General features: G+C 74.5%; 56 protein-coding genes (2 of these 56 cut by a window edge). 36 read left to right on the forward strand and 20 right to left on the reverse strand.

Annotation, left to right across the window (positions count from 1 at the left end; genetic code table 11):
* The 7 genes from recN to OKX07_RS08955 all read left to right on the forward strand — a co-directional run.
* Positions 1–1,015, forward strand: partial view of a DNA repair protein RecN gene (gene recN, locus OKX07_RS08925; protein ID WP_265631474.1) — the 3' portion only. Its footprint begins 722 nt before the window's first position; 1,015 of the gene's 1,737 nt are visible here — the last part of the coding sequence; the start codon falls outside the window, past its left edge; its stop codon occupies positions 1,013–1,015.
* A 6-nt stretch (positions 1,016–1,021) separates the two neighbouring features.
* Complete coding sequence (gene steA, locus OKX07_RS08930; protein ID WP_265631475.1) at positions 1,022–2,209, forward strand: putative cytokinetic ring protein SteA; 1,188 nt, start codon at positions 1,022–1,024, stop codon at positions 2,207–2,209.
* Positions 2,210–2,306: 97 nt separating this feature from the next.
* The gene (locus OKX07_RS08935; RefSeq protein ID WP_265631477.1) at positions 2,307–3,374 is read left to right on the forward strand and encodes a copper transporter; all 1,068 of its coding nucleotides are present in this window, start codon (positions 2,307–2,309) and stop codon (positions 3,372–3,374) included.
* Complete coding sequence (locus OKX07_RS08940) at positions 3,371–4,261, forward strand: hypothetical protein (protein WP_265631478.1); 891 nt, start codon at positions 3,371–3,373, stop codon at positions 4,259–4,261. The genes OKX07_RS08935 and OKX07_RS08940 overlap by 4 nt, the downstream gene beginning before the upstream one ends.
* Positions 4,258–5,907, forward strand: a complete 1,650-nt coding sequence (gene murJ / locus OKX07_RS08945; protein ID WP_265631479.1) for a murein biosynthesis integral membrane protein MurJ — start codon at positions 4,258–4,260, stop codon at positions 5,905–5,907. Before OKX07_RS08940 ends, murJ begins: the two co-directional genes overlap by 4 nt.
* A 64-nt stretch (positions 5,908–5,971) precedes the next feature.
* The gene (locus OKX07_RS08950) at positions 5,972–7,636 is read left to right on the forward strand and encodes a CTP synthase (RefSeq protein ID WP_322746839.1); all 1,665 of its coding nucleotides are present in this window, start codon (positions 5,972–5,974) and stop codon (positions 7,634–7,636) included.
* Positions 7,633–8,238, forward strand: a complete 606-nt coding sequence (locus OKX07_RS08955; RefSeq protein ID WP_265631480.1) for an NUDIX domain-containing protein — start codon at positions 7,633–7,635, stop codon at positions 8,236–8,238. The genes OKX07_RS08950 and OKX07_RS08955 overlap by 4 nt, the downstream gene beginning before the upstream one ends.
* A 411-nt stretch (positions 8,239–8,649) precedes the next feature.
* Here the strand turns inward: OKX07_RS08955 and OKX07_RS08960 are convergent, their stop codons facing one another.
* The 3 genes from OKX07_RS08960 to OKX07_RS08970 all read right to left on the reverse strand — a co-directional run bounded on the left by OKX07_RS08960 (position 8,650) and on the right by OKX07_RS08970 (position 11,418).
* A complete protein-coding gene (locus OKX07_RS08960) occupies positions 8,650–9,627 on the reverse strand; it encodes a COX15/CtaA family protein (RefSeq protein ID WP_265631481.1) in 978 nt (325 codons plus the stop codon).
* A gap of 94 nt (positions 9,628–9,721) precedes the next feature.
* The gene (locus tag OKX07_RS08965; RefSeq protein WP_265631483.1) at positions 9,722–10,486 is read right to left on the reverse strand and encodes an ABC transporter permease; all 765 of its coding nucleotides are present in this window, start codon (positions 10,484–10,486) and stop codon (positions 9,722–9,724) included.
* Positions 10,483–11,418 (reverse strand): ABC transporter ATP-binding protein, encoded by a 936-nt coding sequence (locus OKX07_RS08970; RefSeq protein WP_265631484.1) that lies wholly within the window; start codon positions 11,416–11,418, stop codon positions 10,483–10,485. Before OKX07_RS08970 ends, OKX07_RS08965 begins: the two co-directional genes overlap by 4 nt.
* 164 nt (positions 11,419–11,582) lie before the next feature.
* On the opposite strand from OKX07_RS08970, the gene OKX07_RS08975 reads away from it, so the two are divergent.
* The 9 genes from OKX07_RS08975 to OKX07_RS09015 all read left to right on the forward strand — a co-directional run bounded on the left by OKX07_RS08975 (position 11,583) and on the right by OKX07_RS09015 (position 19,364).
* Positions 11,583–12,191, forward strand: coding sequence for a hypothetical protein (locus tag OKX07_RS08975; protein WP_265631486.1), 609 nt, complete (start codon positions 11,583–11,585; stop codon positions 12,189–12,191).
* A 159-nt stretch (positions 12,192–12,350) separates the two neighbouring features.
* Complete coding sequence (locus OKX07_RS08980) at positions 12,351–13,175, forward strand: helix-turn-helix transcriptional regulator (protein WP_265631487.1); 825 nt, start codon at positions 12,351–12,353, stop codon at positions 13,173–13,175.
* Complete coding sequence (gene sufB / locus OKX07_RS08985) at positions 13,172–14,629, forward strand: Fe-S cluster assembly protein SufB (protein ID WP_265631488.1); 1,458 nt, start codon at positions 13,172–13,174, stop codon at positions 14,627–14,629. Before OKX07_RS08980 ends, sufB begins: the two co-directional genes overlap by 4 nt.
* Positions 14,629–15,942 carry a Fe-S cluster assembly protein SufD gene (gene sufD / locus OKX07_RS08990; RefSeq protein ID WP_265631490.1) on the forward strand — a complete coding sequence of 438 codons (1,314 nt, stop codon included), beginning with the start codon at positions 14,629–14,631 and terminating at the stop codon, positions 15,940–15,942. Before sufB ends, sufD begins: the two co-directional genes overlap by 1 nt.
* Complete coding sequence (locus OKX07_RS08995) at positions 15,939–16,271, forward strand: non-heme iron oxygenase ferredoxin subunit (protein ID WP_265631491.1); 333 nt, start codon at positions 15,939–15,941, stop codon at positions 16,269–16,271. Before sufD ends, OKX07_RS08995 begins: the two co-directional genes overlap by 4 nt.
* An 18-nt stretch (positions 16,272–16,289) precedes the next feature.
* Positions 16,290–17,054: a Fe-S cluster assembly ATPase SufC gene (gene sufC / locus OKX07_RS09000; protein WP_265631493.1), complete on the forward strand. Its 765-nt coding sequence runs from the start codon at positions 16,290–16,292 to the stop codon at positions 17,052–17,054.
* A 59-nt stretch (positions 17,055–17,113) separates the two neighbouring features.
* The gene (locus tag OKX07_RS09005; protein ID WP_265631495.1) at positions 17,114–18,511 is read left to right on the forward strand and encodes a cysteine desulfurase; all 1,398 of its coding nucleotides are present in this window, start codon (positions 17,114–17,116) and stop codon (positions 18,509–18,511) included.
* On the forward strand, positions 18,508–19,023 hold the full coding sequence (sufU, locus tag OKX07_RS09010) for a Fe-S cluster assembly sulfur transfer protein SufU (protein ID WP_265631496.1): 516 nt from the start codon (positions 18,508–18,510) through the stop codon (positions 19,021–19,023). Before OKX07_RS09005 ends, sufU begins: the two co-directional genes overlap by 4 nt.
* Positions 19,020–19,364 (forward strand): metal-sulfur cluster assembly factor, encoded by a 345-nt coding sequence (locus OKX07_RS09015; RefSeq protein WP_265631497.1) that lies wholly within the window; start codon positions 19,020–19,022, stop codon positions 19,362–19,364. The genes sufU and OKX07_RS09015 overlap by 4 nt, the downstream gene beginning before the upstream one ends.
* 92 nt (positions 19,365–19,456) lie before the next feature.
* Here the strand turns inward: OKX07_RS09015 and OKX07_RS09020 are convergent, their stop codons facing one another.
* The 4 genes from OKX07_RS09020 to OKX07_RS09035 form a co-directional block, all read right to left on the reverse strand.
* Positions 19,457–20,329: a neutral zinc metallopeptidase gene (locus OKX07_RS09020; protein WP_265631499.1), complete on the reverse strand. Its 873-nt coding sequence runs from the start codon at positions 20,327–20,329 to the stop codon at positions 19,457–19,459.
* A gap of 85 nt (positions 20,330–20,414) precedes the next feature.
* Positions 20,415–20,981, reverse strand: a complete 567-nt coding sequence (locus OKX07_RS09025) for an energy-coupling factor transporter transmembrane component T (RefSeq protein WP_265631501.1) — start codon at positions 20,979–20,981, stop codon at positions 20,415–20,417.
* 82 nt (positions 20,982–21,063) lie between these two features.
* The gene (locus tag OKX07_RS09030) at positions 21,064–21,807 is read right to left on the reverse strand and encodes an energy-coupling factor ABC transporter ATP-binding protein (protein ID WP_265631502.1); all 744 of its coding nucleotides are present in this window, start codon (positions 21,805–21,807) and stop codon (positions 21,064–21,066) included.
* A gap of 5 nt (positions 21,808–21,812) precedes the next feature.
* Positions 21,813–22,499: a biotin transporter BioY gene (locus OKX07_RS09035; protein ID WP_265631503.1), complete on the reverse strand. Its 687-nt coding sequence runs from the start codon at positions 22,497–22,499 to the stop codon at positions 21,813–21,815.
* Between the two features lie 211 nt (positions 22,500–22,710).
* Between OKX07_RS09035 and OKX07_RS09040 the strand changes: the two genes are divergently transcribed.
* A complete protein-coding gene (locus tag OKX07_RS09040; RefSeq protein ID WP_265631505.1) occupies positions 22,711–24,309 on the forward strand; it encodes an ABC-F family ATP-binding cassette domain-containing protein in 1,599 nt (532 codons plus the stop codon).
* Between the two features lie 52 nt (positions 24,310–24,361).
* Here OKX07_RS09040 and OKX07_RS09045 read toward each other — a convergent pair whose 3' ends face one another.
* The 3 genes from OKX07_RS09045 to OKX07_RS09055 are packed head-to-tail and all read right to left on the reverse strand — an operon-like array spanning position 24,362 to position 25,844.
* Positions 24,362–25,267, reverse strand: coding sequence for an SURF1 family protein (locus OKX07_RS09045; RefSeq protein ID WP_265631506.1), 906 nt, complete (start codon positions 25,265–25,267; stop codon positions 24,362–24,364).
* A complete protein-coding gene (locus tag OKX07_RS09050; protein WP_265631507.1) occupies positions 25,264–25,512 on the reverse strand; it encodes a hypothetical protein in 249 nt (82 codons plus the stop codon). Before OKX07_RS09050 ends, OKX07_RS09045 begins: the two co-directional genes overlap by 4 nt.
* Entirely contained in the window at positions 25,509–25,844 is a 336-nt protein-coding gene (locus OKX07_RS09055; RefSeq protein WP_265631508.1) for a DUF3099 domain-containing protein, read from the reverse strand. The genes OKX07_RS09050 and OKX07_RS09055 overlap by 4 nt, the downstream gene beginning before the upstream one ends.
* A gap of 144 nt (positions 25,845–25,988) precedes the next feature.
* Between OKX07_RS09055 and fabG the strand changes: the two genes are divergently transcribed.
* The 3 genes from fabG to OKX07_RS09070 all read left to right on the forward strand — a co-directional run bounded on the left by fabG (position 25,989) and on the right by OKX07_RS09070 (position 28,175).
* Positions 25,989–26,744: a 3-oxoacyl-ACP reductase FabG gene (gene fabG, locus OKX07_RS09060; protein ID WP_265631509.1), complete on the forward strand. Its 756-nt coding sequence runs from the start codon at positions 25,989–25,991 to the stop codon at positions 26,742–26,744.
* A gap of 62 nt (positions 26,745–26,806) precedes the next feature.
* Positions 26,807–27,574, forward strand: coding sequence for an enoyl-ACP reductase FabI (gene fabI / locus OKX07_RS09065; RefSeq protein WP_265631511.1), 768 nt, complete (start codon positions 26,807–26,809; stop codon positions 27,572–27,574).
* Positions 27,575–27,653: 79 nt separating this feature from the next.
* Entirely contained in the window at positions 27,654–28,175 is a 522-nt protein-coding gene (locus OKX07_RS09070; RefSeq protein WP_265631513.1) for a SixA phosphatase family protein, read from the forward strand.
* 7 nt (positions 28,176–28,182) lie between these two features.
* Here OKX07_RS09070 and serB read toward each other — a convergent pair whose 3' ends face one another.
* Both serB and OKX07_RS09080 read right to left on the reverse strand, forming a co-directional pair.
* Positions 28,183–28,833, reverse strand: a complete 651-nt coding sequence (serB, locus tag OKX07_RS09075) for a phosphoserine phosphatase SerB (protein ID WP_322746840.1) — start codon at positions 28,831–28,833, stop codon at positions 28,183–28,185.
* 74 nt (positions 28,834–28,907) lie between these two features.
* A complete protein-coding gene (locus OKX07_RS09080) occupies positions 28,908–30,149 on the reverse strand; it encodes a glucose-1-phosphate adenylyltransferase (RefSeq protein ID WP_265631514.1) in 1,242 nt (413 codons plus the stop codon).
* A gap of 108 nt (positions 30,150–30,257) precedes the next feature.
* On the opposite strand from OKX07_RS09080, the gene glgA reads away from it, so the two are divergent.
* The gene (glgA, locus tag OKX07_RS09085) at positions 30,258–31,484 is read left to right on the forward strand and encodes a glycogen synthase (RefSeq protein ID WP_265631516.1); all 1,227 of its coding nucleotides are present in this window, start codon (positions 30,258–30,260) and stop codon (positions 31,482–31,484) included.
* 19 nt (positions 31,485–31,503) lie between these two features.
* Here the strand turns inward: glgA and OKX07_RS09090 are convergent, their stop codons facing one another.
* Together OKX07_RS09090 and OKX07_RS09095 are read right to left on the reverse strand one after the other, a co-directional pair.
* A complete protein-coding gene (locus OKX07_RS09090) occupies positions 31,504–32,262 on the reverse strand; it encodes a hypothetical protein (RefSeq protein ID WP_265631517.1) in 759 nt (252 codons plus the stop codon).
* A gap of 212 nt (positions 32,263–32,474) precedes the next feature.
* The gene (locus tag OKX07_RS09095) at positions 32,475–34,952 is read right to left on the reverse strand and encodes a DNA gyrase/topoisomerase IV subunit A (protein ID WP_265631519.1); all 2,478 of its coding nucleotides are present in this window, start codon (positions 34,950–34,952) and stop codon (positions 32,475–32,477) included.
* 142 nt (positions 34,953–35,094) lie between these two features.
* Between OKX07_RS09095 and OKX07_RS09100 the strand changes: the two genes are divergently transcribed.
* The 4 genes from OKX07_RS09100 to OKX07_RS09115 all read left to right on the forward strand — a co-directional run bounded on the left by OKX07_RS09100 (position 35,095) and on the right by OKX07_RS09115 (position 40,409).
* On the forward strand, positions 35,095–37,875 hold the full coding sequence (locus OKX07_RS09100) for a GNAT family N-acetyltransferase (RefSeq protein WP_265631520.1): 2,781 nt from the start codon (positions 35,095–35,097) through the stop codon (positions 37,873–37,875).
* A gap of 77 nt (positions 37,876–37,952) precedes the next feature.
* Positions 37,953–38,525, forward strand: a complete 573-nt coding sequence (locus OKX07_RS09105) for a DUF5998 family protein (protein WP_265631521.1) — start codon at positions 37,953–37,955, stop codon at positions 38,523–38,525.
* Entirely contained in the window at positions 38,522–39,700 is a 1,179-nt protein-coding gene (locus OKX07_RS09110) for an alkaline phosphatase family protein (RefSeq protein WP_265631522.1), read from the forward strand. The genes OKX07_RS09105 and OKX07_RS09110 overlap by 4 nt, the downstream gene beginning before the upstream one ends.
* A 34-nt stretch (positions 39,701–39,734) precedes the next feature.
* Positions 39,735–40,409: a thymidine kinase gene (locus OKX07_RS09115; RefSeq protein ID WP_265631524.1), complete on the forward strand. Its 675-nt coding sequence runs from the start codon at positions 39,735–39,737 to the stop codon at positions 40,407–40,409.
* A 45-nt stretch (positions 40,410–40,454) separates the two neighbouring features.
* Here the strand turns inward: OKX07_RS09115 and sepH are convergent, their stop codons facing one another.
* On the reverse strand, positions 40,455–41,528 hold the full coding sequence (sepH, locus tag OKX07_RS09120) for a septation protein SepH (RefSeq protein ID WP_265631525.1): 1,074 nt from the start codon (positions 41,526–41,528) through the stop codon (positions 40,455–40,457).
* Positions 41,529–41,626: 98 nt separating this feature from the next.
* Between sepH and OKX07_RS09125 the strand changes: the two genes are divergently transcribed.
* The 3 genes from OKX07_RS09125 to OKX07_RS09135 all read left to right on the forward strand — a co-directional run bounded on the left by OKX07_RS09125 (position 41,627) and on the right by OKX07_RS09135 (position 43,711).
* Positions 41,627–42,280: a trimeric intracellular cation channel family protein gene (locus OKX07_RS09125; protein ID WP_265631871.1), complete on the forward strand. Its 654-nt coding sequence runs from the start codon at positions 41,627–41,629 to the stop codon at positions 42,278–42,280.
* Positions 42,281–42,307: 27 nt separating this feature from the next.
* Positions 42,308–43,189, forward strand: a complete 882-nt coding sequence (locus OKX07_RS09130; RefSeq protein ID WP_265631527.1) for an inositol monophosphatase family protein — start codon at positions 42,308–42,310, stop codon at positions 43,187–43,189.
* Between the two features lie 222 nt (positions 43,190–43,411).
* A complete protein-coding gene (locus OKX07_RS09135) occupies positions 43,412–43,711 on the forward strand; it encodes a DUF4193 domain-containing protein (protein ID WP_265631528.1) in 300 nt (99 codons plus the stop codon).
* 25 nt (positions 43,712–43,736) lie between these two features.
* Here the strand turns inward: OKX07_RS09135 and OKX07_RS09140 are convergent, their stop codons facing one another.
* Complete coding sequence (locus tag OKX07_RS09140; RefSeq protein WP_265631530.1) at positions 43,737–44,288, reverse strand: DUF3093 domain-containing protein; 552 nt, start codon at positions 44,286–44,288, stop codon at positions 43,737–43,739.
* Here OKX07_RS09140 and dut point away from each other — a divergent pair.
* The 4 genes from dut (at position 44,287) to OKX07_RS09160 (ending at position 46,847) form a co-directional block, all read left to right on the forward strand.
* Positions 44,287–44,868, forward strand: coding sequence for a dUTP diphosphatase (gene dut / locus OKX07_RS09145; RefSeq protein WP_416220852.1), 582 nt, complete (start codon positions 44,287–44,289; stop codon positions 44,866–44,868). The two genes, OKX07_RS09140 and dut, sit on opposite strands and share 2 nt — an antisense overlap.
* Positions 44,869–44,984: 116 nt before the next feature.
* Positions 44,985–45,701, forward strand: a complete 717-nt coding sequence (locus tag OKX07_RS09150; protein WP_265631534.1) for a DUF3710 domain-containing protein — start codon at positions 44,985–44,987, stop codon at positions 45,699–45,701.
* Positions 45,698–46,066 (forward strand): OB-fold nucleic acid binding domain-containing protein, encoded by a 369-nt coding sequence (locus tag OKX07_RS09155; protein WP_265631535.1) that lies wholly within the window; start codon positions 45,698–45,700, stop codon positions 46,064–46,066. The genes OKX07_RS09150 and OKX07_RS09155 overlap by 4 nt, the downstream gene beginning before the upstream one ends.
* Before the next feature lie 4 nt (positions 46,067–46,070).
* Positions 46,071–46,847: a DUF3159 domain-containing protein gene (locus OKX07_RS09160; protein ID WP_265631537.1), complete on the forward strand. Its 777-nt coding sequence runs from the start codon at positions 46,071–46,073 to the stop codon at positions 46,845–46,847.
* Here OKX07_RS09160 and OKX07_RS09165 read toward each other — a convergent pair.
* Together OKX07_RS09165 and OKX07_RS09170 are read right to left on the reverse strand one after the other, a co-directional pair.
* Positions 46,780–47,454 (reverse strand): potassium channel family protein, encoded by a 675-nt coding sequence (locus OKX07_RS09165; RefSeq protein WP_265631539.1) that lies wholly within the window; start codon positions 47,452–47,454, stop codon positions 46,780–46,782. The two genes, OKX07_RS09160 and OKX07_RS09165, sit on opposite strands and share 68 nt — an antisense overlap.
* Complete coding sequence (locus OKX07_RS09170; protein WP_265631541.1) at positions 47,451–48,101, reverse strand: potassium channel family protein; 651 nt, start codon at positions 48,099–48,101, stop codon at positions 47,451–47,453. Before OKX07_RS09170 ends, OKX07_RS09165 begins: the two co-directional genes overlap by 4 nt.
* A gap of 131 nt (positions 48,102–48,232) precedes the next feature.
* Here OKX07_RS09170 and OKX07_RS09175 point away from each other — a divergent pair, with 131 nt between their 5' ends.
* A complete protein-coding gene (locus tag OKX07_RS09175) occupies positions 48,233–50,236 on the forward strand; it encodes an APC family permease (protein WP_265631542.1) in 2,004 nt (667 codons plus the stop codon).
* Entirely contained in the window at positions 50,226–51,488 is a 1,263-nt protein-coding gene (locus OKX07_RS09180) for a class I SAM-dependent RNA methyltransferase (RefSeq protein WP_265631544.1), read from the forward strand. The genes OKX07_RS09175 and OKX07_RS09180 overlap by 11 nt, the downstream gene beginning before the upstream one ends.
* A 67-nt stretch (positions 51,489–51,555) precedes the next feature.
* On the opposite strand, the gene OKX07_RS09185 is transcribed toward OKX07_RS09180, so the two are convergent.
* The gene (locus OKX07_RS09185) at positions 51,556–53,022 is read right to left on the reverse strand and encodes an RICIN domain-containing protein (protein ID WP_265631546.1); all 1,467 of its coding nucleotides are present in this window, start codon (positions 53,020–53,022) and stop codon (positions 51,556–51,558) included.
* A gap of 358 nt (positions 53,023–53,380) precedes the next feature.
* Here OKX07_RS09185 and OKX07_RS09190 point away from each other — a divergent pair, with 358 nt between their 5' ends.
* Positions 53,381–53,557, forward strand: a complete 177-nt coding sequence (locus OKX07_RS09190; RefSeq protein WP_265631547.1) for a translation initiation factor 2 — start codon at positions 53,381–53,383, stop codon at positions 53,555–53,557.
* Positions 53,558–53,789: 232 nt separating this feature from the next.
* Positions 53,790–56,543, forward strand: coding sequence for an aconitate hydratase AcnA (gene acnA / locus OKX07_RS09195; protein WP_265631549.1), 2,754 nt, complete (start codon positions 53,790–53,792; stop codon positions 56,541–56,543).
* A 43-nt stretch (positions 56,544–56,586) separates the two neighbouring features.
* Here acnA and OKX07_RS09200 read toward each other — a convergent pair whose 3' ends face one another.
* Positions 56,587–56,683, reverse strand: partial view of a helix-turn-helix domain-containing protein gene (locus OKX07_RS09200; RefSeq protein ID WP_265631551.1) — the end only. The gene runs 656 nt beyond the window's last position; only the last 97 of its 753 coding nucleotides appear in the window; its start codon lies beyond the right edge, outside the window; the stop codon is at positions 56,587–56,589.

A 56,683-nucleotide genomic window follows, 5' to 3' on the forward strand; every position in this document is an offset into this window, starting at 1 on the left:
CGCGCTCGTCGGGGACGAGGACGCGGCGGACGTCGGGGCGGCGGCCACCGTCCTCGTCGAGGAGGCACGGCGGTCGCTCGAGCAGGCCGGGCACCACGACCGCGCGCTCGCCGACCTGGCGGCACGGGCCGCCGAGGTGGGGTACCTCCTCGCGGACGTCGCCGCCGAGCTGTCCGCGTACGTGCAGGACCTGCAGGCGGACCCGGCGCGGCTCGACGCCGTGCAGCGTCGGCGTGCCGAGCTCACGGGACTGACCCGCAGCTACGGCGAGGACGTCGCGGCGGTGCTCGAGTGGTCGCAGGGCGCCTCGCTGCGCCTCCTCGACCTCGACGGCGGTGAGGGGCGTGTCGCCGAGCTCACGGCGCGACGCGACGCGCTCGACGACGCGCTGCGGCGCACGGCCGCGACGATCACGGCGACCCGCGTCGACGCCGCGCGTCGGCTCGGGCTCGCGGTCACCGAGGAGCTCGCGAGCCTCGCCATGGGTGGCGCGCACCTCGAGGTGGCCGTGCGGCCCGCCGACGAGCCGGGCGCGCACGGCGCCGACCACGTCGAGATGCTGCTCGTCCCGCACGCCGGGGCGCCCGCCCGCCCGCTCGGCAAGGGCGCGTCCGGGGGTGAGCTGTCCCGCGTGATGCTCGCGCTGGAGGTCGCGCTCGCCACCGCGCAGGGGTCCGGTGCCCTGACGCCCGGCACGTTCGTGTTCGACGAGGTCGACGCCGGCGTCGGCGGTCGGGCCGCCACGCAGGTCGGTGAGCGGCTCGCGCGGCTCGCCCGTGGCACCCAGGTCCTCGTCGTCACGCACCTCGCGCAGGTCGCGGCCTTCGGTGACCGGCACCTCGTGGTGACGAAGTCCGTCGCGGACGGGGTCGACGTCGTCACGGAGTCCGACGTGCGCGAGGTCGACGGCGAGGCACGGGTCCGTGAGCTCGCGCGGATGCTGTCCGGCCAGGACGACTCGGCGACGGCGCGCGCGCATGCCGCGGAGCTGCTGGCCCAGTCCGTGGGACGATGACCGGCGATGAGAGTCTCCCTGCGCCGCCGCACGCCCGCGACCGATGACGCCGAGGTCGTCGGGCCCGCCCGCGTCGACCCCCGCACCAAGGGGCTGACGAAGCGCCTGAAGTCCGGTGACATCGCCGTGATCGACCACCTCGACCTCGACCGCGTGTCGGCCGAGGCGCTGGTGGCGTGCCAGCCGGCGGCCGTCCTCAACGCCGCGCGCTCCACGTCCGGCCGGTACCCGAACCTGGGTCCCGAGATCCTCGTCGAGGCGGGCATCCCGCTCGTCGACGACCTCGGTCCCGACGTGATGGCGCTGACCGAGGGGCGCGTGCTGCGCGTCGTCGACGGCGCCGTGTACGACGGCGAGACGCTGGTCGCCGAGGGCGTCGCGCAGACGGCCGCGTCCGTGGCCGCCACGATGGAGGAGGCCCGCGCCGGTCTGTCGGTGCAGCTCGAGTCGTTCGCCGCGAACACCATGGACTACCTGCGGCGCGAGCGCGAGCTCCTGCTCGACGGTGTCGGCGTCCCCGACATCGACACGCGGATCGACGGGCGCCAGGTCCTCATCGTCGTGCGCGGGTACCACTACAAGGAGGACCTGGTCACGCTGCGCCCGTACATCCGGGAGTACCGGCCGGTCCTCATCGGGGTGGACGGCGGCGCGGACGCGATCCTCGACGCCGGGTGGCGACCCGACCTGATCGTCGGCGACATGGACTCCGTGTCCGACCGCGCGCTGCAGTGCGGCGCCGAGGTGGTCGTGCACGCCTACCGGGACGGGCGCGCCCCGGGCCTGGCTCGCGTGGAGCAGCTCGGTGTGCCGCACGTCGTGTTCCCCGCGACCGGGACCAGCGAGGACGTCGCGATGCTCCTGGCCGACGACAAGGGGGCCGAGCTCATCGTCGCCGTCGGGACGCACGCCACCCTCATCGAGTTCCTCGACAAGGGACGCTCGGGCATGGCGAGCACGTTCCTCACGCGGCTGCGCGTCGGCGGCAAGCTCGTCGACGCCAAGGGCGTGTCCCAGCTGTACCAGCACCGCATCTCCAACGTGCAGCTCACCCTCCTCGTGCTGGCGGGGCTGCTCGCGCTGGGCGTCGCGCTCGCGGCGACGGCCGCCGGGCAGACGATGTTCGGCCTGGTGGGTGCGCGCGTCGACGACATCGTCTCGTGGGTAGGGTCGCTGTTCGGCGGATCGCCGTGACCCGGTCGTCCCGCCGCCACACCGCGTACACGCGGCCCGGCACCCCGTTCGCACGCCCTGCCGCGACCCTTCGCGCACCCGACCGAGAGCACACCCTGTGATCGACTTCCGCTACCACATCGTCTCCCTCATCTCGGTCTTCCTCGCGCTCGCCGTCGGCATCGCGCTGGGTGCCGGGCCCTTGGAGCAGACCATCGGCGAGAGCCTCACGGGTCAGGTCGATGCCCTGCGTACCGAGAAGGAGGAGCTGCGCACGCAGCTCGACGAGACCGGTGGCGACCTGGCGGCGGCCGAGGCCCTCGTGTCGGCGTCGGGCGAGCGCCTGCTCGCCGGGGCGCTCACCGACCGCCGGGTCGCGCTCGTCCTGATCGACGAGGTCCCCGAGGAGGAGGTCGCCGCACTCACGGAGCGGCTCGCCCAGGCGGGTGCGTCCGTCTCCGCGACGGTCACGGTCACCGACGCGTGGACCGACCCGGCGCTCGCGACCTACCGGCGGACGCTCGCCGGCACCCTCGTGTCGTACCTCGACTCCCCGCCCCCGGCCGACTCCGGGACCGAGGTCGAGCTGGCCGAGGCGCTCGTCTCCGGGCTCGTCGGGGTCGGCTCCGCCGCGCCCGACGCGCTCTCGGAGAACGCGTCGTCGCTGCTGGACGTCTTCGCCGAGGGTGACCGCGCCCTGGTGACCTTCGCGCAGGACGTCACCCGTCCCGCGGACGCCGTCGTCGTCGTCGTGGGGACGTCCCCGGCGGCGGGCGACGCGACGCCCAGCGCCGAGCCGACCTCGACGACCGCCGATGCGCACCTCGCGCTCGTGGGCGCCGCGCAGCGGCTGTCCGAGGGTGCGGTCGTGGCGGGGGACACCCGCGCCGGTGGCGGACTCGTGGCCGCCGTCCGCGAGGACGACGACCTCGGCGGGACCACGACCACCGTCGCGGACGCGACGACGGTCAGCGGGCAGGTCGTCGTGCCGCTGGCGCTGGCCGCGAGCATCGCGGGCCGACCCGGCCACTACGGCTACGGCGACGACCTGACGGCGCTGCCGCCGGCCGTGGAGCTGCCGCCGGTGGACCGCACGCCCGTGGTCCCCGAGGCCGCCGCCGGCACGCCCGACGACCCCGGCGCCGGGGGCGAGGCCGAAGGCGTCGAGTCCGGTGGTGAGGGGTGAGCACGGTGCGGCGCGTCGTCGCCGCGACCGTCGCCGGTGCCGTGACCGCCGCGGCCCGGGGAGGCATCGACCGGTGGCCCCCGGGCGGCGCCGCGACATGGACGCGCACCAACCACCGCGGTGAGCCCGTGAGCCTGCTCGAGGGCCCGTCGGTGGCACTCGGCGTGCTCGCGGGAGCGGTCGTCGGGGCGCCGGACGCCCGTGCCGCCGCGGCGGCGACGGTCGCCGTCGCCGGTGCCGGTGCGTTCGGGCTGGTGGACGACCTGCGGGAGGACACCGCGACGCGCACGAAAGGTCTGCGCGGGCACCTGGGAGCGCTCGCACACGGTCACCTGACCACGGGCGGCCTGAAGGTCCTCGGCATCGGGGTCAGCGCACTGGTGGCCGCGGCGGTCGCACGACCCGCCGGCGGCGCGGCGACGCGCCCCGTGGCCCGCGTCGCCGACACGCTGGCGTCGGCCGCGCTCGTCGCGGGCACGGCCAACCTGTTCAACCTCCTGGACCTGCGCCCCGGACGAGCGCTGAAGGCGGCCTCGTTGGCCGCGGCGCCGCTCGTGACCACGGCGGGCGGGGGAGCGGCCTGCGCCGTCCTCGGGGCGGCGGCCACGGCCGTCCGGGCCGACCTCGCCGGGACCGACATGCTGGGTGACTCCGGGGCGAACGCGCTGGGCGCCGCACTCGGCACCGCGCTGGTGCTGGGCGCACCCCGTCCCGCCCGGCTCGCCGCCCTCGGCGTGGTCGTGGGACTCACGCTCGCGAGCGAGCGCATCAGCTTCACGCGCGTCATCGAGCGCACACCCGTGCTGCGCGAGCTCGACGCGTGGGGCCGGCGCCCGGGCCCCGCCCCCGTCACCGGTGCCGCCGCAGGCGGACCCGTCCCGTCATGAGCACCGGGGTGCGTCGCGCGCTCCAGGGTCTGGTGGGCGCCGCCGCGATGATCGCCGCGGTCACCGTCGTGAGCCGGGTGCTGGGGCTCGTGCGGACGCTCGTGCAGGCGTCGACCGTCGGCTACGAGGCGATCGCCGACGCCTACAGCGCGGCGAACCTGCTGCCGACCGTGCTCTTCGAGGTCGCGGCCGGCGGGGCGCTGGCCGGGGCCGTGGTGCCGCTCCTCGCCGGCCCCGTCGCGCGGGCCGACCGGGAGCAGGTCGCGCGCGTGGTTTCCGCGGCGCTCGGCTGGGTGCTGCTGGTGCTGGTACCCGTCGGCCTGCTGCTGGCGGCGCTGAGCGGGGTCATCGGGGAGTTCGCCGGCAAGGACGCGGTCATGACGGCCACGGTGCGGTTCTTCGTGCTGGTGTTCTCCGTCCAGGTCCCCGTCTACGGGCTGACGGTGCTGCTGTACGGGGTCCTGCAGGCCCACCAGCGGTTCTTCTGGCCCGCCTTCGCCCCCGTGCTCAACTCGCTCGTCCTGATCGCCACGTTCGCCGTCTACGGCGCCCTGGCCGACGGGGAGACGCGCGACCCGACGGCGCTCGCGGCCGGCGCGCTCGACGTGCTCGCCTGGGGCACCACGGCGGGCGTGATCGCCATGTGCCTGCCCGTGATCCGGCCCGCACGGCGACTCGGGGTGCGCCTGACGCCGACGCTGCGGTTCCCGGGCGACGCCGGCACGCGGTTCCGTGCGCTCGCGCTGGCGGGCGTCGGGTCGGTGGCCGCGCAGCAGGTGTCGGTCCTGGTCATCTGGGTCATGGCCAACGGGCTGCTGCCCCACGACGGGCGCGGCTTCTCCTCGTGGGTGTACTCCCAGCAGGTCTACCTGCTGCCGTACGCCGTGCTGGTCGTCCCGCTGGCGACCTCCACGTTCCCCCGGGTGGCCGCGTACGCCGCTGCCGGCGACGGGAGGCGGTTCGCGCTCATGTCGGCCGTCACGACGCGCGCGGTGCTCGCGGTCGGTGCGCTGGGCGGTGCGGCGGTGCTGGCCGCGGCCGCAGCCGCCGCGACCGTCTTCGCGCGACTCTCCGACGGGGAGGACGCCCGCTTCATCGAGGCCATGACCGTCTTGCTCACGTGGACGGCACCGGGCCTGGTCGGGCTGGCCGTGATGTTCCACGTCTCGCGGACGCTCTACGCGGTCGAGCGTCCGCGGGCCGCGATCGCGGCGAACGTCGTGGGGTGGGGCTCGGTGGCCGTGCTGGCACCCGCGCTCCTGGTGGTGACCGGCACCGAGGGGACCGAGGTGCTGCGCGCCATCGGCCTGGCGACGTCCCTGGGGATGACCGCGGGCGGGATCGCGGCCGTCGTCGCGCTGCGACGGACGGCCGGTGGCAGCGCCCTGTCCGGGATGGTGCGCACCGCGCTGGTGGCGCTCGGCGCTGCGTGCGTCGGGGCGTTCGCCGGCCGTGCGGTCGCCTCGACCGTGCTGGACCTCGTCGGGGACGACGCGTTGACCGCGACCGGTGCGGCTGCCGGAGCGGCGGTGGTGGCGGCGACCGTGGTCGCGGCCGCGGTCGTGCTCCTCGACCGCAGCACCCTGACGGGCATCGTGTCGCTCGAGCGGACACCCGGCCCGGGAGCCGGCGCCGCGCGTCGCTGACCGGCGCGTCGCGACCCCCGGCGGACGTCGGAGGTCCGGACGTCGGGTAGCGTGGAAGCCCGTGATGGAACGCGCGCATCGACTCTCCGGGCGGTCGGACTCCCTGACCCGGCACATCTTCGTCACCGGAGGCGTCGCCTCCTCCTTGGGCAAGGGCCTGACGGCCAGCAGCCTGGGTCGACTCCTGCGTTCTCGTGGCCTGCGGGTCACGATGCAGAAGCTCGACCCGTACCTCAACGTCGACCCCGGCACCATGAACCCGTTCCAGCACGGTGAGGTGTTCGTCACGGAGGACGGCGCCGAGACCGACCTGGACGTCGGTCACTACGAGCGGTTCCTGGACGTGGACCTGATCGGCTCGGCGAACGTCACCACGGGCCAGGTGTACTCGAACGTGATCGCGAAGGAGCGGCGCGGCGAGTACCTCGGCGACACCGTGCAGGTGATCCCGCACATCACGGACGAGATCAAGGAGCGCATGCGCTCCCAGGCGGCCGACGACGTCGACGTGATCATCACGGAGATCGGCGGCACCGTCGGCGACATCGAGTCGCAGCCGTTCCTCGAGGCGGCGCGCCAGGTGCGCCACGACCTGGGCCGCGACAACGTGTTCTTCCTGCACGTGTCGCTGCTGCCGTACATCGGCCCGTCGGGCGAGCTGAAGACCAAGCCGACGCAGCACTCCGTCGCCGCGCTGCGCAGCATCGGCATCCAGCCCGACGCGATCGTGCTGCGCGCCGACCGCGAGGTGCCCGAGTCGATCAAGCGCAAGATCGCGCTGTTCTGCGACGTCGAGATCGCGAGCGTCGCGATCGCCAAGGACGCGCCGAGCATCTACGACATCCCGCGCGTGCTGCACGCCGAGGGCCTCGACGCGTACGTCGTGCAGCGTCTCGGCCTGCCGTTCCGGGACGTCGAGTGGAGCGGCTGGGACGCGCTGCTCACGCGGGTGCACGCCCCCGCCCACGAGCTCGAGATCGCGCTCGTCGGCAAGTACATCGACCTGCCCGACGCGTACCTGTCGGTCACCGAGGCGCTGCGCGCCGGCGGCTTCCACCACGACGCGCGCGTCACGATCCGCTGGGTCCCGTCCGACGACTGCCGGACGCCCGAGGGCGCCCAGGAGGCGCTGGGCGGTGTCGACGCCGTGCTGGTGCCCGGTGGCTTCGGCGTGCGCGGCATCGAGGGCAAGCTCGGCGCGCTGCGCTGGGCGCGCGAGCGCAAGGTCCCCACCCTGGGCCTGTGCCTGGGGCTGCAGTGCATGGTCATCGAGTACGCGCGCAACGTCGCGGGGCTCGAGGGCGCGTCGTCCTCGGAGTTCGACCCCGGCTCGCCGCACCCGGTGATCGCGACCATGGACGAGCAGCTCGCGATCGTCGACGGCGACGGCGACCTGGGCGGCACGATGCGCCTGGGCGCGTACGACGCGAAGCTCAGCCCCGGGTCCGTGGTGGCCGAGGTGTACGGCGCGGAGCGCGTGTCCGAGCGTCACCGGCACCGGTACGAGGTGAACAACGCGTACCGCGACCGGCTCGAGGCCGCGGGCCTCGTGATCTCCGGGGTCTCGCCCGACCGGTCGCTCGTCGAGTTCGTCGAGCTGCCGCGCGAGGAGCACCCGTACTACGTGGCGACCCAGGCGCACCCGGAGTTCAAGTCGCGCCCGACGCGCGCGCACCCGCTGTTCGCCGGCCTCGTCGGTGCGGCGCTCGCGGCCCGGACCTCGGCGTGAGCGGCGAACCGGTCGACGTCCCCCGGGAGCGGGAGGTCGTCGAGCACCGCCTGCTGCACGCCGGGCGCGTGTGGGACCTGGTGTCCGACACCGTGCGGCTGGACGACGGGGACGTCGTCCGTGAGTACGTCGACCACCCCGGCGCCGTCGCCGTGATCGCGCTCGACGACGACGACCGGGTGCTGCTCCTCTCGCAGTACCGGCACCCCGTCCGGCACGTGCTCTGGGAGCCGCCCGCGGGCCTGCTCGACGTCGAGGACGAGGGCCCGGTCACGGCGGCGGCCCGCGAGCTGGCGGAGGAGGCCGACCTGGTCGCCGGACGGTGGTGGCACCTGGTCGACTGGTTCACCTCGCCCGGTGGCTCGGACGAGCGGATCACGGTCTTCCTCGCCCGGGACCTGACGCCCGTGCCCGAGGCGGACCGTTACGAGCGGGGCGAGGAGGAGGCCGACATGGTGGCGACGTGGCTCCCGCTGGACGACGCCGTCGCGGGCGTCCTCGCAGGTCGGCTCCACTGCCCGACGACCGTGGCCGGCGTGCTCGCGGCCTCGGCGGCGCGGTCGGCCGGGTGGGCGGGTCTCGTGGCGGTCGCACCGCGCTGATCACGCCCGGAGAGCGCGCGGTGGTGTACTTCGACGCATCCGTCCGCATCCTGGTTCAACGGTTCCCTCGTCGCGGGTCGGCCGCTGATCTCGCTGGCGCGAGTCGAGCGACCTTCCGTCCGCGGGGCCGTCGGCGCCGGACGCCCCCGAGGTCCGGCACGTGGTGGACCACGCCCGCGCGCACGGGGCCGGGCACCCCGAGACGACCTACCTGCTCACCGGGGACTCCCAGGTGCACCGCGCACCTCGCGCACCTCGCGCACCTCGCGCACGGCGCCGTGCCGCCCGACGACACCCTCGCGCGCCGGGGACGCATCGTGCTCGTCGACCGCGAGATCCGTCCCGTCGTCGTCGCGGACGACCCGGTCGCCGCCTTCGCAAGCCCCGGCGCCCTGAGCCCCGTGGGCGACGTCAGCGTCGTCCGGGGCCGGCCACCTCGGGCGACGCGGCCACGGGGCGCACGCGCAGCGTGCCGTGGAACAGCGCGAGCATCGCGGTGAGCACCGCGGCGCCCAGCATGTGCAGGTTCACCAGCGCGATCGGCAGGCCGGTCAGCAGCTGCACGTAGCCGATGCCGCCCTGGGCGAGGCTCGCGCCGAGCAGGACGAGGCCCGAGCGCAGCGCGCGCGCCGCGTCGGCCTCGCGCCGGACGCGCGAGAGCAGCACGAGCACGACGCCGAGCGTGCCGAGGAACGCCCACACGGCCAGCGCGTGCAGGCGCGCCACCGCGTAGGGGTCGACGGCGAACCGGTACCCGACCTCCTCGTCGCCCGAGTGCGGCCCGGCGCCCGTCGTCACCACGCCGAGGACCAGCACGACCGTGCCGAGCAGCACGAGCGACCGCGCGAGCGTCCGCAGCCGCTCGTCGACGACCGGTCGCGGCGCCCCGTCGCCCTCACGCGTCCGGACCAGCAGCCACGCCGACACCGCGACGAGCGCCATCGAGATGAGGAAGTGCGACCCCACGACGGCGGGGTGCAGGTCGACCAGCACCGTGATCCCGCCGACGACGGCCTGGATCACCACGCCGACCAGCGGGGCCCACGCCAGGACGCGGTAGCGGCGTGACCGGGACGCGTCGCGCCCGGCGAGCAGGGCGACCGCGACCGCCAGCAGGACGAGCACGCCCGTCAGGGTCCGGTTGCCGTACTCGACGGCCTGGTGGATCGACATCTCGTCGTGGAACACCGGGGCGAACTGCCCGGGCTCGCACTCCGGCCACGTCGAGCAGCCCAGGCCGGACCCCGTCAGGCGGACCGCGCCACCCGTCACGACGATCGCGACCTGGGCGACGAGGTTGGCGACCACGGCGCGCGTGCGCCAGCGCGGACGCAGGCGCGCCAGCAGCGAGGGGGACGGTGTCGCGGGTGCGGGGGCGGTGCCGGTCACGGGTCCAGGGTAGGTCGCACGGGGCTCCCGCGGGGCCTTGCGCGCGCCATCGACGTGCGGCGTGCGTCTCACCCCGCCCGAGGTCAGGACGCGGTCAGTGCCAGCGGAACAGCCGTGCGGCGAGCGCGCCCAGGCCCAGCGTCCAGCCCACGAGGACCAGCACGGGCAGCAGGGGCAGCGTCCCGTCCAGCAGCGCCGCGCGCATGACGTCACCCAGCGCGCCCGACGGCAGCCACGGCGCGATCGCAGCCAGGGGGCCGGGCAGCCGGTCGGCGGGGACGATCACGCCGCCGCCCAGCGCGAGGACCAGCAGCAGGAGGTTGGCGAGCGCCAGCACCGCCTCGGCGCGCAGGGTCCCGGCGACGAGCAGCGCGAGGGCGGTGAACGCGGCCGTGCCCAGCACGACGCCGACCAGCGCGAGGACCACCCCGACCGGGTCGGGACGCCAGCCGAGGAGGAGCGCGGCGGCACCGATGAGGAGCACCTGCACCGCCTCGACCGCCAGGACGCCCAGCACCTTGCCGGCCAGCAGCCCGTCGCGGCCCAGCGGTGTCGTCGCCATGAGGCGCAGCACGCCGTTGCGGCGGTCGAACGCGGTCGCGATGGCCTGGGACGTGAAGGACGCCGTCATCACCGCCAGCGCCAGCACGCCGGGGGTGAGGAAGTCGACCCGCGTCGCGCCCGCGGTGTCGACCTCGACGAACGTGCCCTGCACCAGGACGACCAGTGCGAGCACGGGCACCACGGTGGTGACGAGCACCTGCTCGCCGTTGCGCAGGATCATGCGGGCCTCGAACGCGGCCTGCGCGAGGACGCGCCGGGCCGGCGGCGCGGCGGCGGGTGACGTGGCCGTCGTCATCGCAGGCTCCGTCCGGTGAGGTCGAGGAAGACGTCCTCGAGGGTGCGCCGTCCCAGGTCGAGCCGCGTGACGAGGACCGCGCGCCCGGCCAGCCAGGCGGTGACGCCGGCGATCGTCGCGGGGTCGACCGCACCGGTCACGGCCAGGACCGACCCGGAGCGTCGCTCGACCGCGAACCCCGGGCCGAGGAGCGTCGCGAGGCCCGCCGGGTCGACGTCCGTCGCGGTGTGCACGACGAGCGTGGCCGCGCGCCGCGGGTCGACGTCGGTGGCGAGCAGCTCGCCGACGCTGCCCTGCGCGAGGACGGTGCCGTGGTCGACGACCACGACGTGGTCCGCGAGGTCCTCGGCCTCCTCCATGAGGTGCGTCGTGAGGATCACCGCGGCGCCGCCGTCGCGCAGCTCGCGCACGAGCTCCCAGACGGCGAGCCGCGACTGCGGGTCCATGCCAGCGCTCGGCTCGTCGAGGAACACCACGCGCGGACGCCCCACCACGGCGACGGCGAGCGCGAGGCGCTGCCGCTGCCCGCCGGACAGGCGTCGGACCGTCGTGCGGGAGAAGGCCCCGAGCCCGAGCCGTTCGGCGAGCGCGTCGGTGTCCCACGGGTCGGCGTACATCCGGGCGACGTGGTCGAGCATCTCCCGCGCGCGCACGCCCGTCGGCAGGCCGCCGTCCTGCAGCATGACGCCGACGGCGGGGCGCAGGGCCGCGCCGTCGGCCACGGGGTCGAGACCCAGGACGCGGACCGTGCCGGCGTCCGGGGCGCGCAGGCCCTCGCAGCACTCGACGGTGGTGGTCTTGCCGGCGCCGTTGGGCCCCAGGACCGCGGTGACGTGACCCGCGGACGCGGTGAGGTCGAGTCCGTCGACGACCGCGCGCCCGTCGTACCTCTTGACGAGGCCGCGGACCTCGACGGCAGGGGAGTGCGGCACGGAGCGCGAGTCTAGGTGCTCGTGACCGGTGGCCGTGATGCGACCCGGGTGTCCTGGTGGTGGACAGCCCGCGCGGTGCGCGTCGGGGCCGCCCTACGGTGTGCGACCAGGGGGGATGTGTCCGGATCGTCCCCGTGCGCCCGCAACCTGGCACAGGAGGCCCCGTGGTCACGTACCGCATCGACCCGACGAGCTTGCGCGAGGTGCCGCAGGATGTGGCGGCGACATGGGAGCACGTGGAGCTGCTCGAGCGCCGGGGCGCCGACGCGGACGGCGAGCGCGTCGTGTGGCTGCGGATCCTCGGTGCGTTCGGCTCGGCGGAACGGACCGCGTGGACCGACTCCGCGCGGCACGGCGGGCCCGCGACCCTGGACGACGTGCCGCGTCCCGGCGGGCCGGACGTGCCGCGTGCCGCGTGGCGCCCGCTGCTGCGGCTGGCGCAGGTGCTGCACTGGCGCGGGCTGCTGGACGACGCGGACCTCGTCGTCGACGCGGTCCGGCGGGCGGCCCGTGCGGCGGCGGTCGCGCCCGACGCCGACGACGCGACCCGGCGTGACTGCTCGGCCGTCCTCGCCTTCGCCGACCAGGGCCAGGGCAAGGTGCGGTTCGACGCACGGCGGTACGCCGAGGCGCAGGAGCTGTTCTCGTCGGCGCTCGAGCGCCGGTCGCTGGACGGGGCTCCGGTGGACCAGGTCGAGGCGAGCCGGATCGCGCTCGCGGCGGCGACGGCGCGGGCCGCGGACGCGTCCGTCGGGGCCGTCGGCGCGAGGTGACGTGCGTCACCGAAGGCGGATGACACGCGCTCACGAAGGCTCACCTTGCTTGCGAGGATGGATTTCGGCAACAAGGATGTTGCCGATATAGGGCGCTGCTGCGCCCGCCGCGTCGGCTCGCGCCCCGCGGTCCGTCCCACGTCGACCCGGGAGGTGCGCATGGCCGGCTTCACGCCGCTCGCCGACCGCAGCCCCGACGTCGACCGCACCCCCGACGCCGCCGGCGACGACGCCTCGACGCGGCGCCGCATCCTGCAGCTCGTGGCCGCCGACGGACCCGTCAGCGCCGCGGACCTCGCCGCCGCCCTCGACCTCGCCGCCGCGGGCGTGCGCCGCCACCTGCAGGCCCTCGAGCACGCCGAGCGCGTCACCGTCCACGACGGCCCCGCCGGTGCCCGCGGCCGCGGCCGACCCGCCCGCCGGTACGTCGTCACGGGTCAGGGACAGGCGGCCCTGTCGCACCGGTACGCGGAGATCGCCGCCGACGCCCTGCACTTCCTGGCCCACTCCGCCGGGCCGCAGGCCGTGCAGCAGTTCGCCGAGCAGCGTGTCCGCGAGCTCGAGCAGCGGCACGCGGGCGCCGTGGACGCCGCCGGACCTGACGTCGCCGCGCGCGCCGAGGCGCTCGCGCAGGCGCTCGCCCTCGACGGGTACGCCTCCTCGGCGCGTCCCGTGCCGGGCACCACCGTGGTCCAGCTCTGCCAGGGGCACTGCCCCGTGCAGGAGGTGGCCGCCCAGTTCCCGCAGCTCTGCGAGGCCGAGACCCGGGCGTTCGGCCGGCTGCTCGGCGTGCACGTGCAGCGGCTCTCGACCCTGACCACCGGCGGGCACGTGTGCACCACCAGCATCCCGACCGTCCCGAGCCGGGCGCCCGCGGGCGTCGCGACCGGACCCCCACCCCCCGACCGGGCTCCGGGCACCGCGCCCGCCACCCCGACCCACGCCCCTGCCCCTGTGCACTCGACGGAAGGACCGACACGATGAGCGCACCCACGGACGACACGGCCACCCGGCCGGCGGCAGCACCGCCGCTGACCCAGGACGAGGCCATCGCCTCCATCGGTACCTACACCTTCGGCTGGCACGACCCCGACGTCGCGGGTTCCGTCGCGCGTCGCGGCCTGTCCGAGGACGTCGTGCGCGACATCTCGCGGCTCAAGAACGAGCCCGAGTGGATGCTCAAGACGCGCCTGAAGGCCCTGCGCCTGTTCGACAAGAAGCCCATGCCCTGGTGGGGCGCGGACCTGTCGGGCATCGACTTCGACAACATCAAGTACTTCGTGCGGTCGACGGAGAAGCAGGCCACCAGCTGGGAGGACCTGCCCGAGGACATCAAGAACACGTACGACCGCCTCGGCATCCCCGAGGCGGAGAAGCAGCGCCTCGTGTCGGGCGTCGCGGCGCAGTACGAGTCCGAGGTCGTCTACCACCAGATCCAGGAGTCGCTCGAGGAGCAGGGCGTCATCTTCCTCGACACCGACACCGCGCTGCGTGAGCACCCGGAGATCTTCGAGCAGTACTTCGGCTCGGTCATCCCGTCCGGCGACAACAAGTTCGCCTCGCTCAACACCGCCGTCTGGTCGGGCGGCTCCTTCGTGTACGTCCCCCCGGGCGTGCACGTCGAGATCCCGCTGCAGGCCTACTTCCGGATCAACACCGAGAACATGGGCCAGTTCGAGCGGACCCTGATCATCGCCGACGAGGGCTCGTACGTGCACTACGTCGAGGGCTGCACCGCGCCGATCTACCAGTCGGACTCGCTGCACTCCGCGGTCGTCGAGATCATCGTCAAGAAGAACGCCCGGGTGCGGTACACGACCATCCAGAACTGGTCGAACAACGTGTACAACCTCGTGACCAAGCGGGCGACCGCGGCCGAGGGCGCGACCATGGAGTGGGTCGACGGCAACATCGGCTCGAAGGTCACCATGAAGTACCCGGCGATCTACCTCATGGGCGAGCACGCGCGCGGCGAGACGCTGTCGATCGCATTCGCCGGCGAGGGCCAGCACCAGGACGCCGGCTCCAAGATGGTGCACGCCGCACCGCACACGTCGTCGTCGATCGTGTCGAAGTCCGTCGCCCGCGGCGGTGGCCGCACGTCGTACCGCGGACTCGTGCAGATCCTCGAGGGGGCCGAGCACTCGGCGTCCAACGTGCTGTGCGACGCGCTGCTGGTCGACCAGATCTCGCGGTCGGACACGTACCCGTACGTCGACGTCCGCGAGGACGACGTCTCGATGGGTCACGAGGCGACCGTGTCGCGCGTGAGCGAGGACCAGCTGTTCTACCTGATGTCCCGAGGCATGGCCGAGACCGAGGCCATGGCGATGATCGTGCGCGGGTTCGTCGAGCCCATCGCGCGTGAGCTGCCCATGGAGTACGCGCTCGAGCTGAACCGCCTCATCGAGCTGCAGATGGAAGGGGCCGTCGGCTGATGACGACCACCACGAACGAACCGGTCCCCACGGTCGGCCTGACGACGGACCACTCGCGCGCCGTCGCCGACGGGGCGCACACGCACGGCGTCGGCGGGGTGCCCGCCTCCTCGCGCGCGTCGCGGCTCACGAGCTTCGACGTCGCCGACTTCCCCGTGCCCAACGGGCGCGAGGAGGAGTGGCGCTTCGCCCCCGTCGACCGCTTCGCCGGGCTGTTCGCGGCCGCGACCGACGGCGTCCTGACGGGCCGCGGCGTCCTGACGACCGTCGTCGAGTCCCCTGAGGTCCGCGTCGAGATCGTCGACCGCGACGACGTGCGCCTGGGCCGGGCCGGCGTGCCGGGGGACCGCGCTGCGGCGACCGCCTGGGCGTCGTTCGACCGCGCGACCATCGTGACGCTGCCGCGCGAGTCGGTGTCGTCCAAGGTCACGTCGATCGTCGTCGAGGGTGTCGAGGGTGCCGGTCTGGCCGACGCGCCGCTCGTCCCGACGGCCTCCCACCTGCTCGTGCACGCCGAGCCGCTGTCGCAGGGCGTCGTCGTGCTCGACCACGTCGGGCACGCCAACCTCACCGAGACCGTCGAGATCGTCGCCGAGGACGGTGCCCACCTGACCGTCGTGTCGGTGCAGGACTGGGCCCCGGGCTCGGTGCACGCCGCGAGCCACCGCGTGCGCATCGGGCGTGACGCGACCGTCAAGCACATCGTCGTCACGCTCGGCGGCGACGTCGTGCGCATCACGCCCGACACCGAGTTCGTCGGCGAGGGTGCGTCGGTCACGGCGCTGGGCATGTACTTCGCGGACGAGGGCCAGCACCAGGAGCACCGGCTGTTCGTCGACCACGCGGTCCCGAACTGCATCTCACGCGTCACCTACAAGGGCGCGCTGCAGGGCGTGGGCGCGCACACCGTGTGGGTCGGCGACGTCCTCATCCGGGCCGCCGCCGAGGGCACCGACACCTACGAGCTCAACCGCAACCTCGTCCTCACCGACGGGGCGCGGGCCGACTCGGTGCCGAACCTCGAGATCGAGACCGGCGTCATCGAGGGTGCCGGGCACGCGTCGGCCACGGGCCGGTTCGACGACGAGCAGCTGTTCTACCTGCGGGCGCGTGGCATCACGGAGGCCGACGCGCGTCGCCTCGTGGTGCGCGGCTTCTTCGCCGAGCTCATCCACGAGATCGGCGTCCCCGAGGTCGAGGAGCGGCTCGTCGCGTCCATCGACGACGAGCTCGAGAAGTCCATGAGCGCGATCCTCGGCACCGAGCCGCAGGTCGAGGGCTCCGTCGCCGGTGCCACCACGGAGCGTGCATGAGCGCCCAGCTGGCCTGCACCACCGCGGACGTGCCGGTCGCCGGCGCGCTGCGGGTCGAACTCATGGGCGATGCGGGGCCCGTCGAGGTCGCCGTCGTCCGCGACGAGGCCGGTGAGTGGCACGCGATCAGCGACATCTGCTCGCACGGCGCCGTCTCCCTGTCCGACGGCGAGGTCGAGGACTGCGCGATCGAGTGCTGGCTGCACGGGTCGAGGTTCGACCTGCGCTCCGGCAAGCCGCTGACGCCGCCTGCGATCCGTCCCGTCCCCGTCTACCCCGTGACCGTCGACGGCGAGCGTGTGCTCGTCGACGTCGACGCCCCTTACTGACCCCGAGGAGTACCCCCGATGTCCACCCTGGAGATCCGCGACCTGCACGTCAGCGTCGAGACGAAGGAGGGCGCCAAGCCCATCCTGCGCGGCGTCGACCTCACCATCAACACCGGTGAGACCCACGCCATCATGGGCCCCAACGGGTCCGGCAAGTCCACGCTGGCCTACTCGCTGGCCGGGCACCCGAAGTACCAGATCACGTCCGGCACCGTGCTGCTCGACGGCGCCGACGTGCTGGCGATGAGCGTCGACGAGCGCGCCCGTGCGGGCATGTTCCTCGCGATGCAGTACCCCGTCGAGGTGCCGGGCGTGTCGGTGTCGAACTTCCTGCGGACCGCGAAGACCGCGATCGACGGCCAGGCGCCGCCGCTGCGCTCGTGGGTCAAGGACATGCGCACCGCCATGGAGGACCTGCGCATGGACCCGACGTTCGCCGAGCGCTCGGTCAACGAGGGCTTCTCCGGCGGGGAGAAGAAGCGCCACGAGATCCTGCAGATGGAGCTCCTGAAGCCGCGCTTCGCGATCCTCGACGAGACGGACTCCGGCCTGGACGTCGACGCACTGCGCGTCGTGTCCGAGGGCGTGAACCGCGCGCGGTCCACCGGTGAGGTCGGCGTCCTGCTGATCACGCACTACACGCGGATCCTGCGGTACATCACGCCGGACTTCGTCCACGTCTTCGTCGACGGCCGGATCGCCGAGGAGGGCGGGCCGGAGCTGGCCGAGCGCCTCGAGAACGAGGGCTACGACCGCTTCCTGCCGGCCGCCACGTCCGCCTGAGCCGCTCACGGCGGCCGCCGGCACCACCGGCGGCCGCCTCCCGTCCGCACGGAGGACCGATGACCAGCACGCTCGAGCCGCTGCTGAGCGGCGGAGTCGGCGGCACCGCCGCGAGCACTGCCGAGAGCACTGCCGACGACGCTGCCGACGGCGCGACGCTGTCGGCGGCCGAGCTCGCCGCCGTGCGCGCCGACTTCCCGCTGCTCGAGCGCACGCTGCGCGACGGCCGCCCGCTGGTGTACCTCGACAGCGGCGCGACGTCGCAGAAGCCCGAGGTCGTCCTCGACGCCGAGCAGGACTTCTACGTGCGGCGCAACGCCGCCGTGCACCGCGGCGCGCACCAGCTCGCGGAGGAGGCCACGGAGGCGTTCGAGGACGCGCGGGCGCGTGTCGCGGGCTTCGTCGGGGCGACCCCGGGCGAGCTCGTGTGGACGTCGAACGCGACGGCCGCGATCAACCTCGTCGCCTACGCGATGTCGAACGCGTCCGCGGGTCGCGGGGGAGCGGCGGCGCGCCGGTTCGCCCTGGCGCCGGGTGACGAGATCGTCGTCACCGAGGCGGAGCACCACGCCAACCTCGTGCCGTGGCAGGAGCTCGCCGCCCGCACGGGCGCGACGCTGCGCTGGCTCGGGGTCGACGACGACGGCCGCATCCGCCACGACGACCTCGCGAGCGTGGTCACCGAGCGGACGCGCGTGCTGGCGTTCACCCACGCGTCGAACGTGACCGGCGCGATCACGCCGGTCGAGGCGTTCGTCGCCCGCGCCCGCGAGGTCGGGGCGCTCACGGTGCTCGACGCGTGCCAGTCGGTGCCGCACCTGCCGGTGGACCTGCAGGGGCTCGGCGTGGACTTCGCCGCGTTCTCCGGGCACAAGATGTACGGGCCGACGGGCGTGGGCGCGCTGTACGGGCGACGCGAGCTGCTCGAGGCGATGCCGCCGGTGTCGACCGGTGGCTCGATGGTCGAGGTCGTCACCATGGAGGCCACGACGTACGCGCCGCCCCCGCAGCGGTTCGAGGCCGGGACGCAGATGGTGTCGCAGGCCGTCGCGCTCGGCGCGGCCGCGCAGTACCTGGGCGAGCTCGGCATGGCGGGCGTCGCGGCGCACGAGCGCCACCTGACCCGGCTGCTGCTGGACGCCGTGGCCTCCGTGCCGGGCGTGCGGGTGATCGGCCCCACCGACGACGTCGACCGGCTCGCTGCCGTGTCGTTCGTCGTGGACGGCGTGCACGCCCACGACGTCGGCCAGGTGCTCGACGACGCCGGCATCGCCGTCCGCGTCGGCCACCACTGCGCCCAGCCGCTGCACCGGCGCTTCGGCGTCGCGGCCACCGCCCGCGCGTCGGCCGGCGTCTACACGACCGACGACGACGTCGCGGCGTTCCGGGAAGCACTCGCGGGGGTCCGCGCGTTCTTCGGGATGCACGACGCGACGACGGACGGGAGTGCCGCATGAGCTCGGCCATGGAGCAGCTGTACCAGCAGGTCATCCTCGACCACGCGAAGCACCCGCACGGCCGCGGCCTGCCCGTCGGTGCGTCGGCCGTCGGGACCGCCGTCGCCGACCACGGCTCGTGCGCCGCGACGTCGCACCAGGTCAACCCCACGTGCGGCGACGAGGTGACCCTGCACGTCGACGTCGACACCAGCGGCGACGTGCCCGTCGTGCGCGCCGTCGCGTGGGAGGGGCAGGGCTGCTCGATCTCGCAGGCGTCGACGTCCGTGCTGCACGACCTCGTCGTCGGCCAGGACCTGCCGGAGGTCGACCGGCTCGCGACGACCTTCCGCGCGATGATGCAGTCGCAGGGCGCGGCCCTGTCCGACGACGCCGAGGAGCTGCTCGGCGACGCGGCTGCCTTCGTGGGCGTCTCCCGCTACGCCGCACGCGTCAAGTGCGCCCAGCTCGGCTGGGTCGCCCTCAACGACGCCCTCATCATGTCCGGTGCCCGTACGACGGAGGACGCATGACGACCGAACCGATCACCCCCACCACCGCCGGTGCCCCCACCGCCGCCGACGTCGAGGAGGCCATGCGCGACGTCATCGACCCCGAGCTCGGCATCAACGTCGTCGACCTCGGCCTGGTCTACGGCGTCGTCGTCGACCAGACGAGCACCGCGGTCATCGACATGACGCTCACGTCGGCGGCCTGCCCGCTGACCGACGTCATCGAGGACCAGACGGGCCAGGCGCTCGACGGCATCGTCGACGGCTTCCGCATCAACTGGGTGTGGATGCCGCCGTGGGGCCCCGACAAGATCACGCCCGACGGCCGCGAGCAGATGCGGGCGCTGGGCTTCAACATCTGACGGGGGGCGTCGCTCCACCGTCCGACGGCGGGCGTCCACGGCAGGTGCCGTCGGCGCTCGCCGTCGGTGTCCCGCCGCGCGGCTCCCGTGCCTCAGAGCTCGGCCGCGGAGAACGTGTCGCAGGCCGCGGCGGAGCCCTGCTCGTAGCCGATGGTGAACCACCGCTGGCGCTGTTCGCTCGAGCCGTGCGTCCACGTGTCGGGGTTCACCTGACCGCCGGACTGCTCCTGGATGTGGTCGTCGCCGATCACGGCGGCGGCGTCGAGCGCCTGGGCGAGCTCCTCGGCGGTGACGGGCTGCAGGAAGGTCACGCCGGTGTCCGGGTCCACGCGCGTCGCCGCGTCGCCGGCCCACATGCCGGCGTAGCAGTCGGCCTGCAGCTCGACGCGCACGGCGTCGGAGTCGGCGCCGCCGCCCGCACGGTCGGCGGAGGTCAGGACGCCCGTGAGGTTCTGGATGTGGTGCCCGTACTCGTGGGCGTACACGTACATCTCCGCGAGCGGACCGCCCTGCGCGCCGAACTGCTGCTGCAGCAGCTCGAAGAACGTGATGTCGAGGTAGATCCCCTGGTCGGGCGGGCAGTAGAAGGGTCCGGTCGACGACGACGCCTGGCCGCAGCCGGTCGCGACGCCGTCGCTGAACTCGTTGGCCGCGGGCTCTGCGAACGTCGCACCAGCCGGCATACCCGCGGCCCAGTAGGCGTCGAGCGACTGGAGCGTCGCCGAGAAGCGGCAGAGCGGGTCGGCGTTCGCCTGCTCGGCAGAGCACTGCTCGACCACGCCCGTCGGCTCGCTCTGGCCGCCTTGCTGCCCGGAGTCGATCACCCCCGACACGTCCTGGCCGGTGAACAGGTAGATCGCCAACGCGATGATCCCGATCAGGCCGCCGCCGCCCGCGGCCGCGGCCCCTCGTCCGTGTCGGCGGACCCGGCCGCCCTCGAAGCTGCCACCCTCGCTGAAAGTCACGGCCACACGGTAGTGCGCAACCGCGCGGGCCGCGCGGGCTGGACGCGTGCCCGGTTCAGCGCCGGCCGGGGCTCGCCAGCACCGCTCAGTCGCCCAGACCGCGGGCGGCGAGGGCGTCGCCCGTGGTGCGCGCATGGCCGACCATCCGCACCGCGGCGGGCACGACGACGGCCCGCGGGTCCCGCTCGAGCCCGCGGGCACGTGCCGCGTCACGGGCCTCGCCGGTCACGTGCACCAGCACGGGGACGGTCCGCAGGAACAGCCCGACGGCCAGGGAGACGGTCTCCGGGGGGAGCCCGACGTGCCGCAGCGGGCGGGCCGCGCGCGCGACGACCGCCAGGAGGTCGTCGGCGCGGGTCGTCGCCGTGACGAGCGTGCCCGCCAGGACGAGCGCGAGCAGGTCGAGAGCGACCTCGACGCCGCGTGCGGGTCCGCGCACCCACGTCTGGTAGGTCGCCAGGACGGCGGCCGTGACGAGCACCGGGAGCAGTCCGCGGGTGGTGCGGTGCCACGGCACGCGCGCGAGCGCGGACAGCGCGACGACGAGCCCGAGCCCGGCCGCAGCGGCCCACGGGCCCGTCATCAGGACGACCGCCACGGCGACGCCCGCGAGCAGGAGCAGCTTGAGCGCGGCCGGAGCACGGTGGACCACGCTGTCCCCGGGTTGGTGCAGGCCGAGGGGACCCGCCCAGGGCGCGCGGAGCGGACGCCCCGCGGTCACGGCAGGCCCACGGTCACGGCACGCCGGCGGGGGAGGAGCCCGGCACCGGCGTGGCTGCCATGAGGGCCCGGTAGTGCGCGAGCGCCGGTCCCGGTGCGTCGTCGGCGACGACCCGGCCGTCGTCGACCACCAGCACGCGGTCGGCGTGCGCCGCGGCGTCGAGGTCGTGCGTCACGACGACGAGCTGCTGCGGCAGCGACCCGAGCAGCGCGTCGACGTGGGTGCGCCACCGCAGGTCGAGCAGCGTCGTCGGCTCGTCGCACACCAGCACGTCGGGGTCGGTCGCCAGGACCGCCGCCAGGGCGAGCAGCTGGCGCTGGCCGCCGGACAGCGCGTGCACCGAGACGTGCGCGCGGTCGGCGAGGCCGAAGCGGTCCAGGGCGTCCAGCGCGCGCGCCTCGCGCTCGCCGACGTCGGGGACCGTCCGCCGCAGGGACAGCGCGACGTCCTCCAGCGGCGTCGGCATGACGATCTGCGCGTCCGGGTCGGTGAACACGAACCCGACGCGCCGCCGCACGGCCGTGCCGTCGCGCGCGGTGTCGAGGCCGCCGACGCGCACGTGCCCGGCCGACGGCAGCACCAGCCCGTTGAGCAGCCGCGCGAGCGTGGACTTGCCCGACCCGTTGGCCCCGACGACCGCGACGTGCCGCTCCGTCAGGCGCAGCGACACCGGTCCGAGCAGGCGCACGACGCGGTCGGGGCCACCGGCCGGGTCCGGGGACCAGGCGGTGACCTCGGCGGCGTCGAGCTCGATCACGTGCGTCAGCGCCGGTCGCGGCGCAGGTCGGGGAACGCGCGCAGCACGGCCAGCGTGACGCCCGCGGCGAGCAGGTTCTTCACGACGTCGCCGGGCCAGTAGACGACGTCGATCGCGAGGGCCTCGCGGGCGCTGACGCCCAGGCGGGCCATCAGGCCGAGGATCCCGGCCGGGTGCGTCACGAGGAACGACGACCCGAGCCCGGCCGCCACCAGGAGCGGGTACCGCCACCTCGGGCGCGCCCGCAGCGCCAGGCCGCCGAGCCACCCCGCGACCGCCGCGGCCAGCGGGAACGCGAGCAGGTAGCCCACGGACGGCTTGCCGAGCACACCGAGCCCCCCGGTCATCTCCGCGAACACCGGGACCCCGGCCAGGCCGACGACCAGGTACAGCGCGACGGCGAGGAACCCGCGCCGCGCGCCCAGCACGAGCCCGGCGACGACCACGCCGAACGTCTGCAGCGTGATCGGCACCCCCGATCCCGTGGGGATCGCGGGGACCAGCGCGCACGCGGCGACGAACGCCGCGAACGTCGCGACGAGCGCGACGTCGGTCGACGTGCGGCGTGCGGTCCGCGGCGCGGGCAGGTCGGGCACGGTGGCGTCGACGGCCGGCACGGTGCCCTCGACCGGCCCGGCGGGGCCGGCGGTCCGGGTCGTGGACGTGTGCTCGTCGGGCAGCGGCGTGGCCATGCGGGGTCTCCTGCCGGTGGGTGGGCGGTGCGCCCGACAGGCCGGGGAACGGCCGGTACGGGCGTGGTGGCCGGGCGCCCGACCGCTGGCCACGCTATCGGCTCGGTAGGATGGCAGGCGGTTGTGCGGAGCGCCAGAAGCCGAGCGGCTTTCTCGTAGGAACTCTCGCAGCACCGTCCCCCTGCACCCCACCGAACTGAGGACCCTCCCTGTGATCACCGCCTCGGGCGTCGAGCTGCGCGTCGGCGCCCGCGTCCTGCTCGAGCCGACGACGTTCCGCATCGCCTCGGGCGACCGGATCGGGCTGGTCGGCCGCAACGGCGCCGGCAAGACGACGCTGATGAGGACGCTCGCGGGGGAGACCCAGCCGACCGGCGGGACCATCTCCCGCGGCGGCGACGTGGGGTACCTGCCGCAGGACCCGGGCTCCGGCGACCTGTCGCAGCTCGCGATGAACCGTGTGCTCTCGGCGCGCGGCCTGGACGCCGTGCTGGCGTCGATGCGTGAGACCGAGGGCCTGATGGCCTCGACCGACGACGCCACGCGCGACAAGGCGATGGACCGGTACACGCGTCTCGAGGCGCGGTTCACCGCGGCCGGAGGGTACGCCGCCGAGAGCGAGGCGCACCGCATCACGGCCGCCCTCGGGCTCGACGACCGGGTCCTCGGCCAGGACCTGGGCACGCTGTCCGGCGGTCAGCGCCGCCGTGTCGAGCTCGCGCGCATCCTGTTCTCGGGTGCCGACACGCTGCTCCTCGACGAGCCCACCAACCACCTCGACGTCGACTCGATCGTGTGGCTGCGCGAGTACCTCAAGAGCTACCCCGGCGGGTTCGTCGTCATCAGCCACGACGTCGAGCTGCTGCGCGCGACCGTCAACAAGGTCTTCTACCTCGACGCGAACCGCTCGCTGCTCGACCTGTACAACCTGGGCTGGGACGCCTACCTGCAGCAGCGGGAGACCGACGAGAAGCGCCGCCGCCGCGAGCGGGCCAACGCCGAGAAGAAGGCCGCGACGCTCATGGCGCAGGCCGACAAGATGCGCGCGAAGGCCACCAAGGCGGTCGCGGCGCAGAACATGGCACGCCGTGCGGAGCGCATGCTGTCGGGCCTGGACGCGGTCCGCGCCTCGGACAAGGTCGCCCGGCTGCGGTTCCCCGACCCGGCCCCGTGCGGGCGCACGCCGCTGACCGCCGAGGGGCTGTCGAAGTCGTACGGCTCGGAGGAGGTCTTCACGGACGTCTCGCTCGCGATCGACCGGGGGAGCAAGGTCGTCGTCCTGGGCTTCAACGGTGCGGGCAAGACGACGCTGCTGCGCATGCTCGGCGGCCTGCAGGAGCCCGACACCGGTGAGGTGAAGGCGGGCCACGGCCTCAAGCTCGGGTACTACGCGCAGGAGCACGAGACGCTCGACCTGTCGCGCACGGTCCTGCAGAACCTGCGCACCGCGGCGCCGGACCTCACCGACACGCAGGTGCGGTCCGTGCTCGGGTCGTTCCTGTTCTCCGGGGACGACGCCGACAAGCCCGCGGGCGTGCTCTCGGGCGGCGAGAAGACCCGTCTCGCGCTCGCGACGCTCGTCGTGTCGAGCGCGAACGTGCTGCTCCTGGACGAGCCGACGAACAACCTCGACCCGGCGTCCCGCGAGGAGATCCTGGCGGCGCTGCGCGGCTACCAGGGCGCGGTCGTGCTGGTGAGCCACGACGAGGGCGCGGTCGCGGCGCTCGAGCCCGAGCGCGTCCTGCTGCTGCCCGACGGCGACGAGGACCTGTGGGGCCCCGACTACCTGGACCTCATCGCGCTGGCCTGAGCCTGCGCCGGTCCGGTCGGCCCGCGCCGCCTGAGCCGGCAGAGCCGCGAGGTCAGCGGCGCCCGGCGGCGACCTGCGCGTCGACCTCGGCGTCCTCGTCGAGCTCGTCGCGCCCACGCGCCCGCCGCGGCCGGGGCGGAGGTGCCGGGGCGTCGGGCGCCCCCGGGGCGGCGCCCGACCAGACCCACTCCCGGCGTGCCGACACGCTGAACGCGACCAGGCCGCCGAGCGCGAACACCCACCACTGGAATGCGTACGAGAGGTGCGAGCCCGGGTCGGTGCTCGGCACGGGCAGGGCGCCGAGCGGCTCGGCCGCCGCCGGGTCCTCGCGCAGCAGCGCACCGTACGCGGCGTACGGCGCGGCGTCGGCACCACCGGCGGCCAGCACCTGCGCGGGCGCGATGGCCTGCACCTGCCCGGCGGGAGCGTCCCGGCGGCTCGTCGCCTCCCCGGGACGCAGCCGCACGGTCACCGTCACCTCACCGGCCGGCGGCGGGGGGATCGCGACGCCCACCGAGCCGTCCGCGCCGGTGGGGACCCACCCGCGGTCGACCACGAGCGCGCGGCCGGCGGCGACGGGCGTGCCGAACGCGCCCGGCGCCGCGTCGTCGACGACCAGCGGCACGAGGACGTGGTACGAGGGCGTCCCGTCCACGGGCCGGTTGCGCAGCAGGACGGCCGCGTCGGGCAGGTAGCGGCCCCGGACCTCGACGGCGCGCCATGTGTCCGCGTCCGGCAGCGGGGCGTCGGGGTCCGCGACGACGTCCGCGAGGTCCACGGGCGCGGCCGCGAAGTTCGCCTCGACGACCGCGATCGCGGCGTCCCGGGCGACGTGCCGCTGCCACTGCCAGCGTCCGAGGAACGTGCACGTCACGGCCACGACGAGGCCGACGACCAGCAGCCCGACGGCCCGTCGGCGGGCCGCGTCACGCGCGTCGCCGGCCGGCGGCAGGCTCACGGCTCGACCCGGTCCAGGTCGTCGACCGGCACGACGTCACGCAGGAAGGCCCGCACGCGCAGGTACTCCGCGAGCGGTTCGCGGTGCTCCTCGCACGCGAGCCACACCTTGCGGCGGTCGGGGGTGTGCAGCGTCGGGTTGTTCCACAGCACGCCCCACGCGGGCTCCGCGCGGCAGCGGCGCGCGCTGCAGACGAGCTCGCCGACCGCGTCGGGGGCCGCTGCCGACGGCTCCGGGGCGCTCACCGGCCACCGCCGAGCTCGTCGTGCCGGGGTGCCGGCGGCAGCTGGCGGGCCTCGAAGAACACGCCCGGCTCGTCGCGACGCTCGCGGCCCGCGTTGGCCAGCAGGACGGCGACGTAGGGGATGACCGACGCGATCACGAGCAGCACGATCGGGATGACGACCGGCACGCGCGACCACAGGAGTCCCGCGGCCACGAAGCACACGACGCGGACGCCCATCTGCCACAGGTAGCGGCGCTGCCGGCGCGCGAGGTCGTCGGCCAGCGGTTCGGGCGCCGACGTGATGCGGTGCACCTCCGGCTCCGCGTGCTCGCCCCGACGACGTGTGCTCACCTCCCGATGGTAGGTGCCGCGCGGCGCCAGGGCCCCGCGAGGTGGCCGTTCCCACACTTTGTGGGTCTCCCACAACCCGGGACCGGCAACTCGTGCAGCCGCGCACCCCGGCGTCACCCCCGCGGTCGGCTAGCGTCGTGTCCCGTGCCTGCGACGACGCCTCCGCCCAGCCCGACGACCGAGCCGACCGCCCGCGCCCCGCGCAGCGTGCTGGTGACCGGCGCCAACCGGGGGATCGGCCGCGCGATCGCGGAGCGGTTCCTCGCCTCCGGTGACAAGGTCGCCACGATCGTGCGCTCCGGCGGCGCGCCCGACGGCGTCCTGGAGGTACGCGGCGACGTGCGGGACACCGCCTCCGTCGACGCGGCCTTCACGCAGGTCGAGGCCGAGCACGGTCCGGTCGAGGTGCTCGTCGCCAACGCCGGCGTCACGCGCGACGGCCTGCTGATGCGCATGACCGACGAGGACTTCGCCGAGGTGATCGACGTGAACCTCACCGGAGCCTTCCGCGTGGTGCGGCGCGCGAGCACGGGCATGATCCGGCTGCGCCGCGGGCGCATCGTGCTCATCTCCTCGGTCGTGGGGATGTACGGGTCGCCCGGTCAGGTCAACTACGCGTCGTCCAAGGCGGCGCTCGTCGGCATGGCCCGGTCGATCACGCGCGAGCTCGGTGGGCGCGGCATCACCGCGAACGTCGTGGCACCCGGCTTCGTCGACACCGACATGACCCGCGAGCTGCCCGAGGCCCGCCAGCAGGCGTACCTCGGCTCGATCCCGGCCGGGCGCTTCGGCCAGGTCGACGAGATCGCGGCCGCCGTGCAGTTCCTCGCGTCCGACGACGCGGCCTACGTCTCCGGCGCGGTGCTGCCCGTCGACGGCGGCCTCGGCATGGGCCACTGACCCTCCCGACCCCTCCCGCCGGTGCGCAGCGCCCCGGCCCTCCCGACCGAAAGGCACTGGCCATGGCACTGCTCGAGGGCAAGACCCTGCTCGTCACCGGCGTCCTCACCGACAGCTCGATCGCGTTCCACGTCGCCCGGCTCGCGCAGCAGGAGGGCGCCGAGGTCGTCCTCACGTCGTTCGGCCGCCAGCTGCGGCTCACTCAAGCGATCGCGCGCCGGCTGCCGAAGCCCGCGCCCGTCGTCGAGCTCGACGTCACGTCGAGCGACGACCTGGCCGCGCTCGCGGACCGCGTGCGGGAGCACACCGACCACCTCGACGGGGTCGTGCACTCGATCGGGTTCGCCCCGCAGTCCGTCATGGGCGGCAACTTCCTGGCCGGGGAGTGGGAGGACGTCGCGACGGCCGTGCACGTCAGCGCGTACTCGCTCAAGGCGCTCGCGGTCGCGTCCCAGCCGCTGCTCACCCCGGGGTCGAGCCTCGTCGGGCTGACGTTCGACGCGCGCTACGCCTGGCCGGTCTACGACTGGATGGGCGTCGCGAAGGCCGCGTTCGAGTCGACCGCGCGCTACCTGGCCCGTGACCTCGGGCCGCTGGGCATCCGCGTCAACCTCGTGTCGGCCGGGCCGATCCGCACCACCGCCGCCAAGTCGATCCCCGGGTTCGAGGCCATGGAGGGCGGCTGGCCGCAGCGGGCGCCGCTCGGCTGGGACGTCACCGACCCCGAGCCGACGGCACGCGCCGTCGCTGCGCTGCTGTCGGACTGGTTCCCCGCGACGACGGGCGAGATCGTGCACGTCGACGGCGGCGTGCACGCGATGGGGCTGTGACGCAGGACGTCGCGCACGTCACGCACGGTCGGGACGCCGGTGGTACCGCCGGCGTCCCGCGCGGTGGGACCCTGGTCGCGTGACCCTGCACCGACTCGTGCTCCTGCGGCACGCGAAGGCCGAACCGGGCGGCGTCGTCCCGGACCACGAACGTCCGCTGACGCTCCTCGGGCGCCGTCAGGCGACCGCGGTCGGCACCGCGCTGGCCGCGGCCGGCCTCGCACCGGAGCGCGTCCTGTGCTCGTCGTCGGTGCGCACGCGCCAGACCTGGGAGCTCACGCGGACGGCGCTGGCGGCCGCCGGGAGCCCCGAGGCGGCCGTCGCCGTGTCGGACGACCTGTACGACGCGTCCACGGGGGACCTGGTCGCGCTCGTCCAGGGGGTGCCGGACGACGTGGCCACCGTGCTCGTCGTCGGCCACGAGCCGACGATGTCGCACGCGGCCGCGGTGCTCGCCGGACCGGGGTCGGACGAGGCGGTGGTCGTCCGGGTCCACCTGGGGGTGCCGACGGCGTCCTGGTCCGTCCTCGAGCTCGACGGGCCGTGGTCCGGGACCGCCCCCGGTGCGCTGCGGCTCGTCCACGTCGAGCGCACCCCCTGACGCGAGGTCAGGCCGCGAAGGGCTCCAGCGCCAGCACGGCGTCCAGGCGCCCGGCGACGGCCGCGTCGGCCGCGGCGGCGACCACGGGCTTGGCGTTGAACGCGATCCCCGTGGCGGCCGCGGCCAGCATGTCGAGGTCGTTCGCCCCGTCGCCGATCGCGACGGTGCGTGTCATCGGCAGACCCAGCTCGGCCGCCCAGGCGGTCAGGGTCGCGGCCTTCGCGGCCCGGTCGACCACGGGGCCGTCGACGCGTCCGGTCAGGCGCCCGTCGCGCACCTCCAGCCGGTTCGCGTGCACACGCGTGATCCCCAGCCGGGCGGCGAGCGGCCGTGCCACCTCGACGAAGCCCCCCGAGACGAGACCGACGGGCCAGCCCCGGCTCGCCAGCTCCGCGACGAGCTCGACGGCGCCCGGCGTCAGCTCCACCTCGGCGAGGACCTCGTCGAAGACGCTCACCGGCAGGCCCGCGAGAGTCGCGACCCGCTCCCGCAGCGACTGCGCGAAGTCGATCTCACCGCGCATCGCACGCTCCGTGATGTCCGCGACCAGCGGGCGCGAGCCGGCGTGCGCCGCGAGCATCTCGACGACCTCGCCGGTGATGAGCGTGGAGTCGATGTCCATCACGACGAGGCGGGTCAGGTCGGTCCGGGTGTCCACGCCCGCAGGCTAGCGGGCACCGGGAGCGGCGGGCGCCCGGCGTCCGCATGACGGGTCCGGGCGCACCGCCGTCCTCAGTCCGTGATGACCGTGCCCTTGGGGACGACCGTGATGCCGCTGTCGGTGACCGTGAACCCGCGCGCACGGTCGTGCTCGTGGTCCAGGCCGACGCGCGCGCGCTCGGGGACGATGACGTTCTTGTCGAGGATCGCGTGGTGGATCTGGGCGTACCGCTCGACCTGGACGCCGTCCATCAGCACCGAGTCCGTCACCTGCGCCCAGGAGTGCAGGCGGATGCCGGGCGACAGGATGGACCCCGACACGGTCGCACCGGACACGACGACCCCGGGGGAGACGATCGAGTCGGCCGCGTGCCCCAGGCGCCCGGCGCCCGCGTGGACGAACTTGGCCGGCGGCAGACCGGTGTACCCGGTGTGCAGCGGCCAGTCGTCGTTGTAGAGGTTGAACACGGGCTCGATCGAGATGAGGTCCTGGTTCGCGTCGTAGTAGGAGTCGAGCGTCCCCACGTCGCGCCAGTAGTCGCGGTCGCGGTCGGCCGAGCCGGGCACGTCGTTGTGGATGAAGTCGTACACGCCCGCGGTCCCGCGCTCCACGAACCACGGGACGATGTCGCCGCCCATGTCGTGCCGCGAGTTCACGTCCTCGGCGTCGACCGTCACGGCGTTGACCAGCGCGTCCGCATTGGCCACGTAGTTGCCCATCGACGCGAGGATCTCCAGCGGGGAACCCGGCACCGGCGTGGGGTCCGACGGCTTCTCGCGGAACGCCGCGATGCGCGTCGGGTCGCCCGGCACGGTCTCGATGACGCCGAACTGGTCGGACATGTCGATCGGCTGGCGGATCCCGGCGACGGTCAGCTCGGCACCCGACGCGATGTGCGCGTCGACCATCTGCGAGAAGTCCATGCGGTACACGTGGTCGGCGCCGACCACGACCACGATGTCGGGGCGCTCGTCGTCGATGATGTTGAGGCACTGGTAGATCGCGTCGGCGCTGCCCAGGTACCAGTGCTTGCCCACGCGCTGCTGCGCGGGCACGGCGGCGACGTAGTTGCCCAGCAGGGCCGACATCCGCCACGTCTTGGAGACGTGCCGGTCCAGCGAGTGGGACTTGTACTGGGTCAGCACGATGACGTGCAGGTAGTGCGAGTTGATGACGTTCGACAGGGCGAAGTCGACGAGCCGGTAGATGCCGCCGAAGGGCACCGCGGGCTTGGCGCGGTGCGCGGTGAGCGGCATCAGACGTTTGCCCTCCCCCCCGGCGAGGACGATGGCGAGGACACGCGGCGCTGGCATGGCACCCAACTTAGGCCCGTGGAGGGCTCGCGGCGAGGCACACGCGTGTCCGAGCGCTAGCGTGTCGTCGGACGACCGGCGACGGGCCGGTCACGACTGGAGGCACCGGTGCGCGTCGACCTGCTGACCCGCGAGTACCCCCCGCACGTGTACGGGGGCGCGGGCGTCCACGTCGAGGGCCTGACGGCCGTGCTGCGCGAGCTCATCGACGTGCGCGTCCACTGCTTCGACGAGCCCGTCCCCGAGCCCGGCACGCACGGGTACACGGTGCCCGAGGGCCTGACCGGTGCGAACGCGGCCCTGGCGACGATGGGGGTCGACCTCGCGATGGTCGACGGCATCGGGCGGGACGCGGGCGACGGCGGCACCGACCTCGTGCACTCGCACACCTGGTACGCCAACCTCGCGGGGCACCTGGCCGGGCTGCTGTACGACGTGCCGCACGTGCTGACCGCGCACAGCCTTGAGCCGCTGCGGCCGTGGAAGGCCGAGCAGCTCGGCGGCGGGTACGCGCTGTCGTCGTGGGTCGAGCGCACCGCGTACGAGTCGGCGGCCGCGGTGATCGCCGTCAGCGGCGGGATGCGCGCCGACATCTTGCGGTCGTACCCCGCCGTCGACCCCGCCCGCGTGCACGTCGTGCACAACGGCATCGACCTCGACGGCTGGCGGCGTCCGACGTCCGACGAGGGCCTCGCGCGCGCCCGCGCCGTCGTGCAGGACCTCGGCATCGACCCCGACCGCCCGTCAGTCGTGTTCGTCGGGCGGATCACCCGCCAGAAGGGCCTGCCCTACCTGCTGCGGGCCGTCGAGACCATGCCCACGGACGTGCAGGTCGTGCTGTGCGCCGGCGCACCCGACACCCCGGAGATCCTCGCCGAGGTGAACGCGCTGGTCGCGGACCTGCGCACCCGCCGCTCCGGGATCGTCTGGATCGACCGCATGCTGCCGCGCGACGAGCTGGTCGCGGTGCTCGCGCACGGCACCGTCTTCGCGTGCCCGTCGGTCTACGAGCCGCTCGGCATCGTCAACCTCGAGGCCATGGCCGTGGGCCTGCCCGTCGTGGGCACCGCCACCGGCGGCATCCCTGAGGTCGTCGACGACGGCTTCACGGGGGTGCTCGTGCCCATCGACCAGGTCCAGGACGGCACCGGGACGCCCGTCGACCCCGACCGGTTCGTGGCCGACCTCGGGGCCGCGCTGAGCGACGCCGTGGCGGACACCGAGCGCGCCGCGCGGTGGGGCGTCGCCTCCCGGCGCCGGGTCGAGGACCACTTCTCGTGGCAGGCGATCGGGGAGCGCACGCTCGAGGTCTACCGGGGCGTCCTCGGCGCCTGACGGCGTCGGCGGCCCCGCCTCACCCCCGCGTCAGGTACGTCGCGGCGGCCGCCATCGCGCGGCGCGCGACGCGGTCGACCTCGCGCAGCGCCGTCGCGCGCTGGTCGGCCTGCCACGTGTTGATCGCCCCGCCGTCGTCCTGCGTCGCGAGCGCGACGATGCCGCGCAGCCGGGCGGCGCTCGACAGGACGCGCAGCCGCTGACCCTCGACCCCGCGCGGCAGCCGGCGCTCGGGCAGCGCACCGTCGCGCACGTCGGCGATCTCGTCCGCGGCGTCGGGCCGCCACCGGTCGACGCCCAGGGACACCAGCGCCTCGGTCGCGGTCAGCAGACCCCGGCGCAGGTCCCGCTCGGCGTCCTCGAGCGTCCCGATCTGCGCCCACACGGCCGTCCGCCAGTCCGGGACCGGGACGGCGCGCCACGTCACCAGGTGCCCCGGCTCGTAGGCCGAGCCGAAGCGTTCGACGTGCGGCACGGCGGCGACGGTGCGGGTGCCGGCCCGCAGCAGCACGCACTCGCCCGACAGGACCGCGTCGTGCGACACCGCGGGCGGTGCGGCGACCGGCTCACCGGGGACGGGCAGGACCACCGCGACCTCGTCGACCGGGCCGCCCAGCCACGTCAGCCAGTCGCGCAGGGTCAGCGTCTCGCCGTCGGCGTCGACCCCGTGCGGCTCGTCGTCGGCCTGCACCGCGGGCACGACGAGGTCCGGCTCGCCGGACGCGGTGAGCCACAGTGCGAGCAGGACGGACCGGGGCAGGTCGAGGGCGGCAGCCACGGCTCCACGGTAGGCGCTCGCGGACGCCGGTCACCGCGGACCCGCTGACCCGCTGACCCGCTGACCCGCTGACCCGCTGACAGGGGTGCCCCGGTCCGCGAGCAGCGCCGCCGGCCCGCCGAACCGCGACTTCGGCGGCCCCTGAGCCCTGATGAGCCGCCGAACTCGCGGTTCGCGGGTGCTGGATTGCTCTCTCGCGCAGGGGGAGGGGGTCAGCCGATCGCGTGCACCGGTGCCGGCAGCGGCACGCCCGAGCCGTCGCGGCGGTCGTCGACGCCGGGCAGGTCGACCGGCTGGCCGCCCGAGCCCGTCGCACGCACCGGCGCCGGACCGACGTGCGCGAGGATCAGCGCGTCCTCGCCCTTGAGGAACCGGTGCGAGCGCACCCCGCCCGTGGCGCGCCCCTTGCCGGGGTACGTCGCGAACGGCGTGACCTTCGCCGAGCCGGTCTGCGTACCGGGCAGCGCCGCGGACGACCCGGACACGGTCACGACGACCGCGTCGTCGTCGGGCCGCACGACGCCGAACCCGACGACCCGCGCGCCCGGCGCCAGCTTGATGCCGGCCATGCCGCCGGCTGCCCGGCCCTGCGGACGCACCTGGGAGCCGGGGAAGTGCAGCAGCGAGGCGTCGGACGACACGAGGACGAGCTCGTCGTCGTCGCCGGCCGGTGCGGCCCCGACGACCTGGTCGCCGTCGCGCAGCCCGATCACCTCCCACGTGTCGCGGTTCGCCGGTACGTCGCCCGGCGTGACGCGCTTGACGACACCCTGCGCGGTCGCCAGCGCGAGCGGGGGAGCGTCCTCGCCCAGCGGCACGAGCGCGAGCACCTGCTCACCGTTCTCGAGCGTGACCGCCTCGCCCACGGGCAGCCCGCCCGACAGCGACGGCGGGCCGTCCGTCGGCGGCAGCGCGGGCAGCTCGAGGACCGAGAGCCGCACGACGCGCCCGAGCGACGTCAGCGCACCGACGTCGGCCCGCGCGGTCGTCGCGACCGCCGAGGCGACCACGTCGTGCCGGCTGCGGACGCGTCCGTCGCCGCGCGCCGGCGGCGCCTCCTCGGCCGTGCGCGCCACCAGCCCCGTCGCCGACAGCAGCGCCCAGCACGGCGTGTCCGCGATCTCCAGGGGTGCGGCGCCCCGGGTCGGCGCCGGTGCGCCCGCCGCGCCGGCCAGGCTCGTGCCGCCGGCGTGCTCCAGCAGCACCGTGCGCCGGGGGGTGCCGTACGTCGCCGCGACCTGCGCCATCTCGTCCGACGTCACGGTCCGCAGCAGGGCGTCGTCCGCGAGGATCGCCTGCAGCCGCGCGATCTCGTCGATCAGCTCGTCGCGCTCGCGCTCCAGCTCGATGCGCGAGAACCGCGTCAGGCGCCGCAGCCGCAGCTCGAGGATGTACTCGGCCTGCGGCTCGGACAGGTCGAAGACGGTCCGCAGGCGTGCGCGTGCCGCGTCGGCGTCGTCCGACGCCCGGATGACCTGGATGACCTCGTCGATGTCGAGGATCGCGATGAGCAGGCCCTCGACCAGGTGCAGCCGCTCCTGGCGCTTCGACAGCCGGTACGTCGTGCGGCGGCGCACCACCTCGAGCCGGTGCTCGACCCACACCCGCAGCAGCTCGACCAGGCCCAGCGTGCGCGGCTGCCCCTCGACGAGCGCGACGTTGTTGATGGAGAACGAGTCCTCCAGCGGCGTGTGCCGGTAGAGCTGCTCGAGGACCGCCTCGGGGTGGAACCCCGTCTTGACCTCGATGACGAGGCGCAGCCCGTGCGCGCGGTCGGTGAGGTCGACCGCGTCGGCGATGCCGGAGAGCTTCTTGGACTGCACGCCCTCCTTGATCTTCTCGATGACCTTCTCCGGGCCGACCGTGTACGGCAGCTCGGTGATGACGATGCCCTTGCGGCGCGGCGTGACGTTCTCGATCCGCGCCGTCGCGCGCGTGCGGAACGCGCCGCGCCCGGTGCGGTACGCGTCGCGCACGCCGTCCAGCCCGACGATCTTGCCGCCCGTCGGCAGGTCGGGGCCGGGGACGAACCGCATGAGGTCCTCGAGCGTCGCACCCGGGTGCTTCACGAGGTGGCGCGCGGCCGCGACGACCTCGACCAGGTTGTGCGGCGCCATGTTGGTCGCCATGCCCACCGCGATGCCCGTCGCGCCGTTGACCAGGAGGTTCGGGATCGCGGCGGGCAGCACGGACGGCTGCTGGAGCTTGTTGTCGTAGTTGGGGACGAAGTCGACGACGTCCTCGTCCAGACCCTGCGTCATCGCGACCGCGGCCGGCGCCATGCGGGCCTCGGTGTAGCGCGACGCGGCCGGGCCGTCGTCGAGCGAGCCGAAGTTACCGTGCCCGTCGACCAGCGGCAGCCGCAGCGAGAACGGCTGCGCCAGCCGCACCATCGCGTCGTAGATCGCGCTGTCGCCGTGCGGGTGCAGCTTGCCCATGACCTCGCCGACGACGCGCGCCGACTTCACGTACGGCCGCTCGGGCCGCAGGCCCATGTCGGCCATCTGGTAGACGATGCGTCGCTGCACGGGCTTGAGGCCGTCCCGCGCGTCGGGGAGGGCGCGCGAGTAGATCACCGAGTACGCGTACTCGAGGAACGACCCCTCCATCTCCGTCGTGACGTCGACGTCGACGATCCGCTCGACGAGGTCCTCGGGCGGCAGGTCGGGGCTCGCGGGGCGACGCGCCATGGGCTGATGTGCTCCTCGGTGCAGCGTGGATCGGGGTCGTCGGGGTCGTCGGGGTCGTCAGGGGCACGGCGGTCACCGCGCGGCGACCATTGTCCCCGCGTGCGCGCCGTCCTGCGTGCAGCCGCGCCGCTAGCCTGGCGGCATGGCCGACGTCGTCCCCGCTGACGGGCACCCCGGCCCGGCGTCCGCGCCGGGGTCCGGCGCCGCACCCTACCCGGCGGGCTGGGAGGCGGACGTCGTCCTGTCCGACGGCACGACGACGCGCCTGCGCCCCATCCGTCCCGACGACGCGGACGCGTTGCAGGCGTTCCACGTCGGCCAGTCCGAGCGCTCGACGTACCTGCGGTTCTTCGCCTCGATGGAGCGGCTGTCGGACCGGGACCTGGAGCGCCTCGTCGGCGTCGACCACCTCACCCGCGTCGCGCTCGTCGCGGTCACCGGGGCGGCGGAGGTCGGCACCCCCGAGCGGATCATCGGCGTCGCGCGCTACGACCTGGTCGAGCCGGAGACGGCGGAGGTGGCGTTCAACATCGCGGACGCCCACCAGGGCATGGGCCTGGCGTCGGTGCTGCTCGAGCACCTGGCCGCGGCCGCGCGCGAGCGGGGCGTGCGGCGCTTCGTCGCCGAGGTGCTCCCGCAGAACGGCCGCATGCTGGCGGTCTTCAAGGACGCGGGATACGAGGTGCGGCAGCGCACCGAGGACGGCGTCGTCCAGGTGAGGTTCGACATCGACCCGACGGACCGGTCGCTGGCCGTGGCCGCCGACCGCGAGCACCGGGCCGAGGCGCGGTCGATGCGGGCGCTGCTGACCGCGCGCTCGGTCGTCGTCGTCGGACCGGGGTCCGCCGGCGGCGACGACCTCACCGCGCGCCAGGCCGAGCGCGTCGTCGCGGGGCTCGTGCCCGGCGCGCGCGAGGGCCGCCTCACGGTGCACACCGTGGGCGTGGGGGACGGTGCGGGCCTCGACGCGGACGGCATCCACCACCACCTGCGGATCGACGACGTGCCCGGTCCCGTCGAGCTCGCGGTCGTCGCGCTGCCGGCCACGCTCGTGCTCGACGCCGCACGTCGCCTGGGTGCGCTCGGCGTCCGCGGCCTGGTCCTGCTGTCCGGCGGGTTCGCCGAGGCGGGCCCCGAGGGGCTCGCGCGGCAGCGGCTGCTCCTCGGTGTCGCGCACGGCGCGGGCATGCGCGTCGTCGGCCCGTCGTCGTTCGGGCTCCTGGCGACCCACGACGGCACGACGCTCGACGCCTCGCTCACGGACCTGCCGCCGCGTCCCGGCCGCGTCGGCCTGTTCTGCCAGTCGGCGCCGCTCGCGGTCACCCTGCTCGCCGCCGTCGAGCGGCGCGGGCTCGGCCTGGCGCAGCTCGTGTCCGCCGGGCACCGCGCCGACGTGTCGGGCAACGACCTCATGCAGTTCTGGGGTGAGGACGACGACACGGACGTCGTCGCGCTCTACCTGGAGTCGATCGGCAACCCCCGCAAGTTCTCCCGCGTCGCGCGCCGGCTCGCCGCCCACAAGCCGGTGGTCGTCGTCACGGCCGGGCGCTCGGGGCACGTCGTGCCGCCCGGGCACGCCGTGCGGCCCACGCGCGCGCCGCGGCGCACCCTGGAGGAGGTGCTGCGCCAGTCCGGTGTCGTCCGCGTCGAGAACGTGCACCAGATGCTCGACGTCGTGCAGGTGCTCGCGCACCAGCCGCTGCCCGCCGGCCGGCGCACCGCGGTCCTCGCCAGCTCGTCCGGCGTGGCGGCGCTGGTCGCGGAGGCCGCCGCCGCGGCGGGGCTCGTCATGACCGACCGCGTCGAGCTGCTCGCCGAGGACGCACCCCCCGACGAGGTGGGCGGAGCCGTCGAGCGCGTCTACACCGACCCCGACGTCGACGTGGTCGTCGTCGTGCGGATCCCCACGCTCGGCGGCGGCGACCCGCACCTGGCGCGCCTGGTCGCGCAGGCCGCCGCCCGCACCGGGCGCACCACGGTCGCCTGCATGACCGACCTGCACGGGGTGACGGCCGACCTCGCCGCGACGGACGGGGAGGGCCGAGCACGCACCGTGCCCGCGTACACGGCACCCGAGGACGCCGCGCTCGCCCTGGGCCACGCCGCGCGGTACGCCGCCTGGCGGGCCGCCGACCGCGGCCTGCCGGTCCACCCCGAGGGTGTCGACGTGCGCGCCGCGGCCAGGCTCGTCGCGCGGCTGCTCGCCACGTCGGGCGCGACCGACGGGGCCCCGGTCACGCTCGACCCGGACCAGGTCGCCGAGCTCCTCGCGGCCGTCGGCGTCCACGTGTGGCCCGCGCTGCGGGTGCACGACGCCGACGCGGCCGTCGCCGCGGCGCAGACCCTCGGCTGGCCCGTCGCCGTCAAGACGACCGTGCCCGCGCTGCGGCACCGCGCCGACCTGGGCGGGGTGCGCCTCGACGTGGCCGACGAGGCGGAGCTGCGCGCCGACGTCGCGGGTGTGCTCGCGCTCGCGGCGGGCCACGACCCCGGACCGGACGTGCCGCCGCTCGAGGTCCAGGCGATGGCGCCGCACGGGGTGGCGTGCGTCCTGCGCTCGGTCGAGGACCCGCTCTTCGGTCCCGTCATCAGCTTCGGCGTCGCGGGCGACGCGGCGGACCTGCTCGGTGACGTCGCGTACGGCGTCCCGCCGCTGACGGACGTCGACGTCGCGGACCTCGTCCGCACGCCCCGGGCCGCGCCGCGCCTGTTCGGCTACCGGGGCCTGCCCGCGCTGGACGTGGCGGCGCTCGAGGACCTCGTGGCGCGCGTGTCCGTCCTCGCCGACGCCCTGCCGGACGTGCGGTCGCTCGAGCTGAACCCGGTCGTGGTGTCGCCGCACGGCCTGGCGGTGCTCGGGGCGTACGCGTCCGTCGCGCCGGCGGACCGCGCCGACGCCGCGCGCCGCCTGGCGCGGCCGTGACACGGTCGGTGCCCGCCACCGGGCGTGCTGTCCACAGGCGTGCCGGGGTCCCGTCACCGGGATGGGAAGATGGTCCGGTGCCCGCACTCTCCACCACGCTGCGCGACGACCTGCACCGGGCCGGCTACTACCCCGAGCTCGTGGGCGAGGTCCTCGAGCTCGCCCTGGCCGGCGAGGAGGACGTCGCCCACCTCGTCCACCCCGAGACCACGTTCGACGGGACCGAGGTGCGGCGGCACGTGACCGTGCTCACGCTGACCGCGACCCGGCTCGTCGTGGCCCACGTCGACGACCACCCCGCCGACTCCGAGCACCCCTCCGCCAGCGCCCAGGCGACGACCGAGGCGGTCCCGCTGGGCGAGCTGCGCTCGGTCGCCTTCACGCACGTCATGCCGGACCCGCAGCAGCACCGCGCGGGCGACGGCGCCGCCGAGCTCACGCTCGCGATCGGGTGGGGGGCCGTCTCGCGTGTCGACCTCGAGCCCGCGACGTGCGGGGACCCCCAGTGCGACGCCGACCACGGGATGTCGGGGTCGATCACGCCCGACGACGTCGTGGTCCGGGTCAGCGCGGCGGCCGAGGGACGCGAGGCCGTGCTCGCGGCCATGCGGTTCGGCCGCACCCTGTCGGCGGCGACGACGCGGCGGTGAGCACCCGCACGCGCACCGGCACCGCGGCGCCCGCCCCGCAGCCCGAGGCGATCGTGACGCCGGGCAGCGGCGCGCGGTCCCTCGCGCACGTGCTGCCCGCGGTGGCGGACGTCCTGGGCGCCGACGTGCCCGGCGGGCCCGACGCCCGGACCCTGCTCGGTCTGCCGACAGCCACCCGCGTGTGCGTGGTGCTCGTCGACGGCCTCGGCCACCTCAACCTCACCGAGCGTGGCGGCCACGCCCCGTTCCTGCGCTCGCTGCTCGCGTCGTCGCAGGTGCTCACCAGCACGTTCCCGTCGACGACGGCGACCGCGGTCGCCGCGTTCGGGACCGGCCTGGGCCCCGGGGCGACCGGCATGCTCGGCTACACGGTCCGCGTGCCCGCCACGGGACGCCTCGGCAACCTCGTCTCCTGGACGGACATGCCGCCGGCGACGCAGTGGCAGCCGCACCCCACGGTCTTCGAGCGGCTGGTCGGGGCCGGCGTCCCGGTCACGAGCGTCGGCCCGGCCCGCTTCCACGGGTCCGGCCTGACCGGTGCCGCGCTGCGCGGCGCCGCGTACGCGGCGGCGGAGTCGCTGACCGACCGCGTGGACACCGTGCTGCGCGTGCTGCGCGCTCCCGGGCTGGCCTACCTGTACTGGCACGACGTCGACAAGACCGGCCACCACCACGGCTGGGGGTCCTGGCAGTGGGGCGAGGCGCTCGCCGAGCTGGACGGCGAGCTGGCGCGCCTCGCGCGCTCGCTGCCGCGCGACACGCTGCTCGTCGTCACGGCGGACCACGGCATGGTCGACGTCGACCCCTCCCGTCGTCGCGACGTCGCGACCGATCCCGTCCTGGGCGCGCAGGTCGCGACGACCGGGGGCGAGCCCCGCGCGCTGCACCTGCACGTCGCCCCCGGGGCCGACGCGACCGTCGTCGCGGACCGGTGGCGCGCCGAGCTGGGCGACGACGCGCTCGTCCGCACGCGCGACGAGGCCGTCGACGCCGGCTGGTTCGGACCCGTCGAGGCCCGCGTCCGGCCCGTCGTGGGGGACGTCGTCGTGGCGATGACGGGCGCGGCCACGGTCGTGGACTCACGCACGCAGACGCCCGCGTCGATCGCCCTGCGCGGCGTGCACGGGTCGCTGACGGCGCGCGAGATGCTGGTGCCGCTGCTGGTGCACCGATGAGCCGGTGCCCGGTGCGGGGGAGGTGCTGACGCCCATGGCCGAGCTGGTCTTCTTCTCGGGGACGATGGACTGCGGCAAGTCCACCCTGGCGCTCCAGATGCACCACAACCACGCCGCGCGCGGACGTGACGGTGTGCTGTTCACGCGCCAGGACCGTGCCGGGAGCGCCACCATCTCCTCGCGGCTGGGCCTGCGGCGCCGCGCCGACGAGGTCGACGACACCACCGACTTCTGGGCGGAGGTCGTGACGCGGCGCACGCGCGGGCGCCCGGTGGACTACCTCGTCGCGGACGAGGCGCAGTTCTACACCGCCGCGCAGGTCGAGCAGCTCGCGCGCGTCGTCGACGAGCTGGCCGTCGACGTGTTCGCGTTCGGGATCACCACGGACTTCCGGGCCCGGCTGTTCCCGGGGTCGGCGCGGCTCGTCGAGCTGGCCGACCGGGTCGAGGTCCTGCAGGTCCGCGCGCTGTGCTGGTGCGGTGCGCGCGCCACGCACAACGCGCGCACCCTCGACGGCGTCATGGTCGTCGAGGGCGACCAGGTCGTCGTCGGCGACGTGGGCCTCGACGGCGCCGCCGCGGCGGGCACGGGGGAGGTCGCCTACGAGGTGCTGTGCCGACGGCACCACGTGCGCCGCATGACGGCGCGCGTCGCGCGCGCTGCCGGCCCGTCGGCGCAGACGCTGCTCTTCGACGACGACGCGCGCTGACGCGTCCGACGGCGACACGTCAGGCGGCGCGTCCCACCGGGCACGTCACTCCGGCTTGGCGCCGAAGACGATCTCGTCCCAGCTCGGGACCTTGGCGCGCGTGCGCCGCGGCTTGCGCTCGCCCGCCGGTGCGCGGGCGTCACCGCGCGTGGCGTGGTCCGGGTCGTCCGTTCCGGTACCCGCAGGTGCCGTCGCCGGTCCGGTGGCCGGGGCGGCGCGCTCACCGCGTGGCGGCGTCAGGACGACCGCCTCGCGCGCCGGGTCAGCGTCCACGGGGTGCGCGCCGGGGGCGTCCGCCTCGTCGACGCGTGGCCCGCTCTCGCGGTCGGAGGTGTGGCCGGCCGCGAAGTCGAAGACGTGCTGCGGGCCGAAGCCCTCGAACTCCTCGTCGTCGCCCTCGAGGTCCAGGGGCTGCCGGACCCCGCGGCGGGTGCGCAGCTCGTCGAGCAGCGCGTGCGTCGGCTCGGGCTGGTCGCCGGAGCCGTCGGTGACGGCGTCGAGGTCGAAGACGACGTCGCGGACGGCAGCCAGGTGACGGCGGGAGACGGGCTCGTCGATCTCGGTCTCCGACAGCCAGCGCGCCTCGTCCTCGTCGGCGACGACCGCACGACGCACGGGGTCGTAGGTCCAGCGCGCCTCGCGTGGCTCGTCGGCGACGACGAACCGTGCCAGGACCATCCAGGGTCCCGCGCCCTCGCGGGCGGCGTCCCACGCGAGCGACCCGACGTCGACGCCGCGCGCCGCCAGCCGGTCCGTGACCAGGTCGCCGAGGAGCGGGGCGCCCGAGTCACGGCCGACCCGCGTCCCGCGCGCCTGCTCGGCGATGTACTCGCGCTCCGCGAGCACGGGCCCCTCGTAGCGACGCACCGACTCCACGGTGACCCCCGCGGCGTCGGCGACCTCCCGCGCGGTGGCGCCGGCGCGGATCCGGGACTGGATCTCGCGCGGGCTCAGCGACCCCGCCTGCTCGGAGCGCAGCTGCTCCAGCTGCGGTCGGTCGCGGCGCACGGCGGCCCGCAACGGGTCGTCGATGCGCAGGCGGAAGCGCTGCCCGTCGGGCGCGACCACGACGAGGTGCTCGCCGTCCTCGTGCAGACCGACCAGCTCCAGCTCACCCATACGACCTCCCCGGGCTCCAGGGTGGAGCCTGCCACCTCCGGGCCGTGAACGCGCGCACCCGGCCCGGTGTGCCGCCGGTCGGGCTGCGGTGGGCCAGGATGGGTGCCGTGCTGCCCGATCTGCCGATAGGACCGGTCCTGGAGGTGGCGGGGGTCTTCGTCGGGTCGATGTCCGGCGCCCTCGCCGCCGTGCGCAAGCAGTTCGACGTGTTCGGCGTCCTGGTGCTGGCGTGGGCCGCGGGCCTCGGCGGGGGCGTGCTGCGCGACCTGCTCATCGGTGCCGTCCCGCCCGTCGGCATCAGCGACGTCCGCCTCATGGCGGCGGCGCTCGCCGGTGGCCTGGTCATGTACTTCGGCCACCCGCGGCTCGAGCGGGCACGCCGCTTCATCATCGTGCTCGACGCCGGCGCGCTCGCGCTGTTCAGCGTCGTCGGCACCGTGAAGGGCCTGGAGTACGGCACGACCGCCCTGGCCGCCGTCGTGGTCGGCGTCCTGACGGGTGTCGGTGGCGGCATGCTGCGCGACCTGCTGACCGGCGAGGTCCCCGTCGTGCTCCACCAGCGCGAGCTCTACGCCGTGCCCGCGCTGCTGGGCTCGGCAGCGACCGTCGGCCTGTGGCACCTGGGGTGGGCGGGTGCGGTGGGCCTGACGGCCGTCGCGGCCGGGATCTTCGCGCTGCGGCTCGTCGCGCTGCGCTTCCGGCTGACGGCCCCGGGGCCGTGGCGCGGCGGCAGGTCGTCCGGCAGCCGCTGACGGCACGGGCTGCGGCAGGATGAGCGCGTGAGCGTTCCCCCCGCACACCCCTCCGCCCCTCTGTCCGCCCACAGCGCCGCCGTGCCCGCGCTCGTGGCCGTCGCCCAGGAGGTCGCGCGCGCCGCGGGCAGCCTCGTGCGCGACGGCCGCCCCGCGGACCTCGGCGTGGCGGCCACCAAGTCGAGCGCGGTCGACGTCGTGACCGCCATGGACCTGGCCAGCGAGGAGCTCGTGCGCGCGATGCTGGCCCGGCTGCGCCCCGACGACGGGATCCTCGGCGAGGAGGGCGGCCACGAGCCGGGCACGTCGGGGGTGACCTGGGTGGTCGATCCCATCGACGGCACGGTGAACTACCTGTACGGCCTGCCGGCGTACGCGGTGAGCGTGGCGGCCGTCGTCGGCGAGCCCACGCCCGCGACGTGGACCGTGCTCGCCGGCTGCGTGCACGCCCCGGAGACGGGGGAGACGTGGACCGCCGGACGGGGGCGGGGGGCGACCCTGGACGGCCGTCGGCTGACGCTCGCGGACGCACCCGCGCTGGACCGGTGCCTGCTCGGCACGGGGTTCGGGTACGTCGCCGAGCGCCGTCGGTCCCAGGCGCGTGTGCTCGCCGTGCTGCTGCCGCAGGTGCGTGACGTGCGTCGCATCGGTGCGGCCGCGATCGACCTGTGCCAGGTCGCCACGGGTCGCCTCGACCTCTACTACGAGCGTGGCCTGCAGCCGTGGGACCTGGCGGCGGCGGCGCTCGTCGTCACCGAGGCCGGAGGCGTCGTGCGCGGCCTGCGCGGGCTCCCGGCGGGCCCCGACATGGTCGTCGCGGGGTCGGCCGAGCGGGTCGCGGAGCTGGTCACGAAGCTGGAGGAGCTGGGGGCCGACGACCCCGACCCACCGGGTGACGACGTCGGGTGAGACGGGCGCCTCACACCCGCGGTGCACCGTGCTGACCTGCACAGATGCCGTGAACCGAGGTGCCGCTCGCCACGGCTGCCCAGATGGGCACGTGTCCGTGTTCGCATCCGTGCCCGCGGTGATGCACAATCCGTCCGCGCGGGGGAACAAAACGCTGGCGTGGCGCATTGATCCCGCGTACCACGACCAACTGCTGCAGAAGACGGAGTGTGACGCTCACACATGGCAACCGACTACGACGCCCCGCGCAAGACCGAGGAGGACCTGAGCGAGGACTCGCTCCAGGAGCTCCAGGCTCGGCGCTCCGACAAGAACTCGGGCGTGGTGGACGAGGACGAGACGGAGGCCGCCGAGGGGTTCGAACTCCCCGGCGCCGACCTGTCCGGCGAGGAGCTCTCCGTCCGCGTCCTTCCCCGCCAGGCTGACGAGTTCACGTGCTCGAAGTGCTTCCTGGTGCATCACCGCAGCCAGCTCGCCTACGAGCGCGACAGCCAGCCCGTGTGCTCGGAGTGCGCGGCCTGACCCGATTCACCACCCGACCGGCCGGTCACCCTTCGGGGTGCCCGGCCGTCGTCGTCCCCGGGGGGGCCGCAGGCGTCCCGCCGAGCGCCGCCACCAGCGCGTCGGGCTGACGCGTCGAGACGATCCAGTAGGGCGTGGGGTCCTGCGGGTCGCGCACCTCGAGGCGGACCGCGGTGCCGATCCACGACCGCAGGCAGGCGTAGGCCCGCGCGTCGAGGGCCGGGCCGAGCTCGGTGCGCAGCGCGGCGCGGTCGAGCACCCGCGGCTCGGCGAGCAGGCGCACCGGGATCCGGGCGGTGCCGGCGCGCAGGGTGCCGCGCTCGACCTCGACGAGCGGCGTCGTGAGGACCGCGGCCGCCAGGCCGCCCAGCAGCGTCAGGACGCCGACGACGATCGCGAGCAGGTGGTCGACCGGGACGAAGGCCACGGCCAGCACCGCCGCGAACGCCACGACGCCGCCCCACCCGAGCGGACCGGGCCACAGCCGCTCCCGGAAGCCCGGCCGGCCACGCGCCGCGGCCGGCCGCGTTGGCGTCGTCGGTGCGGGGGACGTCGCGGGGTCGGGTGTCGCGGTCATGCCTCCAGGATGTCATCCCGCCCGTGCCGCCACCGGTCCCCGACGCCCGCCGGGCGCGGTAGGGTCGGCCCCCGTGACAGCGACCAGCCCTCCCGGCCCGGACGACGCCGACGTCGGCGTGCAGGTGCTGCTGCAGCGGCTCGACGCCGGCCTGCCGGCCCCCGCGTACGCGCACCCCGGTGACGCAGGTGCCGACCTCGTCGCGCGCGTGGACGTCACGCTGGCCCCGGGCGAGCGTGCCACCGTGCCCACGGGCGTGGCGATCGCGCTCCCCCCGGGGCACGTGGGGCTCGTCCACCCGCGCTCCGGGCTCGCGGCGCGGCACGGCCTGACGGTCGTCAACGCGCCCGGCACGGTCGACGCGGGGTACCGGGGCGAGATCGCGGTGACGCTGCTCAACACCGACCGCGAGCACGCGATCGAGCTGCGGCGCGGCGACCGCATCGCCCAGCTCGTCGTGCAGCGCGTCGAGCACGCGCTGTTCGTCGAGGTCGACGCGCTGCCGGACTCGGTCCGCGGCGCGGGCGGCTTCGGTTCCAGCGGCGGCTGGACGGCCGCCGCGGACGCGTCCAGGACGTGACCGTCACCCGGCCGCGCGCCGGGGGCGGAACTACTGTCGTCGTGGGGGACGTTGTACGTCATGGGGTCGCAGGTGTGAGGACGAGGGCGCGCAGGCGCCGGTCGGAGGAAGTGAACGTGGGTCTGTTCCGCCGTGGCGCCAAGGAGGCCGGTGCGCTCGACGCACCCGCCGACGCCCCCGCCGACGAGCCGCAGGACGGCACCACCACGCCGCAGGTCGGGCCTGACGTGCGCGGGCCGTGGGACGCCGACGCGGCGTACCCGGAGGCGCAGCGCGTCGACCTGGGCTCGATCCACCTGCCGTCGGTCGACGGCATGGAGGTGCGGCTCGAGGTCGACAAGGCGACCAACGTCGTGTCGGCCGTCGCCGTCCTGCTCGAGGGGTCGTCGTTGCAGCTGCAGGCCTTCGCCGCACCGCGCACCGACGGGATCTGGGACGAGATCCGCGAGGAGATCGCCGCGTCCATCACGCAGCAGGGCGGCACCGTGGACGACCTGCCCGGGCCCTTCGGTCGTGAGCTGCTCGCGCGGCTGCCCGTGCGCACGCCCGAGGGCCGGACCGGGCACCGTCCGGCGCGGTTCATCGGCAGCGACGGTCCGCGCTGGTTCCTGCGCGGCGTCCTGACCGGGCGTGCCGCCGTCGAGCCCGACGCGGCCGGCACCCTGGAGAACCTGTTCGGCCAGGTCGTGGTGGCACGGGGGACCGACGCCCGCCCGCCGCGCGACCTGCTGCCGCTGCGGCTGCCGGAGGGCGCGACGCCGACGCCCGCCGCGCCCGTGGCACCCCAGTTCGCGCCCCCGGAGCGCGGACCGGAGATCACGGAGATCGGATGACGTTCACCGACCGCGTGCGCAAGGTGCTCGCCTCCCAGGCGGAGATCGAGGCCGACGAGGAGCGCGCCGACGCGTTGCGCGTCCCCGGGTGCTGCCCGGTCGACGCGTTGCCGCACCGCGCCCGGGCCAGCGTGTCCGGCGTGCTGCGCTCGGTGACGCTGCGCCCCCGCGACGGGGTCCCGGCGATCGAGGCCGAGCTCTACGACGGCTCCGGCACGCTCGACCTGGTGTGGCTGGGACGTCGCCAGATCGCCGGCGTCGAGCCGGGCCGTCGGCTGAAGGTCGACGGCATGGTGTGCATGGTCGCCGGCCGTCGCACGGTGTTCAACCCGCGCTACGAGCTGCGCGCACGACCAGGGGAGTGAGCTGATGAGCGAGTCGACGGGCGAGCGGTCCGCCGCACCGGGCGACGACGAGCCGGTCGTGCTGGATGCCGTCGACGACGTCGTCCCTCCCGAGGAGGGCGGTGCGCGCGGCCTGCGCTCGATCACCGCCGACGAGTTCTCCGCCGCCGACGCGGTCGGCGGCGTGCGAGGCATCATCGAGGCGGTCGCCCCCGGCCTGCTGTTCGTCGTCGTGTACATCGCGGCCGGCCAGCAGCTGCAGCCCGCGCTCATCGCGGCGTCCGCGGCCGCCGTCGTGGCCGTCGTGGCCCGGCTCGTGCAGCGCACCCCGGTCACCCAGGCGTTCTCCGGTGTCCTGGGCGTCGGCATCGGCGTGCTGTGGGCGTGGCGCACGGGCGACGCGAGCGACTACTTCGCCTACGGGCTGCTCGTCAACGCGGCGTACCTGGTCGGCACGCTGGTCTCCGTGGTCGTCGGCTGGCCGCTCGTCGGGCTCGTCGTCGGCATGTTCAGCGGCCGCGGGCCGCTCGGCGGGGGACCGTGGTCGGCGGCCGTCGAGTGGCGCGCCGACCCCGCGCTGCGCCGCCGGTACTCGCTGGCGACCTGGCCGTGGGTCGCGATGTTCGGGCTGCGCCTGCTGGTCCAGCTGCCGCTGTTCCTGTCCGACGAGGTCGTCTGGCTCGGCACGGCGAAGCTCGCGATGGGCCTGCCGCTGACCGCCGTCACGCTGTGGCTCAGCTGGATGCTGGTCCGCGGGTCAGGAGCCGCTCGAGAGCCTTCTGGTCCACCTCGCTCCCCGTGACGAACAGCAGCTCGTCGCGTCCTTCGAGGGTGTCGTCCGGGCTGGGCGGGATGGGGCGCCGGTCGCGCACGATGCACGCGAGGACCGTGTCGGTGGGCCACTCGACCTGACCGATCCGGACGCCCGCGAGGGGCGAGTGCTCCGGCAGGGTGAGCTCGAGGATGTCGGCCTTCGACTGGTGGAACGTGAAGATCCGCACCAGGTCCCCGACGGCCACGGCCTCCTCGACCATCGCCGTCATGATCCGGGGCGTCGAGACCGCGACGTCGACACCCCACGCGGCGTCGAACATCCACTCGTTCTTCGGGTTGTTGACGCGCGCGACCGTGCGCGGCACGCCGAACTCCGTCTTGGCGAGCAGCGAGACCACGAGGTTCGCCTTGTCGTCGCCCGTCGCCGCGACCATGACGTCGCACTCGTCGGCGCGCACCTCGCGCAGCGTGGGCAGCTCGCACGCGTCGGCGAGCAGCCAGTCCGCGTCGGCGACCTGGGCGACCCGCATCGCGGACGGCTGCCGGTCGATCAGGGTGACCTCGTGGTCGTGCGCGAGGAGCTCGCGCGCGATGGACCGGCCCACCGACCCGGCCCCGGCGATGACGACCCTCATGCGGTCACCGCCGGAGGTGCCGTCAGGACGCGTTCGACCGCGGGTGCGTCGTCGACGCGCAGCAGCAGGTGCACGGTGTCGTTCTCCTGCAGGACCGCGCCCTCGGTGGGCAGCAGCGCGTCGCCGTAGCGGGTGACGTAGGCGACACGCGCGCCGCTCGCGTCCTCGAGCGCGTGCAGCGGCCTGCCCGCCCACGCGGGGTGCACGTCCACCTGCGCGAGCTGGATCTTGCCCGAGGCGTCGCGGTGCTCGTCGGTCATGCCCATGGGGAGCATGCGACGCAGCACCTGGTCCGCGGTCCACCGCACCGTCGCCACGGTGGGGATGCCGAGGCGCTGGTAGATCTCGGCGCGGTGCGGGTCGTAGATGCGCGCGACGACGTTCTCGACGCCGAACGTCTCACGGACGACGCGCGCCGCGAGGATGTTCGAGTTGTCGCCGTCGGACACCGCCGCGAACGCGTACGACTCGTCGATCCCCGCGGTGCGCAGGGTGTCGCGGTCGAAGCCGAGACCGGTGACCTTGTTGCCGGAGAACCCGGCGTCGAGCCGGCGGAACGCGTCCGGGTACTGGTCGATCACGGCGACGGAGTGACCGCGGGACTCCAGGGACTGCGCCAGGGTCGCCCCGACGCGTCCGCATCCCATGATGACGAAGTGCACAGCCGGTCACGCTATACCCCGACGGCGGTCCCGCACAGCGCGCGGACGCCCCGTCGGCAGGACCGCGCGGCCCGGGGTGTATCAGCGACGTCCGAGCAGGCATACGATCGCTGATCGTGTCGGATCTCGCAGACGCCGCCAAGCGGCTCGTGCTCGGCCGTCCGGTCCGCAGCGACCGGCTCGGCCACACCCTGCTCCCCAAGCGCGTCGCCCTGCCCGTGTTCGCGTCCGACGCGCTGTCGTCGGTCGCGTACGCCCCGGACGAGATCCTGCTGACGCTCTCGCTCGCCGGGCTGACCGCCATGACCTTCTCGCCGTGGGTCGGGCTCGCGGTGGCGATCGTGCTGCTCACGGTCGTCGCGTCGTACCGGCAGAACGTGCACGCGTACCCGTCGGGCGGCGGCGACTACGAGGTCGCCTCGGTGAACCTGGGGCCGAAGGCGGGGGTCACCGTCGCCAGCGCCCTGCTGGTGGACTACACGCTGACCGTCGCGGTGTCGATCTCGGCCGGTGCGCAGTACGCGGCCACGGCGGTGCCGGCGCTGCGCGGCCACGAGACGTCGTTCGCGATCGGGCTGATCGTGCTGCTGGCGCTCGCGAACCTGCGGGGGGTCAAGGAGTCCGGCAGCGCGTTCGCGATCCCGGTCTACCTGTTCATGGCGTCGATGGGCTCGCTGGCCGTGGTGGGTGCGGTGCGCTACTTCACCGGGACGCTGCCCGCAGCCGAGAGCGCGGCGCTCGACGTCGCCGCCGACCCCGGCTTCGACCAGGGGCTGATGGGGCTGGCGGGCGGGTTCCTCGTCCTGCGTGCGTTCGCGTCGGGCTGCGCCGCCCTGACGGGCGTCGAGGCCATCAGCAACGGCGTGCCCGCGTTCCGCAAGCCCAAGTCCCGCAACGCCGCGACGACCCTGGCGCTGCTGGGCGGCATCTCGATCACCATGATCATGGCGATCCTGCTGCTCGCCCGGGCGACGAACGTGAAGTTCGCCGAGGACCCTGCGACGCAGCTGCTGCGCGACGGCGTCCCGGTGGGGGAGGGCTACGAGCAGCACCCCGTGATCAGCCAGCTGGCGGCCTCGGTGTTCTCCGGCGTCGACGTGCTCTTCATCGCCGTGTCCGTGGTCACGGGGCTCATCCTCGTGCTGGCGGCGAACACGGCGTTCAACGGCTTCCCGGTGCTCGGCTCGATCCTGGCGCGCGACGGCTATCTGCCCCGGCAGCTGCACACGCGCGGGGACCGCCTCGCCTTCTCCAACGGCATCATCACCCTCGCGGCTGCGGCGATCGCCCTCATCTGGGCGTACGACGCCGAGGTCACGCGTCTCATCCAGCTGTACATCGTGGGCGTCTTCGTCTCGTTCACGCTCTCCCAGCTCGGCATGGTCCGGCACTGGACGCGCGGGCTGCGCACCGAGCCCGAGCCCGGTGCGCGGGCCCGCATGCGGCGCTCGCGGGTGATCAACGCGATCGGCCTGGCCATGACCGGCACGGTGCTCGTCATCGTCCTGGTCACCAAGTTCGCGCACGGCGCGTGGCTCGCGCTGCTCGCGATGGGCGCGGTCTTCGGCGTGATGCAGGGGGTGCACCGGCACTACCTGCGGGTACGGGCGGAGCTCGCCCTGGGTGACGACATGCAGGCCGCGCGCGCCCTGCCCAGCCGGGTGCACGCGGTGGTCCTCGTCTCGCACCTGCACCGCCCGACGATGCGCGCGCTGGCGTACGCGCGCGCCTCACGCCCCCAGGTCATCGAGGCGGTGACGGTCGGGGTCGACCACGACGACGTCGTCGCGCTGCGCGCGCAGTGGGAGGCAGCCGACCTGCCGGTCCCCCTGAAGGTGCTGGACTCCCCGTTCCGGGAGATCACGCGACCGGTGCTCACGTACGTGCGCTCGATCCGCCGCGAGAGCCCGCGCGACCTCGTCGTCGTGTACATCCCCGAGTACGTCGTGGGGCACTGGTGGGAGCAGCTGCTGCACAACCAGAGCGCGCTGCGCCTCAAGAGCCGCCTGCTGTTCACGCCCGGCGTCGTCGTGGCGTCGGTGCCGTGGCAGCTCGCCTCGACCGAGGGCCAGACGGGGCTCGAGGACACCGTCCGGGGTACCGTGCCGCGTGGCTACTGAGACCCTGCGCACCGGCACGACCGTCGACCTGGAGATCGGTCCGGTCGCCCACGGCGGCCACTGCGTGGCGCGGTACGAGGGGCGCGTCGTCTTCGTCCGGCACACGCTGCCGGGCGAGCGGGTGCGCGCGCGGCTGACGGACGCCGGCCCCGACGCGAAGTTCTGGCGTGCGGACGCGGTCGAGGTGGTCGACGCGTCCCCGGACCGGGTGCCCTCCGCGTGGCCGGCGGCCGGACCCGGCGGGGCGGGCGGGGGCGAGCTCGCGCACGTGGCGCTGCCTGCGCAGCGGGCGTGGAAGGAGGCCGTCCTGGCCGAGCAGCTGCAGCGGCTCGCGCGGCTCGACCTGACACCGACGGTGCACGCCGCACCGGGTGACGACGCACGCGGGGGGCTGGCGTGGCGCACGCGCATCGACCTGCACGTCGACGCCGAGGGCCGCGCGGGCATGCGCGGGCACCGGTCGCACGACGTCGTGCCGCTGACGGACATGCCGCTGGCGACGCAGGACGTCGCGGCCCTCGGCCTGTTCGACCGACGCTGGCCGGCGGGCTCGCGGATCGAGGCCGTCGCACCCGCCGACGGCTCCACACCTCTGGTCCTGCTCGACGGTGCGCCCTTCGACCTGCACAGCAACCGTCGCGACGCGCGGCCGAACGCCCGTGCGGCGGTGCGCGAGCACGTCCGGCTGGCGGGGACCGACTACGTCTACCGCGTCGCGGCCGCGGGTTTCTGGCAGGTGCACCGCGAGGCGCCCGGTCTGCTCGCGTCGCGCGTCCTGGAGGCGGTCGGCGACGTCGCGGGCGCGACCGTGCTCGACCTGTACTCCGGCGCCGGGCTCTTCTCCTCCCCGCTGGCCGACGCCGTCGGGACGGACGGGCGTCTCGTCGCGGTCGAGGGTGACGAGCGCGCGATCCGTGACGCGCGGCGCAACGCGCACGACCGCCCGCAGGTGGAGCTGCACGCGGGCGACGTCGTGGACGTCCTGACGGGCCGGCGCGGAGCGGTGGCGCCGGTGGCCGCGGCGGACGTCGTGGTGCTGGACCCGCCCCGCACGGGTGCCGGGCGCAAGGTCGTCGACGCGGTCGCCGCGCTGCGCCCGCGCCGCATCGTGTACGTCGCGTGCGATCCCGCGGCGCTCGCGCGCGACATCGCGCTGCTCGGCGAGCGGGGCTGGTCCGACGTCACCGTGACGGGGTACGACCTGTTCCCCATGACGCACCACCTCGAGGCCGTGGCGGTGCTCGACCGCTGACGTGCGGCGGCCGCGTCCCGAGGTGTCGGGACGCGGCCGCCGGTCTGTCGCGGTGCCTCAGCGCTGCTCAGCGCTGCCCGGCGCCGCCCTGCACGATCGACTTCACCTGCGACGCGGTGTCCAGGTTGTAGGCGTAGGGGATCGCCTTGACCGACCCGCCCTGCTGGCCCGAGCCCGAGCCGGTGAAGTGGTTGTTGCGCGCCACCAGCGTGCCGGCGGGGGACGACCCCTCACCGAGGTGGAACGGGTCGGACGTGTTCTCGAAGTAGTTGCCCTCGACGAGCACGCCCGCCTCCATGGTCGACGCGACCCCGTAGGAGCCGACGTTCGTGTAGAGGTTGTTGAACACGTGCACCGGGTTGCCGAACCGGACCCGCGGGTTGCGCTGGTTGGTGCCGTCGAACCAGTTGTGGTGGTACGTGACGCGCAGCTTGCCGCGGTCCTGCGAGCCGTTGTCGTCGGAGTGGCCGACGAGGGAGTTCTTGTCGTTCCCCCGGAAGCGGTTCCAGGAGATCGTCACGTAGTCGGACGCCCGCTTGGTGTCGACGGCGCCGTCGTAGCCGGTGAAGAAGGTGTTGTGGTCGACGACGATGCGCGTCGACTCCTCGATGTTGATGGCGTCGTCACCCCAGCCGTCGAACGACAGGTTGCGGACGATCACGTTGGTGGCCTGACGGATGTTCAGCCCGCAGCCCTGGAGCCGCGCGCCGGACGCGCCCTCGATCGTGATGTTCGAGCCGACCCGCAGCATGCCGGAGCAGGAGATCGTGCCCTGGACGCGCACGACCTTGTTGCTCCCCGAGATCGCCGAGGTCAGTGCGGAGGCGGAGGTCACCGTGGTGACCCCGGACGAGCCCCCGCCGGTCGTGCCGCCGCCCTGCGTCGCCCAGCCCTGGACGCTCGTGCTCCCGCCGTTGCCGGGCGGCGGTGTGGTGGGGTTGCTGGTGGGCGGCGGTGTGGTGGGGTTGCCGCCGGAGCCGATCGCCACGAGCTCCCACTGCTGGTTGTACTGGTTGTTGTCGGTGAGCTGGGTGACGGTCGCGCCGTCGGCGGTGGAGCGGTCGGTCACGGTGACGGCCTTGCCGGAGTGGCGGCTGATCAGGCGGACGCGTCCGCCCTCGGAGTCGGCGAGGCGGAACTGCTGGTTCGCGCCGCCGAAGTCCTGGTACTGCCGGATCTCCCCGCGGTCGGCGGTGGACCAGTTCCACAGGTCGAGGACCTTGCCCGAGTGCCGGGACTTGACGCGGTACCAGCCCGAGCCGGAGTCGACGAACTGCCACTGCTGCCACGCGCCGTCGTTGCGGGGCCACTGCTGGATCACGGCACCGTCGGCGGTGGACGTGTCCCGCACGTCCATGACCTTGCCGGACTGGCGGTTGACCAGCACGTACCAGGCGTTGGTGTCGACGCTCGCGGCGCTGGCGGGCAGGGCCGTCAGGCCCACGGCGCCGAGGGCGAGCGCGGTCGCGGTGGCCGCGAGGGCGGCAACGGCACGCAGCGGTCTGCGTGTCGTCCTGTGCTTCTGGAGGATCATCGTCGACTCTCTCTGCTGGTCGGTTGAGCCCGGCGCGACCCCGGGGGGACGCACGGCGACGCGAGGTGGTCGAGCGGGTCCACTGCTCGTCGAAGCGCTTTCGCCGCGATTGGCACCGTAGGCGAGCAGCCGTCGCCGTCGGAAGGGCGACGGGGCTGCGTAACCTTTCAGCACCCGATGTCGTGAGTGCGCCGGCAGGTCCTCCGGGTCGGACCCGGGCCGCCGCAGGGGGCGCCGGACGACCGAACCGGCCCGCCGCGCGACGGATCGCGTACCGGCCTAGCGTGGGGACCGGGCCCGCACGACGGGCCCCGGCGGGCGTCGTGGCCCGCCGCGGACGCGATGACAGGAGCGCATCATGACCGAGTCCCAGGAAGCCGCCTCCCGGCTCTCCGAGGCCAGCCGGATCGCGACCCAGGAGCTGCACAAGCAGGGCACCCCCGACTACGACCCGCGCGCGCACGAGCGCGCCGTCGAGGCCGAGCGCAAGGCGGCCAACGCGGTCCAGGCGCGGCGGGACGCCGACGCGGGCTGACGCGTCCGCCGTCGGGCGACGAGGGGCGGTCGAACCGTCCGCCCCTCGTCCGCTCGCGCGTCGGTGCGTGCGCCGACGGGGGCTCCCGGGGTAGCATGTATCTCGACATCAAGATACTCGTCCAGGTGCCTGTCCGGACGGTCGTCGCCGTCGCACCGTGGCAGCGCGCGCCCCGCAGGGCCGCCCCCGCCGGGCCCCCGAGCGCCGGGACACTCGCAGCGAAGGAGCACTCGTGAGCAGCGTCGACAGCTTCCGATCCAAGGGAACGCTCGAGGTCGGTGACGCGTCCTACGAGATCTACCGGCTGGGCGCCGTGCCCGGCACGGAGCGCCTGCCGTACAGCCTGAAGATCCTCGCGGAGAACCTGCTGCGGACCGAGGACGGCGCGAACATCACCGCCGACCACGTGCGCGCGATCGCCGCGTGGGACCCGGACGCGCAGCCCGACACCGAGATCCAGTTCACGCCTGCGCGCGTCATCATGCAGGACTTCACCGGCGTGCCCTGCGTCGTCGACCTGGCCACGATGCGTGAGGCCGTCGCGGAGCTCGGCGGTGACCCGTCCCGCATCAACCCGCTGGCCCCCGCCGAGCTCGTGATCGACCACTCGGTCCAGATCGACGTCGCCGGCCGCCGCGACGCGTTCGAGCGCAACGTCGAGCTCGAGTACGAGCGCAACGTCGAGCGCTACCAGTTCCTGCGGTGGGGTCAGACCGCGTTCGACGACTTCAAGGTCGTGCCCCCGGGCACCGGCATCGTCCACCAGGTCAACATCGAGTACCTGGCGCGCGTCGTCATGGTCCGCGACGGCAAGGCGTACCCGGACACGTGCGTCGGCACCGACTCGCACACCACGATGGTCAACGGCCTGGGCGTGCTCGGCTGGGGCGTCGGCGGCATCGAGGCCGAGGCCGCGATGCTCGGCCAGCCCGTCTCGATGCTCATCCCGCGGGTCGTGGGCTTCAAGCTCACCGGCACCATCCCGCCCGGCGTCACGGCGACCGACGTCGTCCTGACCATCACGCAGCAGCTGCGCCTGCACGGCGTGGTCGGCAAGTTCGTCGAGTTCTACGGCGAGGGCGTCGCGTCGGTGCCGCTGGCCAACCGCGCGACCATCGGCAACATGAGCCCCGAGTTCGGCTCGACCGCCGCCATCTTCCCGATCGACGGCGTCACGATGGACTACCTGCGGCTGACGGCCCGGTCCGAGGAGCAGCTCGCGCTGGTCGAGGCGTACGCCAAGGAGCAGGGCCTGTGGCACGACCCGTCGCGTGACGGGTACGTCGAGCCCGTGTTCTCGGAGTACCTCGAGCTGGACCTGTCGACCGTCGTCCCGTCGATCGCCGGTCCGAAGCGTCCGCAGGACCGCATCGAGCTGTCGCGCGCGAAGGAGCAGTTCCAGCGCGACCTGCCCACCTACGCGCCGGAGACCCTCAACGGTGTCGACGAGGCCGAGCGGGAGTCGTTCCCCGCGTCGGACTCGCCCGCGATCACGTCGACCGCGACGCGCACGTTCCCCGTCACGGACACCGAGGGCCGCTCGTACGACCTGTTCCACGGCGCCGTCGCGATCGCCTCGATCACGTCGTGCACCAACACGTCCAACCCGTCGGTGATGATGGCCGCCGCGCTGCTCGCGAAGCACGCCGTCGAGCACGGGCTGACGGCCAAGCCGTGGGTCAAGACGTCGATGGCCCCCGGGTCGCAGGTCGTCACGAACTACTACGAGAAGGCCGGCATGTGGCCGTACCTGGAGAAGCTCGGCTTCCACCTGGTCGGGTACGGCTGCGCGACGTGCATCGGCAACTCGGGCCCGCTCGACGAGAAGATCTCCGAGGCCGTGCAGGAGCACGACCTGGCGGTCGCCGCGGTGCTGTCCGGCAACCGCAACTTCGAGGGCCGGATCAACCCCGACGTGAAGATGAACTACCTCGCGTCGCCCCCGCTGGTCATCGCGTACGCGCTCGCGGGCACGATGGACTTCGACTTCGAGGCCGACCCGCTGGGCCGGACGCAGGACGGGCACCCGATCTTCCTGCGCGACATCTGGCCGACGCCCGAGGAGGTCCAGGCCACGATCGACGGGTCCATCGACCGGCAGATGTTCACCGACGACTACGCCGACGTGTTCGCCGGCGACGAGCGCTGGCGCGCGCTGCCGACACCCGAGGGCAACGTCTTCGACTGGGACCCCCAGTCCACGTACGTGCGCAAGCCCCCGTACTTCGACGGCATGGGCGCGACGCCGGAGCCCGTCACGGACATCGCCGGTGCGCGCGTGCTCGCCAAGCTCGGCGACTCCGTGACGACCGACCACATCAGCCCGGCCGGGTCGATCAAGGGCGACAGCCCCGCCGGCGTGTACCTCGCGGAGCACGGCGTCGAGCGTCGCGACTTCAACTCCTACGGCTCGCGCCGCGGCAACCACGAGGTCATGATCCGCGGCACGTTCGCCAACATCCGGCTGCGCAACCAGCTGGTCCCGGGCGTCGAGGGCGGCTTCACCGTCAACTGGCTCGACGGCGGCACCGAGCAGACGACGATCTACGACGCGTCGCAGGCCTACCAGGCCGCGGGCGTGCCGCTCGTGATCCTCGGCGGCAAGGAGTACGGCTCGGGGTCGTCGCGCGACTGGGCGGCCAAGGGCACGAGCCTGCTGGGCGTCCGCGCCGTCATCACCGAGAGCTTCGAGCGGATCCACCGCTCCAACCTCATCGGGATGGGCGTGCTGCCGCTGCAGTTCCCCGACGGGGAGTCCGCCGACTCGCTCGGCCTGGACGGCTCGGAGGCGTTCGACATCGTCGGCGTCACCGCGCTCAACACCGGCCCGGCGCCGCGCACGCTGGCCGTCACGGCCACCAAGCCCGACGGCACGGCCGTGACGTTCGACGCCGTGCTGCGGATCGACACCCCGGGCGAGGCGGACTACTACCGCAACGGCGGGATCCTGCAGTACGTGCTGCGCCAGGTGGCCGGGGTCGCCTGACCCGGTCCCACCCGTGAGGGGCGCTCCCGACCGGGAGTGCCCCTCACGCGCGTCCGGGGTCGGGTGCGGCGCTCTCGAGCAGCCGTTTGGAGGCGGCGTCAGCGGGCAGGAAGGTGTCGATCGTCAGGCCCGCCGCCGCC

Source organism: Cellulomonas sp. S1-8, assembly GCF_026184235.1.
Lineage (GTDB): Bacteria > Actinomycetota > Actinomycetes > Actinomycetales > Cellulomonadaceae > Cellulomonas.

Bases quoted from the DNA above. Each gene is read 5' to 3' on its own strand.
- steA (WP_265631475.1), top strand. From the start codon at position 1,022: ATGAGAGTCTCCCTGCGCCGCCGCACGCCCGCGACCGATGACGCCGAG.
- murJ (WP_265631479.1), top strand. From the start codon at position 4,258: ATGAGCACCGGGGTGCGTCGCGCGCTCCAGGGTCTGGTGGGCGCCGCC.
- OKX07_RS08950 (WP_322746839.1), top strand. From the start codon at position 5,972: ATGGAACGCGCGCATCGACTCTCCGGGCGGTCGGACTCCCTGACCCGG.
- OKX07_RS08965 (WP_265631483.1), bottom strand. From the start codon at position 10,486: ATGACGACGGCCACGTCACCCGCCGCCGCGCCGCCGGCCCGGCGCGTC.
- OKX07_RS08980 (WP_265631487.1), top strand. From the start codon at position 12,351: ATGGCCGGCTTCACGCCGCTCGCCGACCGCAGCCCCGACGTCGACCGC.
- sufB (WP_265631488.1), top strand. From the start codon at position 13,172: ATGAGCGCACCCACGGACGACACGGCCACCCGGCCGGCGGCAGCACCG.
- sufD (WP_265631490.1), top strand. From the start codon at position 14,629: ATGACGACCACCACGAACGAACCGGTCCCCACGGTCGGCCTGACGACG.
- OKX07_RS08995 (WP_265631491.1), top strand. From the start codon at position 15,939: ATGAGCGCCCAGCTGGCCTGCACCACCGCGGACGTGCCGGTCGCCGGC.
- sufC (WP_265631493.1), top strand. From the start codon at position 16,290: ATGTCCACCCTGGAGATCCGCGACCTGCACGTCAGCGTCGAGACGAAG.
- OKX07_RS09005 (WP_265631495.1), top strand. From the start codon at position 17,114: ATGACCAGCACGCTCGAGCCGCTGCTGAGCGGCGGAGTCGGCGGCACC.
- sufU (WP_265631496.1), top strand. From the start codon at position 18,508: ATGAGCTCGGCCATGGAGCAGCTGTACCAGCAGGTCATCCTCGACCAC.
- OKX07_RS09015 (WP_265631497.1), top strand. From the start codon at position 19,020: ATGACGACCGAACCGATCACCCCCACCACCGCCGGTGCCCCCACCGCC.
- OKX07_RS09035 (WP_265631503.1), bottom strand. From the start codon at position 22,499: ATGGCCACGCCGCTGCCCGACGAGCACACGTCCACGACCCGGACCGCC.
- fabI (WP_265631511.1), top strand. From the start codon at position 26,807: ATGGCACTGCTCGAGGGCAAGACCCTGCTCGTCACCGGCGTCCTCACC.
- OKX07_RS09080 (WP_265631514.1), bottom strand. From the start codon at position 30,149: ATGCCAGCGCCGCGTGTCCTCGCCATCGTCCTCGCCGGGGGGGAGGGC.
- OKX07_RS09095 (WP_265631519.1), bottom strand. From the start codon at position 34,952: ATGGCGCGTCGCCCCGCGAGCCCCGACCTGCCGCCCGAGGACCTCGTC.
- OKX07_RS09100 (WP_265631520.1), top strand. From the start codon at position 35,095: ATGGCCGACGTCGTCCCCGCTGACGGGCACCCCGGCCCGGCGTCCGCG.
- OKX07_RS09115 (WP_265631524.1), top strand. From the start codon at position 39,735: ATGGCCGAGCTGGTCTTCTTCTCGGGGACGATGGACTGCGGCAAGTCC.
- sepH (WP_265631525.1), bottom strand. From the start codon at position 41,528: ATGGGTGAGCTGGAGCTGGTCGGTCTGCACGAGGACGGCGAGCACCTC.
- OKX07_RS09125 (WP_265631871.1), top strand. From the start codon at position 41,627: ATGGGTGCCGTGCTGCCCGATCTGCCGATAGGACCGGTCCTGGAGGTG.
- OKX07_RS09135 (WP_265631528.1), top strand. From the start codon at position 43,412: ATGGCAACCGACTACGACGCCCCGCGCAAGACCGAGGAGGACCTGAGC.
- dut (WP_416220852.1), top strand. From the start codon at position 44,287: ATGCCTCCAGGATGTCATCCCGCCCGTGCCGCCACCGGTCCCCGACGC.
- OKX07_RS09140 (WP_265631530.1), bottom strand. From the start codon at position 44,288: ATGACCGCGACACCCGACCCCGCGACGTCCCCCGCACCGACGACGCCA.
- OKX07_RS09155 (WP_265631535.1), top strand. From the start codon at position 45,698: ATGACGTTCACCGACCGCGTGCGCAAGGTGCTCGCCTCCCAGGCGGAG.
- OKX07_RS09160 (WP_265631537.1), top strand. From the start codon at position 46,071: ATGAGCGAGTCGACGGGCGAGCGGTCCGCCGCACCGGGCGACGACGAG.
- OKX07_RS09165 (WP_265631539.1), bottom strand. From the start codon at position 47,454: ATGAGGGTCGTCATCGCCGGGGCCGGGTCGGTGGGCCGGTCCATCGCG.
- OKX07_RS09170 (WP_265631541.1), bottom strand. From the start codon at position 48,101: ATGGGATGCGGACGCGTCGGGGCGACCCTGGCGCAGTCCCTGGAGTCC.
- OKX07_RS09185 (WP_265631546.1), bottom strand. From the start codon at position 53,022: ATGATCCTCCAGAAGCACAGGACGACACGCAGACCGCTGCGTGCCGTT.
- OKX07_RS09190 (WP_265631547.1), top strand. From the start codon at position 53,381: ATGACCGAGTCCCAGGAAGCCGCCTCCCGGCTCTCCGAGGCCAGCCGG.